This window comes from Gordonia sp. LUNF6 (genome assembly GCF_047041125.1).
GTDB lineage: Bacteria > Actinomycetota > Actinomycetes > Mycobacteriales > Mycobacteriaceae > Gordonia > Gordonia sihwensis.
This window is the reverse complement of sequence record NZ_CP178181.1, coordinates 628,322-684,917: the sequence shown is the minus strand read 5'-3', so window position 1 is coordinate 684,917 and position 56,596 is coordinate 628,322. Positions and strand designations below refer to the sequence as shown.

At 67.2% G+C, this 56,596-nt stretch carries 51 protein-coding genes and 4 tRNA genes; 15 read left to right on the top strand and 40 right to left on the bottom strand.

Features of this window, described 5'->3' with window-relative positions; translation table 11 throughout:
- The first annotated feature begins 91 nt into the window (after positions 1 to 91).
- From ACK8HH_RS03240 to ACK8HH_RS03230, 3 genes are read left to right on the top strand one after another with little or no spacing between them, the layout of a single operon-like run.
- Positions 92 to 361, top strand: coding sequence for a hypothetical protein (locus ACK8HH_RS03240; RefSeq protein ID WP_231875722.1), 270 nt, complete (start codon positions 92 to 94; stop codon positions 359 to 361).
- Positions 358 to 843 (top strand): SixA phosphatase family protein, encoded by a 486-nt coding sequence (locus tag ACK8HH_RS03235; protein WP_062367408.1) that lies wholly within the window; start codon positions 358 to 360, stop codon positions 841 to 843. Before ACK8HH_RS03240 ends, ACK8HH_RS03235 begins: the two co-directional genes overlap by 4 nt.
- Positions 844 to 874: 31 nt before the next feature.
- The gene (locus tag ACK8HH_RS03230) at positions 875 to 1,378 is read left to right on the top strand and encodes a nucleoside deaminase (protein ID WP_062367409.1); all 504 of its coding nucleotides are present in this window, start codon (positions 875 to 877) and stop codon (positions 1,376 to 1,378) included.
- Between the two features lie 37 nt (positions 1,379 to 1,415).
- Here ACK8HH_RS03230 and ACK8HH_RS03225 read toward each other — a convergent pair whose 3' ends face one another.
- Both ACK8HH_RS03225 and ACK8HH_RS03220 read right to left on the bottom strand, forming a co-directional pair.
- Entirely contained in the window at positions 1,416 to 2,519 is a 1,104-nt protein-coding gene (locus tag ACK8HH_RS03225; protein WP_062367410.1) for a DNA polymerase IV, read from the bottom strand.
- A 32-nt stretch (positions 2,520 to 2,551) separates the two neighbouring features.
- Positions 2,552 to 5,050, bottom strand: a complete 2,499-nt coding sequence (locus ACK8HH_RS03220) for a hypothetical protein (protein WP_156479438.1) — start codon at positions 5,048 to 5,050, stop codon at positions 2,552 to 2,554.
- A 251-nt stretch (positions 5,051 to 5,301) separates the two neighbouring features.
- On the opposite strand from ACK8HH_RS03220, the gene ACK8HH_RS03215 reads away from it, so the two are divergent.
- Positions 5,302 to 6,291, top strand: a complete 990-nt coding sequence (locus tag ACK8HH_RS03215; protein ID WP_375002717.1) for an alpha/beta hydrolase — start codon at positions 5,302 to 5,304, stop codon at positions 6,289 to 6,291.
- Between the two features lie 13 nt (positions 6,292 to 6,304).
- Here the strand turns inward: ACK8HH_RS03215 and ACK8HH_RS03210 are convergent, their stop codons facing one another.
- The 16 genes from ACK8HH_RS03210 to rplJ form a co-directional block, all read right to left on the bottom strand.
- Entirely contained in the window at positions 6,305 to 6,751 is a 447-nt protein-coding gene (locus ACK8HH_RS03210) for an SRPBCC domain-containing protein (RefSeq protein ID WP_045536598.1), read from the bottom strand.
- Positions 6,752 to 6,858: 107 nt separating this feature from the next.
- Positions 6,859 to 10,815, bottom strand: a complete 3,957-nt coding sequence (locus ACK8HH_RS03205) for a DNA-directed RNA polymerase subunit beta' (RefSeq protein ID WP_006894411.1) — start codon at positions 10,813 to 10,815, stop codon at positions 6,859 to 6,861.
- A 37-nt stretch (positions 10,816 to 10,852) separates the two neighbouring features.
- Positions 10,853 to 14,353 (bottom strand): DNA-directed RNA polymerase subunit beta, encoded by a 3,501-nt coding sequence (locus ACK8HH_RS03200; RefSeq protein WP_006894410.1) that lies wholly within the window; start codon positions 14,351 to 14,353, stop codon positions 10,853 to 10,855.
- A gap of 319 nt (positions 14,354 to 14,672) precedes the next feature.
- On the bottom strand, positions 14,673 to 15,437 hold the full coding sequence (locus ACK8HH_RS03195; protein ID WP_346074727.1) for a hypothetical protein: 765 nt from the start codon (positions 15,435 to 15,437) through the stop codon (positions 14,673 to 14,675).
- Positions 15,437 to 16,327: a hypothetical protein gene (locus tag ACK8HH_RS03190; RefSeq protein WP_062367415.1), complete on the bottom strand. Its 891-nt coding sequence runs from the start codon at positions 16,325 to 16,327 to the stop codon at positions 15,437 to 15,439. The genes ACK8HH_RS03195 and ACK8HH_RS03190 overlap by 1 nt, the downstream gene beginning before the upstream one ends.
- Positions 16,328 to 16,406: 79 nt before the next feature.
- Positions 16,407 to 17,648 carry an MCE family protein gene (locus ACK8HH_RS03185; protein ID WP_412475531.1) on the bottom strand — a complete coding sequence of 414 codons (1,242 nt, stop codon included), beginning with the start codon at positions 17,646 to 17,648 and terminating at the stop codon, positions 16,407 to 16,409.
- A complete protein-coding gene (locus ACK8HH_RS03180) occupies positions 17,645 to 19,000 on the bottom strand; it encodes an MCE family protein (RefSeq protein WP_062367416.1) in 1,356 nt (451 codons plus the stop codon). Before ACK8HH_RS03180 ends, ACK8HH_RS03185 begins: the two co-directional genes overlap by 4 nt.
- Positions 18,997 to 20,244, bottom strand: coding sequence for an MCE family protein (locus ACK8HH_RS03175; RefSeq protein WP_006894405.1), 1,248 nt, complete (start codon positions 20,242 to 20,244; stop codon positions 18,997 to 18,999). The genes ACK8HH_RS03180 and ACK8HH_RS03175 overlap by 4 nt, the downstream gene beginning before the upstream one ends.
- Positions 20,241 to 21,326, bottom strand: coding sequence for an MlaD family protein (locus ACK8HH_RS03170; protein WP_006894404.1), 1,086 nt, complete (start codon positions 21,324 to 21,326; stop codon positions 20,241 to 20,243). Before ACK8HH_RS03170 ends, ACK8HH_RS03175 begins: the two co-directional genes overlap by 4 nt.
- 2 nt (positions 21,327 to 21,328) lie before the next feature.
- On the bottom strand, positions 21,329 to 22,414 hold the full coding sequence (locus tag ACK8HH_RS03165) for an MCE family protein (protein ID WP_006894403.1): 1,086 nt from the start codon (positions 22,412 to 22,414) through the stop codon (positions 21,329 to 21,331).
- On the bottom strand, positions 22,411 to 23,727 hold the full coding sequence (locus ACK8HH_RS03160) for an MCE family protein (RefSeq protein WP_006894402.1): 1,317 nt from the start codon (positions 23,725 to 23,727) through the stop codon (positions 22,411 to 22,413). Before ACK8HH_RS03160 ends, ACK8HH_RS03165 begins: the two co-directional genes overlap by 4 nt.
- A 5-nt stretch (positions 23,728 to 23,732) precedes the next feature.
- Entirely contained in the window at positions 23,733 to 24,605 is an 873-nt protein-coding gene (locus ACK8HH_RS03155) for an MlaE family ABC transporter permease (protein ID WP_045536585.1), read from the bottom strand.
- A 2-nt stretch (positions 24,606 to 24,607) separates the two neighbouring features.
- On the bottom strand, positions 24,608 to 25,414 hold the full coding sequence (locus tag ACK8HH_RS03150) for an MlaE family ABC transporter permease (RefSeq protein ID WP_006894400.1): 807 nt from the start codon (positions 25,412 to 25,414) through the stop codon (positions 24,608 to 24,610).
- The gene (locus tag ACK8HH_RS03145; protein WP_045536583.1) at positions 25,411 to 26,631 is read right to left on the bottom strand and encodes an ABC transporter ATP-binding protein; all 1,221 of its coding nucleotides are present in this window, start codon (positions 26,629 to 26,631) and stop codon (positions 25,411 to 25,413) included. Before ACK8HH_RS03145 ends, ACK8HH_RS03150 begins: the two co-directional genes overlap by 4 nt.
- A 497-nt stretch (positions 26,632 to 27,128) precedes the next feature.
- Positions 27,129 to 27,515 (bottom strand): 50S ribosomal protein L7/L12, encoded by a 387-nt coding sequence (rplL, locus tag ACK8HH_RS03140; RefSeq protein WP_006894398.1) that lies wholly within the window; start codon positions 27,513 to 27,515, stop codon positions 27,129 to 27,131.
- 100 nt (positions 27,516 to 27,615) lie between these two features.
- Entirely contained in the window at positions 27,616 to 28,146 is a 531-nt protein-coding gene (rplJ, locus tag ACK8HH_RS03135) for a 50S ribosomal protein L10 (protein ID WP_006894397.1), read from the bottom strand.
- A gap of 316 nt (positions 28,147 to 28,462) precedes the next feature.
- Here rplJ and ACK8HH_RS03130 point away from each other — a divergent pair, with 316 nt between their 5' ends.
- Positions 28,463 to 29,659 carry a glycoside hydrolase family 76 protein gene (locus ACK8HH_RS03130; RefSeq protein WP_045536580.1) on the top strand — a complete coding sequence of 399 codons (1,197 nt, stop codon included), beginning with the start codon at positions 28,463 to 28,465 and terminating at the stop codon, positions 29,657 to 29,659.
- Between the two features lie 117 nt (positions 29,660 to 29,776).
- Positions 29,777 to 31,840 carry a CocE/NonD family hydrolase gene (locus tag ACK8HH_RS03125; protein ID WP_045536578.1) on the top strand — a complete coding sequence of 688 codons (2,064 nt, stop codon included), beginning with the start codon at positions 29,777 to 29,779 and terminating at the stop codon, positions 31,838 to 31,840.
- Here ACK8HH_RS03125 and ACK8HH_RS03120 read toward each other — a convergent pair.
- Both ACK8HH_RS03120 and ACK8HH_RS03115 read right to left on the bottom strand, forming a co-directional pair.
- Positions 31,837 to 32,334 carry a TIGR04338 family metallohydrolase gene (locus ACK8HH_RS03120; RefSeq protein WP_039866641.1) on the bottom strand — a complete coding sequence of 166 codons (498 nt, stop codon included), beginning with the start codon at positions 32,332 to 32,334 and terminating at the stop codon, positions 31,837 to 31,839. The two genes, ACK8HH_RS03125 and ACK8HH_RS03120, sit on opposite strands and share 4 nt — an antisense overlap.
- A complete protein-coding gene (locus ACK8HH_RS03115) occupies positions 32,328 to 33,161 on the bottom strand; it encodes a DUF2786 domain-containing protein (RefSeq protein ID WP_006894391.1) in 834 nt (277 codons plus the stop codon). The genes ACK8HH_RS03120 and ACK8HH_RS03115 overlap by 7 nt, the downstream gene beginning before the upstream one ends.
- 208 nt (positions 33,162 to 33,369) lie before the next feature.
- Between ACK8HH_RS03115 and ACK8HH_RS03110 the strand changes: the two genes are divergently transcribed.
- The 3 genes from ACK8HH_RS03110 to ACK8HH_RS03100 are packed head-to-tail and all read left to right on the top strand — an operon-like array spanning position 33,370 to position 37,155.
- Positions 33,370 to 34,794: a CitMHS family transporter gene (locus tag ACK8HH_RS03110; RefSeq protein ID WP_045538059.1), complete on the top strand. Its 1,425-nt coding sequence runs from the start codon at positions 33,370 to 33,372 to the stop codon at positions 34,792 to 34,794.
- Positions 34,795 to 34,832: 38 nt separating this feature from the next.
- Positions 34,833 to 36,494, top strand: coding sequence for a sensor histidine kinase (locus ACK8HH_RS03105; RefSeq protein ID WP_006894388.1), 1,662 nt, complete (start codon positions 34,833 to 34,835; stop codon positions 36,492 to 36,494).
- Complete coding sequence (locus ACK8HH_RS03100; protein WP_039866639.1) at positions 36,487 to 37,155, top strand: response regulator; 669 nt, start codon at positions 36,487 to 36,489, stop codon at positions 37,153 to 37,155. Before ACK8HH_RS03105 ends, ACK8HH_RS03100 begins: the two co-directional genes overlap by 8 nt.
- A gap of 58 nt (positions 37,156 to 37,213) precedes the next feature.
- Here ACK8HH_RS03100 and rplA read toward each other — a convergent pair whose 3' ends face one another.
- The 10 genes from rplA to ACK8HH_RS03050 form a co-directional block, all read right to left on the bottom strand.
- Positions 37,214 to 37,924, bottom strand: a complete 711-nt coding sequence (rplA, locus tag ACK8HH_RS03095) for a 50S ribosomal protein L1 (protein WP_006894385.1) — start codon at positions 37,922 to 37,924, stop codon at positions 37,214 to 37,216.
- Positions 37,925 to 38,030: 106 nt separating this feature from the next.
- Positions 38,031 to 38,465, bottom strand: coding sequence for a 50S ribosomal protein L11 (rplK, locus tag ACK8HH_RS03090; RefSeq protein ID WP_006894383.1), 435 nt, complete (start codon positions 38,463 to 38,465; stop codon positions 38,031 to 38,033).
- Between the two features lie 91 nt (positions 38,466 to 38,556).
- Positions 38,557 to 39,306, bottom strand: coding sequence for a transcription termination/antitermination protein NusG (gene nusG, locus ACK8HH_RS03085; RefSeq protein WP_006894381.1), 750 nt, complete (start codon positions 39,304 to 39,306; stop codon positions 38,557 to 38,559).
- Positions 39,307 to 39,361: 55 nt separating this feature from the next.
- Entirely contained in the window at positions 39,362 to 39,745 is a 384-nt protein-coding gene (gene secE / locus ACK8HH_RS03080) for a preprotein translocase subunit SecE (RefSeq protein ID WP_006894379.1), read from the bottom strand.
- Positions 39,746 to 39,784: 39 nt separating this feature from the next.
- Positions 39,785 to 39,857: transfer RNA gene (locus ACK8HH_RS03075), tRNA-Trp, on the bottom strand.
- Positions 39,858 to 40,004: 147 nt separating this feature from the next.
- Positions 40,005 to 41,090, bottom strand: a complete 1,086-nt coding sequence (locus tag ACK8HH_RS03070) for a fused (3R)-hydroxyacyl-ACP dehydratase subunits HadA/HadB (RefSeq protein WP_006894377.1) — start codon at positions 41,088 to 41,090, stop codon at positions 40,005 to 40,007.
- Positions 41,091 to 41,290: 200 nt separating this feature from the next.
- Entirely contained in the window at positions 41,291 to 41,458 is a 168-nt protein-coding gene (rpmG, locus tag ACK8HH_RS03065) for a 50S ribosomal protein L33 (RefSeq protein WP_006894375.1), read from the bottom strand.
- Between the two features lie 81 nt (positions 41,459 to 41,539).
- Positions 41,540 to 41,613 (bottom strand) — tRNA-Met (locus ACK8HH_RS03060).
- Positions 41,614 to 41,649: 36 nt separating this feature from the next.
- Positions 41,650 to 41,722: transfer RNA gene (locus ACK8HH_RS03055), tRNA-Thr, on the bottom strand.
- A 122-nt stretch (positions 41,723 to 41,844) separates the two neighbouring features.
- Positions 41,845 to 41,925, bottom strand: a tRNA-Tyr gene (locus ACK8HH_RS03050).
- Positions 41,926 to 42,052: 127 nt separating this feature from the next.
- Between ACK8HH_RS03050 and ACK8HH_RS03045 the strand changes: the two genes are divergently transcribed.
- From ACK8HH_RS03045 to ACK8HH_RS03035, 3 genes are all read left to right on the top strand, one after another.
- Positions 42,053 to 42,544 (top strand): YajQ family cyclic di-GMP-binding protein, encoded by a 492-nt coding sequence (locus ACK8HH_RS03045; protein ID WP_006894373.1) that lies wholly within the window; start codon positions 42,053 to 42,055, stop codon positions 42,542 to 42,544.
- A gap of 77 nt (positions 42,545 to 42,621) precedes the next feature.
- Positions 42,622 to 42,831, top strand: coding sequence for a helix-turn-helix transcriptional regulator (locus ACK8HH_RS03040; protein ID WP_039866583.1), 210 nt, complete (start codon positions 42,622 to 42,624; stop codon positions 42,829 to 42,831).
- Position 42,832: 1 nt separating this feature from the next.
- Positions 42,833 to 43,303 (top strand): hypothetical protein, encoded by a 471-nt coding sequence (locus tag ACK8HH_RS03035; protein WP_412475530.1) that lies wholly within the window; start codon positions 42,833 to 42,835, stop codon positions 43,301 to 43,303.
- Here the strand turns inward: ACK8HH_RS03035 and htpX are convergent.
- Together htpX and ACK8HH_RS03025 are read right to left on the bottom strand one after the other, a co-directional pair.
- Complete coding sequence (htpX, locus tag ACK8HH_RS03030; protein WP_045538053.1) at positions 43,291 to 44,160, bottom strand: zinc metalloprotease HtpX; 870 nt, start codon at positions 44,158 to 44,160, stop codon at positions 43,291 to 43,293. The genes ACK8HH_RS03035 and htpX overlap by 13 nt on opposite strands.
- Positions 44,161 to 44,287: 127 nt before the next feature.
- Positions 44,288 to 45,307 (bottom strand): polyprenyl synthetase family protein, encoded by a 1,020-nt coding sequence (locus ACK8HH_RS03025; RefSeq protein WP_006894368.1) that lies wholly within the window; start codon positions 45,305 to 45,307, stop codon positions 44,288 to 44,290.
- 98 nt (positions 45,308 to 45,405) lie between these two features.
- Between ACK8HH_RS03025 and ACK8HH_RS03020 the strand changes: the two genes are divergently transcribed.
- Positions 45,406 to 46,665, top strand: coding sequence for a geranylgeranyl reductase family protein (locus ACK8HH_RS03020; RefSeq protein WP_006894366.1), 1,260 nt, complete (start codon positions 45,406 to 45,408; stop codon positions 46,663 to 46,665).
- A gap of 12 nt (positions 46,666 to 46,677) precedes the next feature.
- On the opposite strand, the gene ACK8HH_RS03015 is transcribed toward ACK8HH_RS03020, so the two are convergent.
- The 3 genes from ACK8HH_RS03015 to menD are packed head-to-tail and all read right to left on the bottom strand — an operon-like array spanning position 46,678 to position 49,527.
- Positions 46,678 to 47,406: a demethylmenaquinone methyltransferase gene (locus tag ACK8HH_RS03015; RefSeq protein WP_006894365.1), complete on the bottom strand. Its 729-nt coding sequence runs from the start codon at positions 47,404 to 47,406 to the stop codon at positions 46,678 to 46,680.
- A gap of 10 nt (positions 47,407 to 47,416) precedes the next feature.
- A complete protein-coding gene (locus ACK8HH_RS03010) occupies positions 47,417 to 47,845 on the bottom strand; it encodes a hypothetical protein (protein ID WP_006894363.1) in 429 nt (142 codons plus the stop codon).
- Entirely contained in the window at positions 47,842 to 49,527 is a 1,686-nt protein-coding gene (gene menD / locus ACK8HH_RS03005) for a 2-succinyl-5-enolpyruvyl-6-hydroxy-3-cyclohexene-1-carboxylic-acid synthase (RefSeq protein ID WP_412475529.1), read from the bottom strand. Before menD ends, ACK8HH_RS03010 begins: the two co-directional genes overlap by 4 nt.
- 95 nt (positions 49,528 to 49,622) lie before the next feature.
- Here menD and ACK8HH_RS03000 point away from each other — a divergent pair, with 95 nt between their 5' ends.
- Positions 49,623 to 50,240: a class I SAM-dependent methyltransferase gene (locus ACK8HH_RS03000; RefSeq protein ID WP_006894361.1), complete on the top strand. Its 618-nt coding sequence runs from the start codon at positions 49,623 to 49,625 to the stop codon at positions 50,238 to 50,240.
- Here the strand turns inward: ACK8HH_RS03000 and ACK8HH_RS02995 are convergent.
- A complete protein-coding gene (locus tag ACK8HH_RS02995) occupies positions 50,177 to 51,748 on the bottom strand; it encodes a DUF222 domain-containing protein (RefSeq protein WP_412475528.1) in 1,572 nt (523 codons plus the stop codon). The two genes, ACK8HH_RS03000 and ACK8HH_RS02995, sit on opposite strands and share 64 nt — an antisense overlap.
- 174 nt (positions 51,749 to 51,922) lie before the next feature.
- On the opposite strand from ACK8HH_RS02995, the gene ACK8HH_RS02990 reads away from it, so the two are divergent.
- On the top strand, positions 51,923 to 53,173 hold the full coding sequence (locus ACK8HH_RS02990; RefSeq protein WP_006894357.1) for a saccharopine dehydrogenase family protein: 1,251 nt from the start codon (positions 51,923 to 51,925) through the stop codon (positions 53,171 to 53,173).
- A gap of 16 nt (positions 53,174 to 53,189) precedes the next feature.
- On the opposite strand, the gene ACK8HH_RS02985 is transcribed toward ACK8HH_RS02990, so the two are convergent.
- Genes ACK8HH_RS02985 through ACK8HH_RS02970 form a run of 4 tightly spaced genes read right to left on the bottom strand, consistent with a single transcriptional unit; the run spans position 53,190 to position 56,494 of the window.
- On the bottom strand, positions 53,190 to 53,846 hold the full coding sequence (locus ACK8HH_RS02985) for a PaaI family thioesterase (RefSeq protein WP_006894355.1): 657 nt from the start codon (positions 53,844 to 53,846) through the stop codon (positions 53,190 to 53,192).
- 42 nt (positions 53,847 to 53,888) lie between these two features.
- Positions 53,889 to 54,581, bottom strand: coding sequence for a TetR/AcrR family transcriptional regulator (locus ACK8HH_RS02980; RefSeq protein WP_222110962.1), 693 nt, complete (start codon positions 54,579 to 54,581; stop codon positions 53,889 to 53,891).
- A gap of 22 nt (positions 54,582 to 54,603) precedes the next feature.
- Positions 54,604 to 55,380, bottom strand: coding sequence for an enoyl-CoA hydratase (locus ACK8HH_RS02975; protein WP_006894353.1), 777 nt, complete (start codon positions 55,378 to 55,380; stop codon positions 54,604 to 54,606).
- Between the two features lie 43 nt (positions 55,381 to 55,423).
- Positions 55,424 to 56,494, bottom strand: coding sequence for an enoyl-CoA hydratase/isomerase family protein (locus ACK8HH_RS02970; RefSeq protein ID WP_346077107.1), 1,071 nt, complete (start codon positions 56,492 to 56,494; stop codon positions 55,424 to 55,426).
- Positions 56,495 to 56,596: the final 102 nt, after the last annotated feature.

Sequence of the window (56,596 nt, the reverse complement as noted above, 5' to 3'; positions counted from 1 at the left end):
GGGTTGCGGCCACAGCGGGTTTAAGCCTCGTCCGGCCCCGCCGCGGCCGCGCCTGCCCGGTTCTGTCACCCCCTGGATCTACCGTGTGGGCATGAGCTATCGCAGAGAACTCGAGCGGATGACGACACTGTCGTCGCAGGACATCGACGATGCCTGCGGGGGCTCGCGCATCCCGGCGTTGATCAACCACTGCGTCGACGAACTGCTGGAACTGACCGAGCTCGCCGACGAGGCGCTCACCGAGGAACGCATCGAGGAGCACGTCCTCTACGTGCAGGAGGTCTCGGCGTGGCGAGAGACCGCTCAACTGCTTCGGCGCATGGCGGCCGACCGCACCGTGCGCAGTACCGGTGCCGCATGACCGACCGCACCCTCATTCTGATGCGGCACGGCAAGTCCGCCTATCCGGACGGTGTCTACGATCACGATCGCCCGCTGAATGAGCGCGGGATGCGGCAGGCGCAGCTCGCCGGACGATGGATGACCGAGGACCGCCTCGCCGTCGATCAGGTGCTCTGTTCCACCTCGCTCAGGACGAGGATGACCCTCGAACAGACCGGCGTCGCCGCGCCGGTGGAGTTCATCGATGATCTGTACGGCGGGACGCCGTCGGAGGTGTTCGAGGCGGTTCGGATCCACACCCCGCCCGCAGCGTCCACCGTGCTGGTGGTGGGGCACTTCCCCGGCATGCCGGAGACCGCCCTGAGCCTCGATCCGGCCGGCGAGATCGACCGGTTTCCGACCTCCGCCTACGCGGTGCTGCGCATCGGTGTGCCCTGGGATCGCCTCGGGCTCGACGTGGACGCCGACGCCCGGCTCCTCGCGTTCCGGGTACCCCGCTGACCGCGGGGTTCTCCACGGTAACGTCGGCCGCATGACCCACACGATCACCGCACCGACCGACGTGGACCTGGTGCACCTGCGTCGATGCATCACTCTCGCCCGCGAAGCGCTCGACTCGGGCGACGAACCGTTCGGCTCGCTGATCGTCGATGCCGAGGGCATGGTCCGGTTCGCCGACCGCAACCGGGTCGGTGCCGGCGACCGCACGCGGCACCCGGAGTTCGCGATCGCCCGGTGGGCGGCGAAGAATCTGACCGAGGAACAACGAGCCGCGGCCACCGTCTATACCTCCGGCGAACACTGTCCGATGTGTTCGGCGGCGCACGCGTGGGTCGGGCTGGGGCGGATCGTCTACGCGGTCGGCGCCCGCCGGCTCAGCGCCTGGCGCACCGAGTGGGGTCTGCCCGAGGGCCCGGTCGCGGCCCTGCCGATCAACGAGGTCGCACCGGACGTCCCCGTCTCCGGTCCGGCCCCCGAACTGGCCGACGAGATCCGCGAGTTGCACGCTCGTTCGGCCGGAGTGAACCTCACCTGACCCGCGCCGGAATCCGGCGGCCGCACTGCCGCCGGATTCACTCCGGGTCGAGCAGTTCCAGCCGCACCGCGAGCAGTCTGATCGGCCGGTCGATCTCGAAGGCGTCGAGCAGATCGTCCGCGACAGCCGCGATCGCATCGAGAGACGTCGTCGGAGCCGGCAGCTTACGCATCTTGGTTCTGGTGAAGAATGTGGCCGTCCGTACGGTGAGGCCGACACGGAACGGGGTGCGCCCCTCCGCGACCACCTGTTCGAGCACCTCCTCGGTGAGGGCCCGCACCGCCTCGTGCAGTCGGCCGGGATCGGTGAGGTCGGTGTCGTAGGTCCGCGCCTTCGAATGCGACTTGGCGATCCGCGGCTCGTCGGAGATCGCGTCATCGCCTCCGCCCCGGCACAGCACGTACAGCCAGTCGCCCTGGTGCGGGCCGAACATCGCCGTCAAGTCGTCTCGATCGGCGGCGGCGAGCTGCGCCACAGTGTCGATTCCCGCGGCCGACAGCTTGGCCGCGGTCCGCGATCCCACACTCCACAGTTCGCGGCAGGGACGGTGGTTCATCAGCGAGGCCCAGTTGCCGTCGTCGAGCACGAAGACCCGCTGTTCCTCGCCGGCCTCCGGACTCCGGACGGCCTGCTTCGCGAATCCGGTCGCCGCCTTGGCACGCTGTTTGTTGTCGGAGACGCCCACGCAGCAGTCCAACCCGGTCGCCGCCACCACCGCTCGTCTGATGCTCCGCGCCGTCTCGATGACGTCGGCGGCACTCAGCAGACGCGGGCCCGCGCGGTCTTCGATTCCCAGATAGGCCTCATCCCAGCCCCACACCTCGAGTGCATCGCCGAATCCCCGGAGGACGTCCATCACGCGCTCGGATGCGGCTTCGTACTCCCCCATGTCGAGCGGGAGGAATACCGCGTCGGGCGCCTTCTTGCTCGCGGCGCGCATCGGCATACCTGCCCGTACTCCGTCCGCGCGCGCCTCGTACGAGGCGCAGGTCACCACCTGCCGGGCACGCGTCGGATCGCCGTCCCCGCCGACGATCACCGCCTGTCCGACCAACTCCGGTCGCCGCTGCCGCTCCACGGAGACCTGGAACTGGTCGAGGTCGACGTGGAGCAGCCATCGGTAGCGGGTCGGGACACCCATGCGTCAACTGTATGGGAACACCGGCGGGCGGATCAGCCCGCGAGGGCGGGCTCGGTGGCGGAAGTCTCCGGCGCGGGCTGGTCGCTCGCAGGGGTCTCGCTCGCAGGCGTCTCGGCGGCGGGCTCCTCAGACGGCGAATCCTGGGTCGGCGTTTCCTGGGACGGCGCGGGCGCGACGATCTCGATCGGGGCCGGCTCCGGAGCCGGGTTGACGATCATCGGAGGCAGATTCGTCGACGGTTCGCCGACGACCGCGTCGTCGAGCGCACGCTCGGGAGCGGAGGTGGTGACCGCGGCGAGGGTCGCCGTGTCGTCATCCTGCGTCGGCTCGGCAGGACTCCCCGGCCCTGTCGGCCCTGTCTGCTTCGCAGTGAGCCCGTCGATCAGGTTCTTGGCGAACTTCACGTCGTCGCCGATCGTGACAGTGTTCAGGTAGTTGCGCAGTGTCCCGATGGGATCGAAGGGGTTGTCGAGGCTCAGGGTGCCGAGTCCGAACGGATTGTCCACCTGCACCAGGCTGATCTTCGGCAGTAGGCCGGCGTGCGCACCCTGAGTGATCCTCGTGATCTGCGGCAGTCCGATCAGGTTCGGGCGAGTGCTGCCGTTCACCTCCACCGGCGGGAAGAACACGATCTGGTGTCCGAGCCATTCCACGGTGATCGGGTTGCGCAGTCCGTAATCACTGGTCAGCCAGTGCGCGGTGACGGTCCGCTCCACCACCGGATCGAGGATCGGCGCACCGGACTCATCGGTGGCCTGCTCCATCAGCTGCTTGCCGTCGGGACCGAGCTTGGGCTTCTTCACCGACCTGGTCTTGGTCTCGGTCTTCTGCTCGCCGGTCTCCTCGTCGATGACGGGAGCGCCGGTCTCGTCGACGACCGGCGCCTGGTACTCCTCATTGACCCACTCGTACACGCCGACCATCCGCGGCGCGGTCTTGACCCGCATCACCTGCTTGCCGTCGGCATCGAGCTTCGGGGTCACCCCGTCGGCCTCGAACACCGGTTCCTTGGCGTACACCGTCTGCACGTCCTTGGTGAACCGCACGAAGTCCTTGGCGAACTTGATCCGGTCCTCGCCGGACATCAACGCCTTGAGCATGTCGGCCACGAACGGAGTGTCCATCATCGAGCCGAGGTCGCCGTCGCCCGACAGCAGCGGTGCCATCTGCTTCAGCAGCGCATCGTTGCCGAAGAGCAACGACGTGACGTCGGTCAGTCCCCACTGCTCCTGGCGGTGACCGCCGTCGGTGACCGGACGCAGATCCTTGTAGTAGTCGAACGTGCCGAGGGCGTTGGTACACGAACCGAGGCCCTCCGCCGTCGCCCGCGTCTGGAAGCCGAAGCAGGCCACCTCCTTCAGACCCGGCAGGTTGCCGTTGATGCCGTCGACCAGATCGAGCATTCCGGCGGCGTCGGCCCCGGCCTCACCCGCGAGGCTGGAGTCGAGCAGACCCGCATTGCGCAGCTGGGTGAAGTCGAGTTCCTGTCCGAACCAGGTGAACTTGATGTCGCTGGTGTCCATGTTCACCGCGGACGCGAGACCCAGCTGCGACTGCGCGGTCGACGTCCGCCCGTGATCGGCGCCGGCGAGCGCTACCGCCAGCGCGTTGGCGGTCTGCGCGAGCGCAGTTCCCCCGCGCATCGACAGCGCGACGTTGATGCCGTCGCCGACGATGGTGGAACTGCCGATCGGCTTCACCGGAGCAGGCAGATCCTGCGGCTGGGTGTAGTCGTACTTGTGGTTGGTCAGGTATTCGGCGAGCTTGAGCGCCTCGGTGCGCTTCTCGAGATTGAGATCCTCGCCCTTGGTGACCTTCGTACCGCCGACGAAGAGGCAGCCGCCCAGCACCGTGTTCTTGATCGATCCGTCGTTCTGGAGGCATCCGTCCTTCGCCGCCCTGTTCACCGGCAGGGCCGCGTCGCGCTGGATCTCGGCGTAGGTCTTGTACTTGTCGAACGCGCCCGGATCGACCCTCGGCATGCCCAGCGCGGAGGCAGCGCCCTTCACGAAGTCCCTGCCGAGGGTGACGCCGCCGAGGATCTCGAGCAGGTTCCGCTCCCCCATCCGGTACTTGACGACGAGCAGGTTGATGTCGTCACCGAGGTCGAGCACCATGTTCTCGGCCGCCTGGCCGACCTCGAGAGTCTCGGGCAGCACCAACGCGACGCCCGTTCCGTTGGAGCCCTTGCAGTCCGCGATCGCCTGCGGCGGGGCCGCCGGATCGAACTCCGTGCTCTTCGACGAGTCCGGACCGGTCGCGAGCGCACCCGTCCGGCACATCTCGACGAATTGGGAGACCATCGGATCGTCGAGCATGCCGAGGATCGCGTTCGGGTCCAGATCGCCCAGCCCGGCGATCGCGGTGGTCGAGGTCTCCGCGAAGGCGTGACCCGCGGGAGCCATGGCCGCACCTGCACCCAGAGCCGCGACGGCTCCCACCGCAGCGATCCCCTTCTTCAGCCGGCGTCGGCGCGCGCCTTCGGCGCGATCGAGTGCGCGGCGCTGCGCACGGTTCATGGGCTCAGTCACAGTTCTTCTCCAGAAGGGGGCGGATCTCTTCGCAAATCGGTCGAATCATAATTCGTGCCAGATTCCGGGTTCGTTTCGGCTGAACGGACGACGTGGCACGAATCTGACTTCGCCCAGGTCGAGGTGGCACAAATCCATTCCTCGCGAACGCACGCCGGCGACGGGGGCCGAGTCTCGCGACTCTATCGATTCAGAAACGACCGGCTTTGCCGGTTTCCCATCCGTCACACCCGTCTCGTACGGTGCCCTGTATGGCAGGAACTCGCACTACTCGACGCATGCCCTGGATCGCACGCCTCGCGATCATCGCCCTCGCCGGCACGATGGCGCTCCTGGTGCTGCCCGCCGCTCCGGCCGATGCGGCGCCCCGCGTGACCGCGGAACAACGGATCAGTGCCACCGTCAGCCTGATCTCGGTGTACTCGCCGTCGATGCATCGCACGATCCGCGCGCACGTGTTGCATCCCGCCGGACGGCCGAGCGGACTTCCGACTTTCTACATGCTGCCGGGCGCCGGCGGTGCCGAGGACGGGATCTCCTGGTACAACAACACACCGGTTCGCCGGTTCTTCGCCGATAAGCGCACCAATGTGGTCCTGCCGATCGGCGGACGGTTCTCGATGATGACCGACTGGATCTCCGACGACCCGATCCTCGGCCGCAACAAGTGGCAGACCTTCGTCAACCGGGAGCTCCCCGCAGCGGTGAACCGAGCCTTCCGCACCAACGGAGTCAGCGCACTCTCGGGTGTCTCCATGTCCGCCGGTCCGGCACTCGACCTCGCGACGCAGGCGCCCGGAAAGTACCGCGCCGTGGCCGCGTACAGCGGCTGTCCCGGCGCCGCCGATCCGCTCGGCACCATCGCGGCCACGGCGATCGTCGCCCGCGGCGGCGGCAACGTGCTCAATATGTGGGGACCTCCCGGCGGCCCGGCCTGGCGTGCCCACGATCCAGTGCTCAATGCCGCCAAGCTGCGCGGCACCGCCGTCTACCTGTCGGCGGGTTCGGGCCTGCCCGGTCCCGTCGACGGTGATCCGCTGCGCACCGGCGGCGGGCTCGTCGGCGGCAACATCATGGAGGCCATCGCGCTGCGGTGCACCACGAATATGGCCGACCGGCTGAGCGCCCTGGGTATCCCGCACACCTTCGTGCACCGGCCCGACGGCGTCCACACCTGGGGCCTGTTCTACGCCGACCTTCGCAATTCATGGCCGATGATCGCGCGCGCGATCGGCGCCTGAGCGCACGCCGCGCTCATTCCCGGGCGAGTTCCTCCGCACGTGGCGCCAGAGCCCGCGTCACGGAAGCGAACTTCGCGACGAGCTCCTTGCCGAACAGCAGCTTGACGATGCCCGACGCCGGGCCGGTGATCTCGAAGTGCGACTCGTACCGGCTGCGTCCGTCGCCGAGGTCCACCACGGTGTGCCTGCGCAGGCTGCGCACCGCGCCGAACGGCGCGGGCTTCATCCGATAGGAGAACGACCGGCCCTCGTCGACGGCGTCGATGTACTCACGCGTCCGCTTCAGCCCGCCCGGACCGAGCCGGAAGCGCATGTCGATCGGATCGCCCGGCCGCAGGGTGGATCGGCACTCCACCTGGAAGGGATTCCATTCGCCGTACGCATCGAAGTCGGTCAGCACCTGCCACACCACGGCGGCGGGAGCGTCGATGTCGATCGAACTGTCGGTGATCAGAGCCATGCGGCCATCGTAGAACACGTTCTAAATCGGCGGCGTTCGCCGGGTCGAGGCACGATACGACGAGGGTCCCGCCTCCGGATGGAGACGGGACCCTGCGTTCGGTCGGATCAGCGGAAGTCGCTGCCGAAGCCGTAGTCGTCCAGCGGAACGGCGGCACCGCTCGGGGCACCGAAGGTGCCGTCCGGGCTGTAGTAGGTGTCGTCGTAGGTCGGCAGGGCGTACGCCGCTGCGCGGGCCTCCTCGGTCGGCTGGACCTCGATGTTGCGGTAGCGGTTGATACCGGTACCGGCCGGGATCAGCTTACCGATGATCACGTTCTCCTTGAGGCCGACGAGCTTGTCGCTGCGGTTGTTGATCGCCGCATCGGTCAGCACGCGGGTGGTCTCCTGGAACGACGCCGCCGACAGCCACGAATCGGTGGCCAGCGAGGCCTTCGTGATGCCCATGAGGACCGGTCGGCCGGCAGCCGGCTCCCCGCCCTCGGCGACGACGGCCCGGTTGGCCGCCTCGAACTCGGCGCGCTCGGTGAGCGAACCGGGCAGGAACTCGGTGGCGCCGGAGTCGATGATCGTCACACGGCGCAGCATCTGGCGGACGATCGTCTCCACGTGCTTGTCGTGGATCGACACACCCTGGCTCCGGTACACCTCCTGGACCTCGTTGACCAGGTGGATCTGCACCTGACGCGGGCCCATCACGCGGAGCACCTCGTGCGGATCGGCAGCGCCCTCGAGGAGCTGCTGACCGACCTCGACGTGATCGCCGTCGGCCAGCAGACGCTCGCTGCCGTCCTCGTGGCGGAACACGCGCAGACGCTGACGCTTCGACAGCTTGTCGTACACGACCTCGTCGCTCCCGTCGTCCGGGATGATCGTGATCTTGTAGAACCGGTCGTCGTCCTCCATGCGGACCCGGCCCGAGACCTCGGCGATCGGGGCCTTGCCCTTGGGGACACGGGCTTCGAACAGCTCGGTGACTCGCGGCAGACCACCGGTGATGTCGTCACCGACGCCACCCTGGTGGAAGGTACGCATCGTCAGCTGCGTGCCGGGCTCACCGATCGACTGCGCCGCGATGATGCCGACGGCCTCGCCGATGTCGACGAGCTTGCCGGTGGCCATCGAACGGCCGTAGCAGTGCGCGCACACGCCGGTGCCGGTGGCACAGGTCAGGACCGAACGGACCTTGACCTCGGAGATGCCTGCCGCGAGGAGAGCCTCGATGGCCGGATCGCCCAGGTCGTGCCCGCGCTCCACCACGACGTTTCCGTCCGCGTCGACCGCATCGGCCGCGAGCGTACGGGCGTACGCCGAGGTCTCGACGTGGGCGTCGCGGATGATGCTGCCGTCCGGCTGCTTCTCGCCGAGCGGCACAACGATGCCGCGCTCGGTGCCGCAGTCGGTCTCGCGGACGATGACGTCCTGCGACACGTCCACCAGACGACGGGTCAGGTAGCCCGAGTCGGCCGTACGCAGTGCCGTGTCCGCCAGACCCTTACGAGCGCCGTGCGTGTTGATGAAGTACTCGGCAACGGTCAGGCCCTCGCGGAACGAGGACTTGATCGGGCGCGGGATGAACTCACCCTTCGGGTTCGTCACCAGGCCCTTCATACCCGACAGGTTGCGGACCTGGGTCATGTTGCCCGTGGCACCCGACTTCGGGATCATCGTGATCGGGTTGTCGTCGGGGTAGTAGTCCTCGAGCGCCTTACCGACCTCTTCGGTGGCCTGCTTCCAGATCTCGACCAGGGCGTCGCGACGCTCGTCGGGGGTAAGACCACCGCGCTGGAACTTGCGCTCCAGACCGTCGGCCCGCTCCTCGTAGCGCTCCAGGATCTCTGCCTTGGCCGGCGGCACCAGAACGTCCGACATCGAGACGGTGACGCCCGAGCGGGTGGCCCAGTAGAAGCCCACGTCCTTCAGCTTGTCGACGGTCTGCGCGACGACGATCATCGGGTAGCGCTCGGCGAGATCGTTGATGATCACGGCCTGACGCTTCTTCGGCATCTGCTCGTCGATGAACGGGTAGTCGCGCGGCAGCAGCTCGTTGAACAGCACACGTCCCAGGGTGGTGACGGTCTCCCACGGCTGACCACGGGTCCAGCCCTCCGGGAACAGCTCCGCCTCCACGTCGGCGGGCGGACGCTGGTCGGTCAGCCGCACCTTGATGCGCGACTGGATGGTCAGCGCACCGCGGTCGACGGCCATGATGGCCTCGGCCGGGCTCGAGTAGACGCCGCGCTCCACGTCGCCGTCCGTGGCACCGGTGTACTCGCCGGTCAGACCGTCCTTCTGGGTGGTCAGGTAGTACAGGCCGGTCACCATGTCCAGACGCGGCATGGCCAGCGGGCGGCCCGATGCCGGCGACAGGATGTTGTTCGAGGACAGCATCAGGATGCGGGCCTCGGCCTGCGCCTCCGCGGACAGCGGCAGGTGCACGGCCATCTGGTCACCGTCGAAGTCGGCGTTGAACGCCTCACAGACCAGCGGGTGCAGCTGGATGGCCTTGCCCTCCACCAGCTGCGGCTCGAAGGCCTGGATGCCGAGTCGGTGCAGCGTCGGCGCACGGTTCAGCAGAACCGGGTGCTCGGCGATGACCTCTTCGAGGACATCCCAGACGGCGGGGCGCTGACGCTCCACCATGCGCTTGGCCGACTTGATGTTCTGGGCCTGGTTGAGATCCACCAGACGCTTCATCACGAAGGGCTTGAACAGTTCCAGAGCCATCAGCTTCGGCAGGCCGCACTGATGCAGCTTGAGCTGCGGGCCGACGACGATGACGCTTCGGCCCGAGTAGTCGACGCGCTTGCCGAGCAGGTTCTGACGGAATCGGCCCTGCTTGCCCTTGAGCAGATCGCTCAGGGACTTCAGCGGGCGGTTGCCCGGCCCGGTGACCGGACGGCCGCGACGGCCGTTGTCGAACAGCGCGTCCACCGACTCCTGCAGCATCCGCTTCTCGTTGTTGACGATGATCTCGGGAGCACCGAGGTCGATCAGTCGCTTGAGACGGTTGTTGCGGTTGATGACACGGCGGTACAGATCGTTCAGATCGGAGGTCGCGAAGCGGCCACCGTCGAGCTGAACCATCGGGCGCAGTTCCGGCGGGATCACCGGCACGGCGTCGAGCACCATCGCCTGGGGCGAGTTGCCGGACTGCTGGAACGCCGCCACGACCTTCAGCCGCTTCAGCGCGCGCAGCTTCTTCTGGCCCTTGCCGCTGCGGATCGTCTCGCGCAGCGACTCGGCCTCGGCCTCGATGTCGAAGTTCTCGAGCAGCTTCTTGATGGCCTCGGCGCCCATCGAGCCGGTGAAGTACTCGCCGAAACGGTCCTCGAGCTCGCGGTACAGACGCTCGTCGACGATCAGATCGCCCGGGGTGAGCTTGGTGAACTTGTCCCAGATCTCGTCGAGAGCCTCGACCTCGCGGTTCGCGTGGTCACGCATGCGCTTGAGCTCACGCTCGGCGGCGTCGCGGACCTTGCGCTTGGCGTCGGCCTTGGCGCCCTCGGCCTCGAGCTCGGCCAGATCGGCCTCGAGCTTCTGCTGACGCTCGGCGAGAGCGGCCTCGAGATCGTCGAGGATCGCCTTGCGCTCCACACCGATCTCGGCCTCGCGGGTCGAGAGCTCGGCGTGACGCAGTTCGTCGTCGACGGCGGTGATCACGTAGGCGGCGAAGTAGATGATCTTCTCGAGATCCTTCGGCGCCAGGTCGAGCAGGTAGCCCAGCCGGCTCGGCACACCCTTGAAGTACCAGATGTGCGTGACCGGGGCGGCCAGCTCGATGTGGCCCATGCGCTCACGGCGCACCTTGGCCTTGGTCACCTCGACGCCGCAGCGCTCACAGATGATGCCCTTGAAGCGCACGCGCTTGTACTTGCCGCAGTAGCACTCCCAGTCGCGAGTCGGTCCGAAGATCTTCTCGCAGAACAGGCCGTCCTTCTCGGGCTTGAGCGTGCGGTAGTTGATGGTCTCCGGCTTCTTGACCTCACCGTACGACCAGTTGTGGATGTCGTCGGCCGTCGCAAGGCCGATCTTCAGTTCGTCGAAAAAGTTGACGTCGAGCACTAGTTGCCTTTCAGTGTCTCTTCTAGTCAGGTGAGGATCAGTTGGCGAGATCGTCGACCGTGGCGGACTCGTTGCGCGACAGGTTGATGCCAAGGTTGGCAGCAGCGCGCTCGAGGTCCTCGTCGTCGGTGTCGCTCATCTCGATGGCGGTGCCCTCGCTGGAGAGGACCTCCACGTTGAGGCACAGCGACTGGAGCTCCTTCAGGAGCACCTTGAACGACTCCGGGATGCCCGGCTCGGGGATGTTCTCGCCCTTGACGATGGCCTCGTACACCTTCACGCGGCCGACGACGTCGTCCGACTTGATGGTCAGCAGCTCCTGCAGGGTGTAGGCGGCGCCGTAGGCCTGCATCGCCCAGCACTCCATCTCACCGAAGCGCTGGCCGCCGAACTGGGCCTTACCGCCGAGCGGCTGCTGGGTGATCATCGAGTACGGACCGGTGGAACGCGCGTGGATCTTGTCGTCCACCAGGTGGTGCAGCTTGATGATGTACATGTAGCCGACCGAGACCGGGTACGGGAAGGGCTCGCCGGAACGACCGTCGAACAGCGTCGCCTTGCCGTCCGGACCCACCATGACCTCACCGTCGCGGTTCGGCAGGGTGGAACCGAGCAGACCCGCGAGCTCGTCGTCCTTCGCACCGTCGAACACCGGGGTCGCGGTGTTCGTGTTCGGCGGAGCCGAGTGCATCGCCTCGGGCAGGCGCTTGGCCCACTCCTCCTCGAGCTTCTCCGTGTCGATGTTCCAGCCGGCCTTCGACACCCAGCCGAGGTGGGTCTCGAGGATCTGGCCGATGTTCATACGACGCGGAACACCGTGGGTGTTCAGGATGATGTCGACCGGGGTGCCGTCGGGCAGGAACGGCATGTCCTCCTGCGGGAGGATCTTGCCGATGACGCCCTTGTTGCCGTGGCGGCCGGCCAGCTTGTCGCCGTCCTGGATCTTGCGCTTCTGCGCCACGTAGACGCGGACCAACTCGTTGACGCCGGGCGCCAGGTCGTCGTCCTCGTCGCGGCTGAACGTGCGGACACCGATGACCTTGCCGGTCTCGCCGTGCGGCACCTTCAGCGAGGTGTCGCGGACCTCGCGAGCCTTCTCACCGAAGATCGCGCGCAGCAGGCGCTCCTCCGGGGTGAGCTCGGTCTCGCCCTTCGGCGTGACCTTGCCGACCAGGATGTCGCCGTCGCGGACCTCGGCACCGATGCGGACGATGCCGCGCTCGTCGAGATCGGCCAGCACCTCGTCGGAGACGTTCGGGATGTCCCGGGTGATCTCCTCGGCACCGAGCTTGGTGTCGCGGGCGTCGATCTCGTGCTCCTCGATGTGAATCGAGGTGAGCACGTCCTCTTCCACGAGGCGCTGCGACAGAATGATCGCGTCCTCGTAGTTGTGACCCTCCCACGGCATGATCGCCACGAGCAGGTTCTTGCCCAGCGCCATCTCGCCCTGGTCGGTGCAGGGGCCGTCGGCCAGGACCTGACCGGCCTCCACCCGCTGCCCCTCGTCGACGATCGGCACCTGGTTGGCGCATGTGCCGTGGTTGCTGCGCTCGAACTTGCGCAGACGGTAGCTGTCGCGCGTTCCGTCGTCGGCCATCACCGTGATGAAGTCGGCGGAGACCTCCTCCACGACACCGGTCTTGCCGGTGACGATCACGTCGCCGGCGTCGACCGCCGCACGCAGCTCCATGCCGGTGCCGACCAGCGGCGCCTCGCTGCGGACCAGCGGCACCGCCTGGCGCTGCATGTTGGCGCCCATCAGCGCACGGTTGGCGTCGTCGTGCTCGAGGAACGGGATCATCGCGGTGGCGACCGACACCATCTGGCGCGGCGACACGTCGAGGTACTCGACCGACTTGGCCGGAACGAACTCCACCTCGGCGCCCTTGATGCGGACCAGGACGCGCTCGTCGGTGATGGTGCCGTCGGCGTCGTAGTTGGTGTTGGCCTGACCGATCAGGTAGCGATCCTCCTCATCGGCGGTCATGTACTCGATCTCGTCGGTCAGCACACCGTCGACCACCTTGCGGTACGGGGTCTCGATGAAGCCGAACGGATTCACCCGCGCGTACACCGAGAGCGAACCGATCAGACCGATGTTCGGACCCTCGGGGGTCTCGATCGGGCACATGCGGCCGTAGTGCGAGGGGTGCACGTCGCGGACCTCGAGGCCGGCGCGCTCACGCGACAGACCGCCCGGACCCAGCGCCGAGAGACGACGCTTGTGCGTCAGCCCCGACAGCGGGTTGTTCTGGTCCATGAACTGCGACAGCTGGCTAGTTCCGAAGAACTCCTTGATGGCCGCGACCACGGGGCGGATGTTGATCAGCGTCTGCGGGGTGATCGCCTCGGCGTCCTGGGTGGTCATGCGCTCACGCACCACCCGCTCCATACGCGACAGGCCCACGCGGATCTGGTTCTGGATCAGCTCACCCACGGTGCGGAGCCGGCGGTTGCCGAAGTGGTCGATGTCGTCGACCTCGACCGGCACCTCGACGCCGCCCGGGACGGTCATCATGGTGGTGATGTTGGGGTCGGCCTCGTGCAGGCGCACCAGGTACTCGACCGTGGCGATGATGTCCTCGGTGGTCAGCGTGGATTCGCCGACCATCGGGTTCGCCGTGAGGCCGAGCTTCTTGTTGATCTTGTAGCGGCCGACGCGAGCGAGGTCGTAGCGCTTCTCCTTGAAGAACAGGTTCTCCAGCAGGCTCTCCGCGGACTCCTTGGTCGGGGGCTCACCCGGACGCAGCTTGCGGTAGACCTCGAGCAGGGCCTCGTCCTGATTGGTGGTCGCGTCCTTCTCCAGGGTCGACATCATGATCTCGGAGAAGCCGAAGCGTTCGGCGATGTCCTCGTTGGTCATGCCGAGTGCCTTGAGCAGGATGGTGACCGGCTGACGACGCTTGCGGTCGATGCGGACACCCACGGTGTCGCGCTTGTCGACGTCGAACTCCAACCAGGCGCCGCGGCCCGGGATCACCTTCACCGAGTGCAGCGTCTTCTCGGTGGTCTTGTCGATCGTGGAGTCGAAGTAGACACCGGGGCTGCGGACCAGCTGGCTCACCACGACACGCTCGGTGCCGTTGATGATGAAGCTGCCCTTGTCGGTCATGATCGGGAAGTCGCCCATGAAGACGGTCTGCGACTTGATCTCACCGGTGTTGTTGTTGATGAACTCCGCGGTGACGAACAACGGCGCCGCGTAGGTCATGTCCTTGTCCTTGCACTCATCGATCGAGGCCTTGACCTCGTCGAAGTGCGGATCAGAGAACGACAGCGACATCGAGGACGAGAAGTCTTCGATCGGCGAGAGTTCGCGGAGGACTTCCTCGAGTCCGCCGACCGGGTTCTCCTCACCCCGTGCAATCGCCTTTGCGCGCCACTCGGGCGTACCCACAAGCCATTCGAACGAGTCGAGCTGCAGATCCAGCAGACCCGGAACCTCGAGCGGCTCGTCGATCTTGGCGAAGGAAGCGCGGTGCGGCGCGCCCGGGATGATTCCCGCTGTGGTTGAGGTGGACTGGCGGTCGAGTGCCAAGATGCGTCCTTCCAACACGAAGTTTCTCGGTGCGTGGCCATGGTGGCCTGCGGTGGTCGTGCGACCTGCACAAACATCACACCCGAGAACCGTCCCCGGAGGGAGGGCTGGAAGGATGATCGATCAGCGGACAGGAGGCAGCCAGCGCAACGTCCAACTGTATCAGATATCTATGGCAATGGGTATACCCCTGCCGGAGAATGATTGTCGACGGCTGCCTACCTGGAGACAATCAACTTGTGACAGCGTGACGTGCCGAGGCTGTCACGTCAAGCGAAACGCGCCGAATCGGTCAGAAAAGCCTGTTCAGCGCCCTCGATCAGAACTGTCCGACTTCGCTGATCTTCCAATTCCCGCCATCGTCCTTGGTCAAGGTGTACTGGACATGCGGCACCTGGGAGTCGGCGATCACGCCGTCTCGCGAGGTGCTCACGATCAGTGTGCCGACCACCACCGCGCGCTCATCGGTGAGGTCCGACAGGCCGAGAGCGTCGATCTGGCACTCCGACGCCGTCTTGGACTGTTCGATGACACTGCGGTTCGTCTTCAAGAAGGTCTCGAACTGGTCGAGCGCTCCACCGGTGAAGGTGTCGCGGGTGGACGCGGCCCACTGGTCGAGCTTCTTGTAGTCGAACTGGAAGGGCGCGCACGCGCCGGCCCGCGCCTGGCTGAGCACCTTGTCGGTCTCGCGCTGGTCGACGAACGCACGGTTGTCGCTCACGGTGACACCGGGGTGGAATGCGAGGACGGTGGCGATGACGCCGAGTACGACGGCGACGGCCCCGGTGATCGCCGCGAGCCGGAGTGTCGACGAGGTGTCGCGCGGGGGGCGCCCCTGGTTCAGGGCAGCGGCGGCGGCCTCTTCCCGGGCCGCCTTCTCCGCGGCCACCTGGCGCTTGCGCTCCACGCCGGACACGGTGGTTCCGGCGGTGTCGACGGGCTCGGTAGGGACCGTCGAGTGCTGCATCTGCGCGTCTGTGTCGGCCTGCACCGGCCTCGATACCGTGACGCGCGGCGCCGCGCGGCCCGCGACCTTCGGTGTCCGCTTTCCGGATCCGGGCTTGTTCGGACGTCCGCCGGCCATCAGTTTCCACCCTCCTGCGGCTGCGAGTCCTGCGACTGGTCCGCGGTGCCCTGGCCGGGCGCGGTCGACACCCCGGAGCCGGTGTCGGTGTAGTCGATCGGGTTCAGCGCGACCACCTTGGTCGCCTTACGCACACCGTCGACGTCGACCATCGTCAGGAGGAAGCCCATCTGTTGCTGCGCGACGGGCTGATTGGGGATCGTCGATGCGACGTTCGCGAACACCAGAACGGTGGCGGTGTCGTCGTCGGTGCTCAGCTCCGTGGTGGCGCTGCGCGTGATACGCGACTCGAGTTTGCCGACCTGTCCCCCGGAGGCCGCGACACGCTGCTCGACGTCGGCCACGACGCCGGTGTTCACCTGCTTGAGGGCATCTCCGGTGAGCGACGACTCCAGACGCTTCTTCCAGCCCGCGGTGTCCTTGGGGTCCACCGCGGTGATGTTGAGGACGGCCTGCTCGGCCGCATCGACCGACTCGTTGCGGAGCTGATCGGCCTCCGAGTCGACCGTGTATGCGCGGATCCCCGTGTAGCCGAAGTATCCGAGACACACCACCGCAGCGATGAGTGCCGCGACGGCGGCAGCCAGTGCCAAGGAGGCGATGGGCGACCGCGCGGACGCGTCGTCGGTGTCGGCCTCCTCGGTGCCGCTGGACCACCGGGACCAGAACCGCAGGGAACGCTTCGGCGCGGCTGCGTCGTCCTCGGCAGCGTCGTCCGCAGCAGCATCGTCGACGTCTGCCTCAGCGGTCTCCACCTCAGCGGTCTCTGCCTCAGCGGACTTCACCTCGACGGTGTCCGCCTCAGCGGATTCGGACGCGACGGGAGGCTCGGCGGACGTCGCGGCGTCCACCGGTTCGTCCTGCGGCTGGCTGGTGTCTTCGTGTGTCATCGAGCGCAACTGTAGTCATCGCGAGGCACGCCGTGCCAATCCGTCGCCGCCGCGGAGACGGCGACGGATCGGCCGGGCGTCACTTCGGATGCACACCCATCAGAGCGGCCAGCTGGGTCGCGAGCGGATTCAGGTTCAACTTGTCCGGATCCTTCTTCGGCGTGTTGTCCCACGGCTGTGCGATGTACGGATTCGCCAGCGCGGCGCGGTTGGCACCGCGGACCGACGTGGGGTTCCCTTCGGGCACGTTGCAGTTGGCCTTCGTGTTGAACGGGAAATCGTCGTAATTGACGTCGAAGTTCGGGTTGCGCTTCTTCATCTCGGCGATCATCGCCCACGTGCTCTCGTAGCCCTTGGTGCAGCTCACCGGGTTGCCGGTCTCCAGAACGATGCCGAAGTGGATCTGGCCGTCGCCGGGAGCGGCGCTGTGGCTGCCCGCCGACAATGCCGACAGCATCGCGAAGGTGGCACCGGTGGCGAACGACGCCGGCGCCGCCGCGTGAACGGTTCCGCCGAGCTGATGGATCAGCTTGGTGGTATCCACACCGTTGTCCTGCAGGAAGGTCGAGAGCGCGGTGCCCGCCGGCGGGCCGTTCGTCAGAATGCGGCGGATCGCCGGATCCGAACTCACCAGCTGGGCGGAGACCCGGTCGAGATTCTTCGACCATGCGAGGATCTCGTCGGACTGGTCGGCCTGCGTCGACAGCACCACATTGGAGTTCTGCAGCAGCTGCGTGATCGGTTCGATGTTCCGGACGCCGTCCTTCGACAGCTTGTCCAGTGACGAGATCAAGTGCGTGAGGTCCTCGCCCTTGCCGTTGAACGCCGTGCCGAGTTCCCGGATCACACTGCTCAGCTGATCGACCGGAATGGTCTTGGTGAGGCTGATCGTGTCGGCGATGACGTCCTGCAGCTTCGGGGGCGTCTCGGCGCCCTGGATGCGCGATCCGTTCTCCAGGTAGGGCCCCGCGCTCGTCTTGGGCTGCAGGTCGATGAACTGCTCACCGATCGCCGATCGGTTCGCCAGCACCGCCTGAGCCGAGGCGGGGACCTTGGGTGCGCCGGAGTTCATGTCCAGCGTCACGTCCACGCCGTTCGGCACCATCTTCATGTCACCGACCAGACCCACCGGCACTCCCCGATAGGTCACCTCCGCGTTGGTGAAGATGCCGCTCGCGTCGGGCATGTGCAGGGTCACCTTGTAGGTGGAGACGCCGACCAGCTTGTCGAGCCGGGCGTACTTGGCACCGACGTAGACGATCGCCAGCACACCGATCACCACGAAGACGATCAGCTGAATCTTGACGAGACGACTGGTCACTGGTCACCACCTCCGAGCATCCGCAGCGGCCCGTCCAGGAAGTTCTCGTCTCCCGACGGCATCGGCGAGTACTGAGCCTTCTTGTCCGACGGCTTCTTCTGCACCGAGTTCTTCTGGCCCGACTTGCTCTGGGCGGTCCCCGACGACGGATTCATCGGGTACGTGCCACCCGACGGAGGAGTGTTCGGACCCTTCCGCGAGTTGGCCGCCGGCGGAAGCAGCGAGATCGTCGGCCAGCCCCAGCGGGGTCCGTTGCCGTTGATGTACGGGTTGTTCGGGTCGATCTTCGGCGGGCTGACGGTCGGCGCCTGGTACACCGGCTTGCCCTGTCCCACGCCGAGCGCTTCGAGCTGATTCAGCAGCCGGAGGTCGAGGGTCGCGAACAGGTTGGTCGAGTCGCCGTGCACACCGGGCAGCAGATCGTCCGGGAAGGGATGGGTCAGCATCAGCGGCAACGCGGTGACCGCGTCCTGTGCCGACTTCGCGAGCTCCGACAGGATCGGGCGCAGCGCCTTCAGGTCGGTGATGATCTGATCGTGCGCCTTGCCGAGGATGTCGGTGCCGACCTGGCCCAGATCGTCGAGCTTGGTGAGCAGGTCAACGAACTGCGGGCGCTGCTCCTCGAGCACCTTCACACCCGCAGGCAGTTGGTTCAGGATCCGCTCGATCTGAGCCGTCTGCTGATTGGCACGCGCCGACAGCTTGCTGACGCCGTCGATCGCGCTGATGATGTCGTCGCGCTGCTTGTTGAGGCTGTCGATCAACTTCTCCGACTGCTTCAGCAGCGAGCGCACCGTGTTCGGCCGGTCGCCGAGCGCCTCGTTCAGTGAGGTGATGATCGGCTCGAGCTGGTTGATGCCGCCGCCGTTGAGCAGCATCGACAGTGCGCCGAGCAACTGCTCGATATCGGTGACGGTGCGGGTGCGGTCCGATTGGATGGGTTCCGACTCGGGCTGACGCGGCGTCTGCGCTGTCACGCCCTGCGGCTCGGACAGCGCCACGAACTTCTCGCCGAGCAGGTTGGTCTGCTGAACCGAGGCCGAGGCCTCGTCGGAGAGATCGACGCTGTTCTTGACCTTGATCGTCACCAGCGCATCCCAGGCACCGGTGGGCACCTCCACCTTGGTGACCTGGCCGACCGGAATGCCGTCCATCTTCACGACCGACTGCGGGACCAGGTCCAGGATGTTGTTGAACACCACCTTGTAGGTCCGCGGGTTCGACCCCACGTCCACACCGCCCGGCAGAGGTACCGACTGGATACCGGAGCAACCGGTGGTCACCGCGAGAACGGTCGCGAGTGCGGCACCCATACCGGCGACGCGGGCTCGCGTCGACAGTTTCACCTTCATCGCTGTCCTCCAGGAAGACTCGGGTCCGGATTGCCCGGGACGGTACCCGGTGCCGGGTTCTTCTGCTCCTTGTCACCGCTCATGATTCCGAAGGGCAGCACCGGCAGCACCGGTTCCAGAACGCCCTTCGTGATCTGCGTGGCGACGTTCTTGCAGTTGTTGACCAGCGGCGCGAGCTTGCGGCTGAAGTCGACGGCCATCGGATTGCCCGGCAGCAGCTTGCCCAAATCGAGCAACCGGCAGCCGGCGGCCAGCGGGTCCTGCAACTCCGGGATGTTGACGCGCATCGCGACGGTGCCCGACTCCGCGTCGTAGGCGTTGATCAGGTTGCTGATCGTGACCGGCAGGACGGTGAGGATCTCGAGCAGGTGATCCTTGTTGTCCAGCAGCGCCTGACCCGTCGGCTGCAGGTCGCGGACGGCCTGACCGATCTTGTCGTTGTTGTCGGAGATGAACGTCGCGACATCGCCCAGCGCGTACGACAGGCTGTCGAGCGCCTTGCCCAGCTGGTCGCGCTCGCCGGCCAGGAAGGTGTTGAACGAGGCCATCTGGCTGTTGAACTGCCGGACCTGCGCGTCGTTCTCCTTCAGCGCACCCACGAAGACGTTCAGGTTGCGGATCGTGCTCATCAGGTCGGTGCTGCCGTCGGACAGCGTTCCCGCGGCCTTGGACAGGTTCGTGATCGCCTCGCCCAGCTTCGCGCCGTTGCCGTCCAGATTCTTCGAGAAGACGTCCACGAAGTCCGTGACGGCACCGTTCTGATTCGCGCCCTCGGGTCCGAGCGACTTCGACAGCTTCTGAAGGTTGGCGTAGATCGCGTCGATCTCCACCGGCACCTTGGTCTGCTTGGTCGACAGCGTCACGTCGCTTCCCGCCTGCGCCCCGCCCGAGTAGGCGGGGGTGAGCTGCACGTAGCGGTCGGCGACGATCGACGGGATGATCTGCACGGCCTTGACATCGGCCGGGAGCTTCACACCGCGGTTCACCCGCATGTCGACCTCGACCACGTCGCCGCGCGGGGTCACGTCGGTGACCTTGCCGACGTCGACGCCGAGCACCCGGACGTCGCTGCCCTTGTAGATGCCCACCGCGCTGGTGAACGTGGCGTGCACCTTGGTGGTGCCGATCAGGGTCGACGCCCACCAGCCGCCTGCGGCGATGATGAGGACGAGCACCAGACCGAGTGCGCCGTAGACGATGTTGCGCTTGTTGAACAGACCGGAGGTCTGACCTGACTCCGTCATCCGCCGGCCCCCGTTCCACCGTTGTTCAGATTCTTAGTCATGTTCGGCAGCCTGGTCGTGTTCTGCTGCGGCAGTGCGGGCGGCAGCAGGTTGGTGACCGTCGCCTCGAACCAGCGACCGTTGCCGAGCACGTTCGCGTAGACGCGGTAGAACGGCGCCATGTACGTGATCGTGTCGCGCAGATTCTTGTTCTGCCTGGTCAGCATGTCGGTCACGCCCTTGAGGGAATCGAGTGCGGGACCGATCTGCGCCTCGTTGTCCTTCACGATGCCGCTGAGCGACTTGCTCAGCGTGGTGGTGCTCGCGAGCAGAGCCGAGATGCTCTTCTGCCGGTTGTTCAGTTCCTTGAGCAGGACGCCGGCGCCGGCGATCAGCCGGGTGAACTCCTCGTTCCGGTCCGCGAGGATCTTGGAGGCGTCCTTGGTCGCCTTCAGCAGCCGCTGCACCTCCTGGTCGCGGCTCGCGATCGTGTTCGACAGCCGCGAGATGCCGGTCAACGACGAGTTGATGTCGTCGGCGTTGGTGCCGGAGAAGGCGGCCGACAGCGTTCGCAGCGACTTCGCGACCTCGTCGGTGTCGACGTTCTCGATCTGATCGGCCGCGTCACCGAAGGCCTCGATGACGTCGTACGGCGCGACCGTGTCGGTGAGCTTGACCCGGGGGTCGGCCAGTTCGCTGCCGCGCGGGTTCAGCGCCAGGTACTTCTGGCCGAGCACCGTCTTGATCTGGATAGACGCCTGCGTCTGGTTGCCGATCCAGGTGTTGTTCGCGGTGAAGGTGACGTCGACCTTGTCGTTGTCGAGCGCGACCTCGGTCACCTCGCCCACCTTGACGCCGGCGACACGGACCTCGTTGCCCGCCTTGAGCCCGGCGGCCTCGGAGAACTGCGCGGTGTAGCGCGCGCCCGCGCCCAGCAGCGGCAGGTCCTTCAGGTAGAAGGACGACACCGCGGCCATGATCAGGATCAGCAGACCGAGTGCGCCGATGCTCGTCGCACTCCGTCGGCCGGCGAACCGTCGGCTCTTCTTAGGCGTCGTCGGAACTTCCGGCTGCCCGTCGGGTGTGTTCTGTCGGTCGGTCATGCTCACCCCCCGGGCTTCATGTCGCGCCAGCATCGCGTGGCGGCGCTGGTGTAGAGGACGTGGTTGATGTTCGGCAGCGGCACCACCGGCTGCGTCAGCAGGGTGGACTTACCGTTGCCCGCGACGACGTCGATGCCGCACAGATAGAACTGGAACCAGGAGCCGAAGGTCGCGGCCCGGCCGATCTTCTGCAGCTTGACCGGAAGGTTGGTCAGCGCCTTCTCGATGTCGTCGTCGCGCGAGTTCAGCTGGTCCGACAGCGACTTGATCCCCGCGATGTCGCCCTGGATGGCCGGTCGCGTCTTGCTCAGGATCGAACCGGTCACCGTGGTCAGGTTCGACACCGACGTGATCGCCGATCCCACCGACCCGCGCTGAGCCGCGAGCCCGGTGATGAGCTTCTCGGTGTTCACCAGGAGGCTGGTGAACTGGTCGTCGTTCCGGTTCACCGTGTTGAGCACCTTGGTCAGGTTGGTGATCATCTCTCCGATCACCTTGTCCTTGTCGGCCAGGGCGTTGGTGAGTCCGGCGGTGTCGCTGATCAGGTCGCCGATGGTGGTGTCCATGTCGCCCTGGAAGACCTTGATCATGGTCTCGGCGAGCTTGTTGATGTCCTCCGGGGTGATCTGCTTGAACAGCGGACGAAAGCCGTTGAACAGCTCGGTCAGGTTCACCGCGTCGTGCGTGCTCTGATGCGTGGGCGAGTTGGTGAAGGTGTATCCGGCGCCGACGGTGTCGTTCGCCGATCCGGGCCCCTTCTCCAGCGCCATGTAACGCAGTCCCGTCAGGTTGCGGTACCGGATGAACAGCTGGGTGCCCTTGGGCAGCCGATCACGGTCGGCGCTGAATCCGACGAGCGCCTTGTTGCGGTCGGTGATCTCCACGCTCTCGACCTGGCCGACGCGGACGCCCGCGATGCGGACATCGTCGCCGGGGTTCAGCATGGCCGCGTCGTCGAACACGGCTTTGAAGCTCGCCTTGCCGCCGGAGCCGGCGTTGGCGATGGTCAGACCGAGCATCGCGGTGGCGAAGATCGTGATGAGGGCGAAGATGATCAGCTTCACCAGGGGTGCGACGACGCCTCTCATTTGACGGTCACCTGCGCTCCCTGCAGCGATCCGGCACCGATGGAGGTGACCCACAGCGGCACCTGCTCCGGGCTCACACCCGACGACGCCCCGTAGAGCACCTGCATCTGGCGCTGGTAGTCGGTCTCCGACACGGTGCCGCTCGGCGTGCCGCTGAACTGCGGCTGAGGCAGATCCGGCCAGGTCTTGGGACCCGGGTTACGCGACGGCGGCTGGTACGAGCCGTCGGGAACACCGCCGCCGGGGTACTGCGGGAACGGGCGGCCGTTGGTGGCGGGCTCGTAGCAGCGGGCGGGCGGATCCACCCACAGCAGCCGGGGCTCGTCCTGGTTGGGCAGGTACCGGCCGCGCGGGTTCACGAACTGCAGGTTCACGTGGACGCCGGGGTTGGCGGTGCCCTTGCCGACGATCGGGCCCACCTTCGGGACGATCGTGGCGAAGTTGTGGAACATGCAGCCGAAGGTCGGCGACTGGCGCGCCGCAGCCTTCAGGAAGGGCTCGGAGTCGATGAACAGGTTCAGCATGTCCTTCTTGTTGGCCTTGAGGAACTTGGTCGTGTCCACCGCGGCCACGCTCAGCGTCTGGATGGTCGACCGAAGATCGCCCTGCCGCTCCACCACGGTGTTACCGGTGATGCGCAGGTTGTCGAGCGCGTCGATGATGTCCGGCACCGCTTCGGAGTAGGTCTGCGAGAACGACGCCAGTCCGCGGATGGTGCCCTGCAGATCGGTCATGTTCGCGTTGACCCGCGTGAAGATCGTGTTGAGCCGATCGACGATCTCGCCGATCTGGTGGCCCTTGCCGCCGATCGCCTGCGAGATCGCGCTCAGCGTCACGTTGAGGTCCTCCGGCGGGATCGCCTTGATGACCGGGAGCAGCGCGTCGAAGAGATCCTCGACCTCCTGCGAGTTGCCCTTCGGGTCGGTCAGGATCACCGATCCGTCCTTCAGCGTGCCGCCGTCCGAGCTCTCCGGGATTTGCAGAGCGATGTACCGCTCACCGAACAGTGTCTTCGGGAGCACCCGGGCCGTGGTGCCGTCGGGGAGATTGTGCATCTGGTCGGGATTGATGCCGAGTTCGACGTTGACCTTGCCGCCGGGCTCCACGTCCACATTGCGCACCGAGCCGACGACCACCCCGTTGGCCTTCACGTCGGCGTTCTTGACCAGCGAGTTGCCCGCGTTGTCCGTACGCAGCGTCACCGTCGAATAGTCGTCGAACGTCCCCCGGAACTTGAGCACCGAGACCGCCAGCAGACCGATGACGACGACGAAGAACAACAGGCCCAGGAGCCTGCGTTTGAGCGTCCCCACGTTTCCTAACCTCCCACTCGGATCGACGTGGTCGTACCCCAGATCGCCAGGCCCAGGAAGAAGTCCATCACCGCGATCAGCACCAGCGCCGTTCGCACGGCGTGACCGACGGCCACACCCACGCCGGCGGGCCCGCCGCTGGCGAAGTAGCCGTAGTAGCAGTGGATCATGATGATGACGAACGCGAATATCAGCACCTTGCCGAACGACCACAGGACGTCGACGGGTGGCAGGAACAGATTGAAGTAGTGGTCGTACGAACCGGTCGACTGACCGTTGAAGACCGTGTTCACCACGCGCGAGGCGAGGTAGGCGGCCATCAGGCCGAGCACGTACAGCGGGATCACGGCGATGAAGCCGGCGATGACCCGGGAGCTGACGAGGAATGGAATCGACGGCACCGCCATCACCTCGAGCGCGTCGATCTCCTCGGAGATCCGCATGGCGCCGAGCTGAGCGGTGAAGCCGCAGCCGACCGTCGCCGACAATGCGAGACCGGCCACCAGGGGTGCCACCTCACGGGTGTTCACGTACGCCGACAAGAAGCCGGTCAGTGCCTGCGAACCGATCTGGTCGAGGGCCGCGTAGCCCTGCATACCGACCACGACGCCGGTGAATCCCGACATCAGGACCATCACGCCGATCGTGCCGCCGATGACGGCCAGACCTCCCGAACCGAAGGCGACCTCGGCCAGCAGGCGCATCACCTCTCGGGTGTAGTGCACCAGGGTCCGCGGGATCCAAGCGAGCGTGCGCGCATAGAACGACATCTGTTCGCCGGCGCCGTCGAGGAGCTTGAGCGGACGCCCGAGCTGCTTGCGGGTCTCGTAGAGCAGGTACTCCGGCCGGCTCTTGGCGATCGTCACACCACGAGTCATCACTAACCTACCTTCGGCGGAACGATCTGCAGGAAGACCGCAGTAATGATCAGGTTGGCGAAGAACAGCAGCAGGAAGGTCACGACGACGGACTGGTTCACCGCGTCACCGACGCCCTTCGGGCCGCCCTTCGGATTGAGGCCCTTGTAGGCCGCGACCACACCCGCGATCACACCGAAGATCACTGCCTTCAGCGTCGAGATGTATAGGTCGGGCAACTGAGCGAGCGCGCCGAACGAGGCGAGGTACGCACCCGGCGTACCGCCCTGCACGACCACGTTGAAGAAGTAGCCACCGCCGATGCCGACCACGGCGACGAGGCCGTTGAGCAGGACTGCGACGAGCACCATCGCCAGCACGCGCGGCACCACCAGCCGCTGGACCGGGTTGATGCCGAGCACCTCCATGGCGTCGATCTCCTCACGGATGGTCCGTGAGCCGAGATCGGCCGCGACCGCCGAGCCAGCGGCTCCCGCGACGAGCAGCGAGGTCACCAGCGGCGATCCCTGCTGCACGACGACGAGCACCGACGCCGCACCCGTGTACGACTCGGCGCCGAGCTGCTTGATCAGCGAGCCGGTCTGCAGCGAGACGATGGCGCCGAACGGAATCGCGATGAGCGCGGTCGGCAGAATCGTGACGCTGGCGATGAACCAGGCCTGCTGAATGAATTCGCGCAACTGGAAAGGCCGCACGAAAAGCTGGCGGGCGACGTCGACGAACAACTGGACGATATTGCCGGTTTGGGCAAGCGCGCCCTCACCGGCCTTCGCCAGTTTGTCGACGCCACGCGAGGTGGCACTCGTCATGCCTGGGTACTCCCCTGTCCATCAGACTGGTTGACGGCGGTCTCGATCGCAGCGGTATCGATCGGTTGCGTCTGAGCATCGTCAGCCGCGGTGGCGAGAACGTCGGTCGGACGTTCGATCACCTGGGTGTCAGCCTGGTCCTGCGCGGCCTGTACTGCCGCGGGGTCGCTGAAGTCGGTGTTGGCGAGGGCCACGAGCGTCGCAACGGACTCGGGGGACTGCGCGGCGCGCTCGTCCTCCTCGGCGATCGACGCGCGGATCGCGGCCTGAGCGTTCTCCGGCAGCGAGGGCAGCATGGCCAGCACGTTCGCGCGGTGGCGGATGGCCGCCTTGCGCACCGGCATGCCGGGGTTCGGCTGCACCTGCGCGATGATCTCGGAGAAGTCGTCCTTGGTGCCGCCGCCGGAGATACCCGCGGCCTGCATTGCCGCCTCCGCCGCCGCGACCGCCTCGTCCTTCTCCTCGGACATGCCGATGGGACCGAACCGGTCGCCGGAGAGGAACTGCTTGACCACCGGCTGCTCCGAGGTGAGCAGCTGCTCGCGCGGGCCGAACATGACGAGTTCCTTGCGGAACAGCATGCCGATGTTGTCCGGAATGGTGCGGGCGATGTTGATGTTGTGCGTGACGATGAGGATCGTGGCGTCGATCTCGGCGTTGATGTCGATCAGCAGCTGCGAGATGTATGCGGTTCGCACCGGGTCGAGGCCCGAGTCCGGCTCGTCGCAGAGGATGATCTCCGGGTCCAGGACCAGTGCGCGGGCCAGGCCGGCGCGCTTGCGCATACCGCCCGAGATCTCACCGGGAAGCTTGCCCTCGGCGCCCGCGAGACCGACCAGCTCCACCTTCTCCATTACGATGCGGCGGATCTCGTCTTCCTTCTTCTTCGTGTGTTCACGAAGCGGGAAGGCGATGTTGTCGTAGAGCGTCATCGAGCCGAACAGGGCGCCGTCCTGGAATAGGACACCGAACAGCTTGCGGATCTCGTAGAGTTCCTTGGCGGAGCACTCGGTGATGTCGGTGCCGTCGATGACGACCGAGCCCTGCTCTGGATGCAGCAGGCCGATCAGCGTCTTGAGGAAGACCGATTTACCGGTACCGGACGGACCGAGCAGGGCGTTGACCTCTCCGGCGGGCAGCGTCAGCGAGACGTCTCGCCAGATGTTCTGTGAGCCGAACGACTTCGTCAGTCCCTCGACCTTGACCTCAACACCCACAGTGTTCCTCCAGACCTTTCTAGGTACCACGTAGGTGAGGCGAGGCGCCTCGCTCCCCCTACAGAGTCTTCGCAGCCACCGACCTGGGACGGCTGTGGCTGCGGTCACTCTAACGCACCAGAGGTTCAAGTCACACTTCGGAGTCGGGAGCCGAACTCTGCTCCGAAGTTGCTGTACCCGCTAGTAACATCTTGGTGGCCTGAGAATACCCAAAGAAGCGGCGTGGTCCAAAGCGAACGCCGATCTGAAGCGAGATACCCGTCACACCAGCGGAAAGTGTGCCCAGCGGCCCCTCAGTGGCCCGCGATGTCGGCCCGGCCCCCGGCCCGCCTCGGGCGAAGACCACCCGCCCTGGGGTCGTTCAGCGGCCGCTCCGGCGGTCGCTTCGGCCGTCTCGACAACCGCCTGAGAGAACGACGAAAGCGGGGCTCGCAGGTATCCCTGCGAGCCCCGCCTCGGCGATCGCCTATGCGGCGATCTCGTGATCGTCGATCAGATCACTTGAGCGAGATCGAAGCGCCGGCCTCTTCGAGCTTGGCCTTGGCAGCCTCGGCGTCTTCCTTGCTGACCTTCTCCAGGAGAGCCTTCGGGGCACCCTCGACGAGATCCTTGGCCTCCTTCAGGCCCAGGCCCGAGACGACCTCGCGGACGACCTTGATGACCTGGATCTTCTTGTCGCCGGCCGACTCGAGAACGACGTCGAACTCGTCCTGCTCGGCAGCGGCCTCGGCAGCGGCGGCCGGAGCACCGGCGGCGGCGACGGCGACCGGAGCGGCAGCGGTGACCTCGAAGACCTCTTCGAACTTCTTCACGAAATCGCTGAGCTCCAGCAGGGTCAGTTCCTTGAACTGCTCGATGAGCTCGTCAGCGGTGAGCTTCGCCATGATGGCGTCCTTCCGTTAGATCCCCGCCGGAACGGGGGCGCCTGCGTCGCAGGCTGGTTCATGGGTGATCGGCCGGAGCCGAAGTGGAGAGTGCAGTGAGCTACGCGGCTTCGCCGCCGGCTTCCTGCTTCTCCTGCAGGGCCGCGGCGAGCCGCGCGACCTGCGATGCGGGCTGGGTGAACAGCCCTGCGGCCTTTGCCAAGTTGCCCTTCATGGCGCCCGCCAGCTTTGCCAGCAGGACCTCACGGGTCTCCAGGTCGGCGATCTGCTCGATCTCCGCCACGGACAGCGCACGGCCGTCCATGAAGCCGCCCTTGATGACCAGGTTCTTGTTGTCCTTGGCGAACGTCTTGATCGCCTTGGCGGCCACAACCGGCTCACCTTCGATGAAGGCGATCGCGGTCGGACCGGAGAACAGGTCGTCGAGACCCTCGAGGCCCGCCTCAGCAGCGGCGCGCTTGACGAGGGTGTTCTTGGCGACGGAGTAGGTAGCGCCTTCGCCGAGCGAGCGACGCAGCTCCTGGAGCTGCGGCACCGTCAGTCCGCGGTACTCCGTGATCACAGCAGCGGTGGAACCGTTGAACTGCTCGGTGATCTCTGCAACTGCAGAGACCTTGTCAGCCTTAGCCATACTTCGCCTCCTCTCGTGTCACATTCGTCGTGCCCCGGCGTACCGGGGCACCTCTGTCCAGAGAATGCAGTGGGAGGCGGGGCGCTCGACGAGGGGTCCGCGAGAAATGAAAAACGCCCCGGGCAGGAGGCACGGGGCGCGCACAGCACGGCACGAAGGCCGTGAGATGGTCTCACCACGTTCATCCTGCGTGGGCCGCCGACTCGCATCGGGCCTTCGATCGGAAACACTTCCGACAACCAACGGTCTCTGGTTGAACTGACGCAAAGTGTCCGACCTCGTCGGACTCATTGCACCGGCTAATAGGCTAACCGGCATGAGCCCCGATTCCAAATCGGCCGAGGTGCAGGCACAGGACCGAGCCGCCGCCGCACAATCCGCGATCGCCGCTCGCCACCTGCGCCGGGTCGGCGGCTGGCTGCCGTTCACCCGCATCGGCCGGGTCGCCTGGCCGATGCCCGGACGACCGCTCTCGCGCGAGCGCCTGACAGCGTCATGGAACTACTGGTGGCAGGCCCATCTGGTGGACCTGCTCGTCGACGGCGCCGTCCACCGGGAGGACCGGCGCTGCGCCGACGACGCCGCGGCGCTGCTGCGCGGGATCTGGGTGCGGAACGTCGCGCACTGGACCAATGCCTACTACGACGACATGGCGTGGCTGGGCCTGGCTCTCGAACGCGCCGGTCGCCATCTGCACGACACCGCGGGCGCATCGCACCGCCGGGCGCTGCACACGCTGCGGGACCGGATGCACGACGCGTGGTCACCCGAACTCGGCGGCGGAATCCCCTGGCGGACCACCGACTCGTTCTTCAACACCCCCGCCAACGGTCCGGCCGCGATTCTGCTGGCCCGCACCGGCCGACCCGACCGTGCCGTGGAGATGGCCGATTGGATCGAACGCGAACTGCGCCTGCCGTCGGGATTGATCGCCGACGGCGTGTGGTCCCGGCCGGACGGCACGCGTGAGCTGGACTCAACGGTCTTCACCTACTGCCAGGGCGTCGCCCTCGGTGCCGAGACCGAGGCCTTTCGCCTCACCGGTTCACCCGTGCACCTGGACCGTATCGACCGGATACTGCGAGCAGTCGGCGACCGCATGACCGTCGACGGTGTGATTCGCGGCGCCGGCGGCGGGGACGGCGGCCTCTTCGCCGGCATCCTCGCCCGCTATCTCGCACTGGTCGCGACAGACCTTCCCCGTGAGGCGGCGGGCGCCGGCGAACTGCGTTCAGCGGCGGCGGGACTGGTCCTCACCGCGGCACAGGCCGCGTGGGACAACCGCGCCACCGACCCGCAGGGACTGCCGGTCTTCGGACCGGACTGGCACAGGCCGGCGCGTCTGCCGGACGCGACCGGCGCCGCGGCGCAGAGGATCGGCGGCGCAGTCAAGTCGTCGAGCGTCCCCGAACGGGATCTCTCCGTTCAGATCTCGGCCGGAATCCTGCTCGAGGCGGCTGTCTCGGTCACGATCGGGTCAAGCGAGCACACCGGTTCGGCAACCCCGGATTAACGATCTGGCTGTGCATCGTTTTAGATTAGGGAGGACGCCCGCGTGACTCACGCCACACCGATGCGCTCGGGCCGACTCCAGCCCGCACTGTGACGAATGCAAAGGGGGGACGTGAGAATGACGCTTCAGTACGACCTGGGCGGCCTGGCCGAGGGGCAGAGCGGATTCGCAGTCCCGCAGGAACGTCCGGCTCTGATCCCGGCACCCGACTACCGCGATGCCGCCGGCGGAGTCGCCGGCCTCGAATGGCGTCGAGCCGTCGACGGGCCGAAGCCCTATCCGCGCGTTCACATCGACCGCAGCATTCGTCTCACCATGAGCGACGGGGTCACCCTGCGCGCCACGCTCGTCCGGCCGGCGAATCGGTTCGGTCAGCCGATCCGCACTCCCCTGCCGGCGATCCTCAACATGAATCCCTATAACCGGGCAGTGCTGGACGGGCTCGACCACGCACTGCACGCTCCCGTGATCGGCAAGACCGTCCAGACCGCCAGCGCGATGATGGTCGCCGACGAGGGGCCGCTCGCCGGCGCCACGCGCATCACGCGCACCTTCTCCAAAGGGCTGTGGGACGTCTTCGGCATCAACCGGAATCTGGTGCGCGCCGGGTACGTACAGGTCCTGGTGGACGTCCGGGGCACCGGAACCTCGCACGGCAAATGGCAGATCCTCGGCTCCCGCGAACAGCAGGACAGCCTCGAGGTGATCGACTGGATCAGCGCTCAGGACTGGTACGCCGACGGCGTCGGGATGACCGGATGGTCGTATTCGGCCATCAACTCCCTGCAGACGGCGGGACACCGCCCCGAGGAACTCAAAGCCGTCTTCGCCGTCGAGGGCAGCGAGGACGTGGTCCGCGACATCTACATCACCGGCGGTATGCCGTCGGCCTTCATCCCGCTGTGGCTGGCACTGGTCAACGGGCTCAAGTGGCTGCCGAACCCGGCCACCGCCGTCGCCGACGTGCTGCGCGGCGACGCGTACCGGTGGCTGTCGGCGCGCGTGAAGTCTCCGGCCACGGAGATGCCGTCGCTGATGTGGGGCTTCCTGACCGCTCGAGACGACCGGATCTTCGACGATCCGTACTTCGCCGAGCGCGATCCCGCGATCGAGAACATCGTGTGTCCCACGTTCACGGTCGGCGGCTGGCACGATCTCTTCGGCCGCAGTGCCACGCGCGTCTACTCCAAGCTGCAGATGGAGCCCGGACGCAAGCAGGCGCTCATCGCCGACGGCTACCACCTCGACCCGGGGTTCGGTCACGAGCGCCCGTTCGCACCGCCCCGCCTCGACGTCCTCCAGCGGGCGTGGTTCGACCGCTGGCTCAAGGGCGTCGAGAACGGAGTCGACGCCTACGGACCGGTGACCCTGGAACAGCAGGGCGGCGCGTGGTCGTGCGGACCGTCGTTCCCCCGGCAGGAGGTGGCACCGCGGCGCCTGTTCCTGACCGAGGGGCCCACCGGAACCGCACTGCACGCGCAACACGACGGCACGCTGCGCAGTTCACCGGCCTCCCGGCGCCGCTCCCTGCGGATCCGGCCGAGCCTGCGCGGATTCGTCTCCCGCGATCTCGCGCAGGTGACCGCGGGCGCCGCCATCGTGCTCGGCGACAGCTTCGCGACCGATGCCCGCTTCCAGGAGGAGGCGGCCCTGTCGTTCACCAGCGAGCCGGTCGACCGGCCGACGCAGGTCTCCGGCGAGATGAATCTGCGTCTGAACGTCTCCACGACGGCGCACGAGGGGATCTGGGCCGTGACGGTCAACGACGTCGCACCCGACGGGACGTCGACCGTGCTGACCAACGGCGCACTCACGGCCTCCAACCGCGCGCTCGACCCGTCGCGGTCCACCTACACCGACGACGGCGTGCTGCTCGACGCGTACCACTACCTGACGCGGTCACGCCGGCTGCCCGTTCCCGCGGACGAGCCGGTCCGCATCGACGTCGACCTCGTGCCCACGGACGCGGTCCTGGCCCCGGGCCACCGGCTGCGGGTGGACGTGTACGCGGCGAGCCTGCCGCGCTATCTGACGATCGTCCCCGACCTGATCAAGGCCCGCGGGCGCCGTCAGCAGCTGGTCCTGGACCCGGCGAAGCCCAGCTACCTGACCTTCCAGACCGACGGCGAGCTCGGTGCCGCCCCGGTGCCGATCGTCGCCGCGACCGCGCAGCGGGGTTAGCGCGCCGACAGTCCGCTGTCGCCGAAGACGACGCGGTAGACCAACGCTGCCTCGGGCCCGAGGACCCGCTCGACGAGCCCGATCAGAGCTCCGACGAACGCCGGACCATGGGCCGGAGCGCCCACCTCGTCCAAGTGATGCGCCAACTCGTGCAGGACGACGAGTTCCCGCAGTGCCCAGCGACCGCCGGCCGAGTCCGGGACGGCGATGGTCGCGGTCGCCCGCTCGTAGTGCGCGGCACGTTCGCCTCGTCTCGTCCGAACCCGGACCGGGACGATCGCCCGAGTGAACTCCGCCCGAACCGACGGCAGGGCCAGAACGCGCCGGGCGTACGCGGAGACGTCGTCCACCGAACCGAACCTCGCCTCCGCGGGCAACGTCAGTTCGGTGCCGGCGAGCTGCACCGTATGCGCGCCGCCCGCCCGCTCGAACATCCGCAACACCAGGCGCTCAGCGTCGTACAGCCGTCGGCGCGTCTGGTCGCGGCTCACGATTCGAGCGCGCCGCGCGGCGCACCGAACTCCCGGTCGGCGCCGATGCGCGCGCGCCGGCCGGCACGGTCGCCGGCCTGGCGCGCGGCCGAAGAGTACCCGGCCGTGGCACTGCTCGCACGCCACGTTCCGCGGGCCTTCGATTCGGAGCGGTAGAAGTCCTTGATCTCCAATTGTTTGTCCCGCAGCGCGACCGCCGAGGAGACCGAGCGCGCCGGGCCGCTCTCGGTCTCGATGCGCACCGTCTCCCGCTGCTGTTCGTCGCGCGCCGCGCGGAGCCGGGTGCCGATCCGTGCCGCGAACGCCGATTGGAAGTTGAGCCGGGCGGTGATCGGCGAGAGCGCCTTCTCCTCGACCACACGTCGACGGCGGTAGCCCGCGGTCTTGGTGACCATCTGCCTGGCAGTCTCCCCCTTGTACGCCCCCGACTTCAGGTACGCATCGCTCGCGGCCACCATCTGAATCACCAGCGACGTGTACAGCGCCTCGCAGGCGTCGATGTCGGTCTCGAAGCCGTAAGCGATCACGAAGGTGGAATTGGACGCCACGTCGCATGTCACATCATTGGCCTGTGCGATCTGCACGAACAACTGCACGTATGTCCGCAGTCCCCGCTTGCCCGCCTTGCCGATCTCGATCTGCCGGGTGATCGGCGCGGCGGCCTTCCTGGCTGCGGGATCGTGCGCCCGGGCCATCGCGAGATCGATCGAGGCCGCCGTCGCGAGCCGCTGAGCGGCCGCCATGAACGCCTCCGCCTCGTGCTCGTTGTCCGTGCCCTCCGCCTGCCGCAGGAGACCGCCGATCCGGGTGAGCAGTTTGTCGTCGCGCATGAGTCACAGGCTATCGGGGCACCGTGACGTCTCCCAGGCCGCTGTCCACAGGCCCACGCGTTCGACGCCGGCGCTGTACGGGCCCTGCGCACAATGCGCGAAAGGCGACTAACGCACACAACCTCGACTGTGATTCACGTTACGACCAGAGTGCTCAAGTGGCGGGTCACACGACCTTCCGGAACTTCACGGCACGAAGGAGCACGCAATGTTGGTAGCGCTCGGGTTGGCGATGGTCGCCACCTTCATGTTCCTGATCATCACCAAACGCGCGACACCGGTGGTCGCGCTCATTCTCGTCCCGGTCGCGTTCGCCCTGTTCGCCGGTGCCGGACTCGGGGTCAGCGACATGATCAAGGACGGCATCGCCGACCTCGCCCCCACCGCCGCGATGCTGTTCTTCGCGATCATCTTCTTCGGACTCATGATCGACGTCGGGCTCTTCGACCCCATCGTGCGCTTCATCGTCCGACTGGTACGCAACGATCCCGCTCGCCTGGTGGTCGGCACGGCGGCTCTCGCAGCCGTCGTCTCCCTCGACGGTGACGGATCGACGACGTTCATCATCACCACCGCCGCGCTGCTCCCGCTGTACTTGAAGCTCGGCGTCTCCCCGGTCGTGCTCACCGTGGTCGCCGGTCTCGCGAACGGCACGATGAACATCCTGCCTTGGGGCGGCCCCACCGCCCGCGCCGCGACCGCCCTCAAGATCGATACGAACGCGGTGTTCCTGCCGATGCTTCCGGCGCTGGCGGCGGGCATGCTGGTGGTCTTCGCGTTCGCATTCCACCTCGGTGTGCTGGAGCGCCGCCGCATCGGGCGGATCGAGATCCGGGAATCGGTGCTCGCCTCATCGCGCGGGGCCGGACGCGACGACATGCCTACCGGCGGCTCTGCCTCGATCACCGCCGCCGAAGCTGTCGGAACGCCGGCAGCCGATTCCTCGTGGGGTTCGGACGACGCGAACGACGGAGACTCGGCGCTCACCGGCGTCCTCGATCCCACCCGGACCACTCTTCGTCCCAAGCTGTTCTGGGTCAACGCGGCGCTGACGGTGGCGCTGCTGGCCGTGCTCGGCGCCGACATCATCGCGATCCCGGTTCTCTTCATGATCGCGGCCGCGATCGCCCTCGCAGTGAACTTCCCGCATCTGAAGGATCAGCAGGAGGCGATCACCCGGCACAGTTCGAGCATCGTCTCGGTAGTCGCCATGGTGCTGGCGGCCGCCGTGCTCACCGGCGTGTTCAGCGGCACCGGAATGGTCGACGCGATCGCTCGGTGGCTCGCGGACGGCATCCCCTCCTGGATGGGACCGCATATGGCCGTGGTGATCGGCGTCCTGTCGATCCCGCTCACCTTCCTGATGAGCAACGATGCGTTCTACTTCGGCGTGCTGCCGGTTCTGTCGAAGACCGCGGCCGAATACGGCATCGATCCGACCGAGATGGCTCGGGCGTCGATCACCGGCCAGCCCTTCCACATGCAGAGCCCGCTGGTCCCGGCGATCCTGCTGCTGGTCGCTCTCGCCGGAGTGAGCCTCGCCGACCATCACAAGCAGGTCCTCTGGCGCGCCGCACTGGTCTCGCTCGCGATGCTCGTCGTCGGCGGATTGATCGGCGCGATCCCGCTGTGACCCGGTGGCACGCGGTATCGCGACACTAGGCTGTCGCCATGCGGTTGCGAACTCAGGTGCTGCTGCTGCAGTTGGTCGTCATCGCGGTCAGCCTCGGCGTCGGCTTCGGCGCGGTGATCTCCGGGGCCGACGACCGGGTTCGCGAAGAGTACGGGCAGCGGGCGCTCGCGATCGCCGAGACCGTCGCCGTCGACCCCGACGTGGTCGCCGGCGTCGGCAGCCACCAGGGCACGTCGCTGCCGGCGACAGACTTGGTCGACGGACCGGTCCAGCGCCAGGCAGAAGCGGTCCGTCGCGCGACCTCCGCACTGTTCATCGTGATCGCGAACGCCGACGGCGTGCGATTGGCCCATCCTGACCCTGTGGAGCTGGGCAAGCACGTCTCCACCGACGCCGACCGCGTTCTGAGCGGCAAGACTGACCTGACGACCGACCGCGGCACGCTCGGCGAATCCGTCCGCGGCAAGGTGCCCATCCGTGGCGCCGGCGGACAGGTGATCGGATTGGTGAGCGTGGGCGTCTCCACCGGTCAACTCGCCGGCGAGTCCCGCCGCGACATCCTGACCACCGTCTGGATCGCGCTCGGCGCCATGGCGATCGGCACAATCGGATCGATCCTTCTCGCTCGGCGCTGGCAGCGCCTCACCCTCGGATTGCAGCCCGACCAACTCGCCGAACTCGTCCGGAACCAGGGTGCCGTACTCCACTCCTTGTCGGACGGCGTGCTGGCCGTCGACGCGACCGGCGTGGTGCGTGTGGCCAACGAGACCGCATGCGAACTCCTGTCCCTCCACCACCCGGTGGGGCGCCCGGTCGACGGCATCGGCCTCACGCCGCGGGTTCGCCGAGTCGTGTCCACTCCGACGCCAGATCCCATCGCCGCCACTGTCGGCGACCGGATCGTCCTGGTCTCGTCGCACCGCATCATCACCGAAGGGCAGGACCTCGGCACGGTGGTGTCGGTGATCGACCGCACCGACTTCGAAGCACTGGCGCGCGAGAACGACTCCATCCAGGTGATGAGCACTGCTCTCCGCGCCCAGCGACACGAGACCGCGAATCGGATGCACGTGCTCGCCGGACTCCTGCGGCACGGGCATGTCGACGACGCCCTCGACTATCTCGACGAACTGACCGGAACCGGCGCGAGCGGCGGACTCGACGGCATCGAGAACGTCACCGAACCCCACCTCCACGCGTTCCTCGAGGCGAAGGCGGCGCACGCCCGCGAACACGGCGTCTCCCTCCGTCTCGGCGACCAGACCTGGGTCACCGGAAGCCTGACCGATCCGGTCACCGTCACCGCCGTGGTCGGAAACCTGCTCGACAACGCCATCGAGGCGGCCGCGGGCTCAACCGACGCTGAGGTGGAGGTCGAGATACTCACCGACTCGTACGACGGCCCCGGCGAGGTGCTGTGGGTGACCGTCGCCGACTCCGGCGCGGGCATCCCCTTCTCCGATCCCGAGCAGATCTTCGCCGAAGGGATCACCACCAAGACAGGCGCGGTCCCTGGCGGCCGCGGGATGGGGATGTCGATCGTGCGACAGTTGGCGCGACGGATCGGCGGCGAAGTGCGCGTCGCGGACCCCGGAGGCCGCGAATCAGGTCACGGCGCGGTGCTGGTGGCCGGCCTTCCCGGCGTGATCGCGACCGAGCAGACCACAGAGCAGACAGCGGAGGATGAATCTGATGACTGAGACCGACTACGGGGTGCTCGTGGTCGACGACGACTTCCGGGTCGCCGCCCTGCACTCCGCGATCGTCGCCGCGGTGCAGGGCTTCCGCGTGGTCGCTCGCGCGGGCTCCATCGCGGCGGCGCGTACGGCACTGGCCGACCATCCTGAGATCGAACTGGTGCTGCTCGACGTGTACCTGCCGGACGGCTCGGGGATCGACCTGATCGGCGAACTCGATCGCGACTGCTTCGTCGTCGGCGCGGAGACCGATTCAGCCGCTGTCCGGTCGGCGATGCGCGCCGGCGCGCTGAGCTACCTGATCAAGCCCTTCGCCGACGCCGACCTCGCGCGCCGCCTCGCCGGATACATCCAGTACCGCCGTGTACTGGACTCCGCGGACGTCGATCAGTCTGCCGTCGACTCAGCGCTCGGAGCGCTGCGCTTCGGGAAGCCTGCCACCGCCAAGCGCAACGACAACCCCTCACCGACCGAGCAGCGCATACTCGACCTGTTCGGCCCGGACTCGGTGCTCTTCGCCGACGACGTGTCGGCCCGAGTGGGAGTCTCCGCGGCGACCGCTCGGCGCCATCTCGCAGCCCTGGTCGACTGCGGCGCGCTCCGGATGTCACTGCAATACGGCGGAACCGGCCGTCCGCGTCAGGAGTATCGCCGCGCCCGATGACGAGAAAAGGGGGCACCGCCGATCGGCGGTGCCCCCTTTTCTCAGGCTCTGCTGAGGATCAGGCCTCTTCGGTGAAGTTGCGCGAGACCGCGGGATCGACCTGGATGCCCGGGCCGGTGTTGGTCGAGACGGTGACCTTCTTCAGGTAGCGGCCCTTGGCGGCCGACGGCTTGGCGCGCATGATCTCGTCGTACGCGGCGCCGTAGTTCTCGGCCAGCTTGGCGGCGTCGAACGACGCCTTGCCGATGACGAAGTGCAGGTTCGCGGCCTTGTCGACGCGGAAGCTGATCTTGCCGCCCTTGATGTCGTTGACGGCCTTGGTGACATCGGTGGTCACGGTGCCGGTCTTCGGGTTCGGCATCAGGCCGCGCGGTCCGAGGACTCGCGCGATACGGCCGACCTTGGCCATCTGGTCCGGCGTCGCGATCGCGGCGTCGAAGTCGAGCCACCCGCCCTGGATCTTCTCGATCAGGTCCTCGGCGCCGACCTCGTCCGCACCGGCCGCAGCCGCCTCGGTGGCCTTGTCACCGGCGGCGAAGACGATGACGCGGGCGGTCTTACCGGTGCCGTTCGGCAGGTTGACGGTGCCGCGGACCATCTGGTCGGCCTTGCGGGGGTCGACGCCCAGTCGCATGGCGACCTCGACGGTGGCGTCGGTGTTCTTCGAAGACGTGTCCTTCGCAAGCGTCACAGCCTCCAGCGGGCTGTACAGCTTGTCGCGGTCGATCTTCTCGGCGGCGGCCTGGTAGGCCTTGCTCTTCTTGCTCATGTGCTCTGTTCCTTCTCCCCGCCGTATCGGCGGGAGTTAGTGGTTAGTGGGCCGAGCGCGGCCCTCCCACGGGGTGTTTCAGGTATCGGTCTCTCGGATGAGGGATTCAGCCCTCGACCGTGATGCCCATCGAACGCGCGGTGCCGGCGATGATCTTGGCGGCCGCCTCGATGTCGTTGGCGTTGAGGTCCTCGGTCTTGGTCTTGGCGATCTCGCGGACCTGGTCCATGGTCACCTTGCCGACCTTGTTGACGTGCGGCTCACCCGAACCCTTCTGCAGACCTGCGGCCTTGAGCAGCAGCTTGGCGGCCGGCGGGGTCTTGAGCTTGAAGTCGAACGAGCGGTCTTCGTACACGAAGATCTCGACCGGCACCACGTTGCCGCGCTGCGATTCGGTCGCGGCGTTGTACGCCTTGCAGAACTCCATGATGTTCACGCCGTGCTGACCAAGCGCCGGCCCCACGGGCGGCGCCGGGTTGGCCTGGCCCGCCTGGATCTGGAGCTTGATGATTCCGGCGATCTTCTTCTTCTTGGGAGGCATGTCCTCTTGTCCTTTTTCCTACAGATCCGCGCACGCTGGATACGCGGAAGTCTCAATTCTGGTCACAGCGCTCGACGGCTGCGGCGCGAGGTCAGAGCTTTTCGACCTGGTTGAAGCCGAGCTCGACCGGGGTCTCACGACCGAAGATCGAGACGAGCACCTTCACCTTGCGCTGTTCGGTGTTGACCTCGCTGATGGAGGCCGGCAGGGTCGCGAACGGTCCGTCCATGACGGTGACCGACTCGCCGACCTCGAAGTCGACCTCGACGAGGTTCGACGCGGCGGCGGCAGCGGCCTCGACGCTCTCGCCCGCAGCCGCGGCGGCCTTGGCGGCCTCCGCCTTGCGGACCTCGGCGCGCGGCATCAGGAACTGCACCACTTCCTTGATCGAGAGCGGCGACGGACGCGAGGTCATGCCCACGAATCCGGTCACTCCCGGGGTGTTGCGGACGGCGCTCCACGATTCGTCGTTGAGTTCCATCCGCACCAGGATGTAGCCGGGAAGCACCTTGCGGTTGACCTTCTTCGGCTGGCCGTTCTTGATCTCGGTGACCTCTTCGGTCGGCACCTCGACCTGGAAGATGTAGTCGCCGACGTCCAGGTTCTGGACGCGCGTCTCCAGGTTGGTCTTCACCTTGTTCTCGTAGCCCGCGTACGAGTGGATGACGTACCACTCCCCGGGCAGGCGGCGCAGCTGCGCCTTCAACTCGGCGACCGGATCGACGGCTTCGGTGACCTCGGCGTTCTGGTCCACGTCGTCAGCGGACACATCCACCGGCGTGGCCTCGGCGGTCTCGTCGCCGATCTCCGGCGATTCGATCTCGTTCTCCGGGGTGCTCACTGCCCCACGCTCCTTCGTTGGTCACTCGGGCTGGCCGCCCTGTAATAGTTGCCTGTCAGCCGAACACCAGCAGGGTCAGCTTGGCGAATCCGATGTCCAGGCCGGCGATGAACGCCGTGACCACCACGACGAACGCGAAGACGGCGATCACGTAGTTGACCATCTCGTTGCGAGTCGGCCACACCACCTTCCGCATCTCCGACACGACCTGCTTGAGGAAGGTCCAGATGCGGACGAACGGATTGCGGCTGACGCCGGTATCGGTCGCGGCGGACTCGGCGGTACGCTCTGCGACCGCGGTCGCAGAGCCGGCACCCCGACGGCCGCGCGCGGAGCGCTTGCCGCTGGGACGCAGTTCGGCGGAGTCGGACTGGGCGACGTCGTCGACCACCAGATCGTCGTTGACGTCTGAAGAAGCCTTGCGATCTCGCTTGGCCACCTTCTCACCGATCCCTTCGTCTGCTAGTGCCCCGGTGGGCAGGGGCGACAGGACTTGAACCTGCAACCTGCGGTTTTGGAGACCGCTGCTCTGCCAATTGAGCTACGCCCCTTTGCGCGGGCCCGTCGACCCACACTTTGATCCAAGGCTAACAAAACCAACGCGCCACCCTCAGGCAGCGCGTGATTCTGAAGCATCAGACTCAGATGAGTGTAGAGCAAAGCTGCCGCTCGCCCCAACTCGCCCCGACTGGGCGGCGTCAGTTGAACTGCACCAGCGCCTGCGCGCGGCCGAAGATCTTCCGCCCGGACTGCTTGGCGACCAGCGCGATCACTCCCCGCCGGGTCTGCGGGTCGAGAGACTTGACCTTGCCGCCGAAGTCCACCTGCGCCGCGCCGACCGCCGGCACGTAGACCGGACTGGTGAACCGCACGTTGTACTCGTGGATGGCCGCGGGGTCTCCGACGAACGAGCCGATGACGCTGGCACCGAGGCCCATCGTCTGCATTCCATGCGCCACCACGCTCTCGAGGCCGACCGCCTCCGCGACCTCCGGCGAGAAGTGGATGGGGTTCGGGTCGCCCGAGACGCCCGCGTAGTTCACCAGGTTTCCGAGCGTGAGGGTCTTGGTGACCTGCGGGAGTTCCTGCCCCACTTCGAGGGTGTCGAAGTCGATAGCCCCGTAGGCCTTGGGCTCCACCACCGGGTCGGGCTCGTCGTACCTGCTGAACGGTCCGTGCACGGTCTTCCCGACCGCGGGATCGACGTCCACCTGCATCATCACTTCGTTGAGCTTCGCGACGAGTCCCGGATCCACATCCACCGAGGGTCGGGCGGCCACCGAGGTGAAGGTCGTCATCACCGGCTCCTCGTGCTGATTCCAGATGATGTTCTTGCTGACGAGCAGGTCGGCGCCCATCGACTGCCGGAACGACTCGAGCGAGACGTCGCAGACCAGCCGGTCGCCCAAGCGCATCGGCTGGTGCATGATCAGCCGCTGATCGGTCTGCATGATCTGCCACATGTCGTATCCGGTGATCACGTCGTCGAACAGCCTGCGTTGCGCGATGAGTCCGAGCACCGAGACGAAGGTCGGGTGCGCGAAGAGCGTGTCGTGGCCGAGCTTCGCGGCCTCTGCCTCGTCCCAGAACGCCGGATGGGAGTCCTGGACCGCCCGCGCATGCCTGCGGATGTCCTGACGACCGACTTCGTAGTAGTCGTCGACGGTGTACTTGAAACCGACCATCGACTTGGTGTGTTCAGCGACCTCCGCCGCGGTCGGATCGCCCATCGGCGCAGCCTCCAGTGGGTTGTCGACCCGAATGTCCTCCAGCTGACCGGTCACGGTGTCTCCTCACTCGGCGCGGTCAGGCCGCACGGCCCCGGCGATCGGTGTGGAACAAGGCCTCCGGGGAAACGATTCGCAACTGATTCGTTACGAAGATTGTCCACTCCGATCGGCTCCGGACAAAATCAGACGAGCCGTCTCACCAAGTGAGACGGCTCGTTGAAAAGCTCGGGAGGGGTCGCGGAAGCGACGACGCCTCAGCGCGACTCCTTGTGAGTCTCGTGCTTACCGCAGTTCGGGCAGAACTTCTTCAGCTCGAGACGGTCGGGGTCGTTGCGACGATTCTTCTTGGTGATGTAGTTGCGGTGCTTGCACACCTCGCACGCCAAGGTGATCTTCGGCCGCACATCGGTTGAGGAAGCCACTTTGTTGCCTACTTTCGCGTCTTGCAGTTCTTCGGTCCCACGCTTGGGGGCCGAGGTCCCACCGTGCGCAGGCGGTATGTGTAGCGGTGGGGGGACTCGATCCCCCGACCTCACGATTATGAGTCGTGCGCTCTAACCAGCTGAGCTACACCGCCCTGTTCGGCCGCGACCGAGTCGGTCACAACCAAGCGAGCCCCCTGACGGAATCGAACCGTCGACCTTTTCCTTACCATGGAAACGCTCTGCCGACTGAGCTAAGGGGGCGTGCCGTCCGGATCCAGCCTGCGAACAGTCCGTAACCGAAGAGCCTCAACGAGGTTACACACACGCTCTCAGTTTAACCAAAACCGCTGGTCACGCCGATTATGCGCGGTGCAAGTCCTCAGTGGCAGATATAGGATTCGAACCTATGTAGCTTGCGCGACGGATTTACAATCCGCTCCCTTTGGCCGCTCGGGCAATCTGCCGTGCCGCCGTCCACGAAACCGCTCCGCTCGCGCGGAGAAGTCCGGTGAAGGCAACGGGTAGAAGAATACAACGTACCCCGTATGTCCGCGCAAATCTGCTGTTCAGACCGCTGATAGGCTGGTTCTCATGGCTGATTCTTCGTTTGACGTTGTGAGCAAGGTCGACCGCCAGGAGGTCGACAACGCCCTCAACCAGGCGGGCAAGGAACTCTCGCAGCGCTACGACTTCCGCGGCACCAACACCACCATCGACTGGTCCGGTGAAGAGAAGATCGTGATCACCTCCGACGCCGAGGAGCGCGCCCTGGCCGGCCTCGAGGTGTTCAAGGAGAAACTGATCCGTCGGGACATCTCTCTCAAGGCGTTCGACGCCGGCGAGCCCGTCTCCTCTGGCAAGACTTTCAAGATCACCGGAGAGCTGGTCCAGGGCATCGACTCCGAGCACGCCAAGAAGATCTCGAAGAAGATCCGTGACGAAGGCCCCAAGGGAGTCAAGGCTCAGATCCAGGGCGACGAGCTGCGCGTCTCGTCGAAGAAGCGCGACGATCTGCAGGCCGTCATCGCATTGCTCAAAGGCGAGGACTTCGGCATCGCGCTGCAGTTCGTGAACTACCGCTAGCCCTCGCAGCTCCTCAGCGACAGACCCCGAGTCAAGCCGACTTGACACACTGATGACAAGTCGGCTTGACTTCTTGCATGTCCGAAACTCCGTCACCGGTGAAGGCGGCACGCACTCGAGCCGGTCTGCGGCAGGCAGATCTCGCCACGGCGGTGGGTGTCAGCCGGCAGACGGTGGTCTCGCTGGAGCGAGGCGACTACGCACCGTCGGTGTATCTGGCGATTCGGATAGCTCGGACCTTGAACAGTTCGGTCGAAGAGCTTTTTCCGCTACCCGAGGAGCACTGACATGTCACCTCAGACGAAGACCCTTCCCGCGCTCCTGCTGCGCAACACCGACGACTCGTGGGGCGACGAGCGCGAACGGGCCGTGATGCTCGAGGCCTACGCCTACGTGTTCATACTGGCGACGATCCTGCTGTGGACGCTGGCCGCGGTGTCCGCGTGGTTCGTTCCCTCCTGGGTCACCGTGGCCTTCTTCCTCGGACTGCTGATCCCGTCGGTCGAGTGGCAGCGGTACTGCCGGGCTCGCGGCGTCGACGCCCACGCCCTCGCCTACGGCGGCGAGTCGTGGGTGCGCACCGCTCTGATCGGCTGCTACTTCGGGGGCTGCGCGGTCTCGATGGCCACGGCCGTCATCGCCGAAATCGATCCCGGCGACGGCGTCGGCGGGGCCGTCGCCGGAGGAGTCGTCGGGGCCCTCGCCGCGGTGCTCGTCGGGCGCTGGGCGGCGAAGCGGAAGCAGGATCAGAACCGCTGACCGCCGTTGCGCGCCATCTCGTGGAGCCGCGCGATCCGGTCGGCGGTCGGCGGGTGCGTGGAGAACAGGCGCGACAGCTTCTCGCCGGGGCGGAACGGGCTCTCGATCATCAGGTGCGACTGGTTCGCCAGATCCGGCGTCGGAGGCAGCGGTGCGGCGGCGATGCCGCCCGAGATCTTCGAGAGCGCGGATGCGAGCGCCAGCGGATCACCGGTGAGCTCCGCGCCCGACGCGTCGGCCTGGTACTCCCGCGACCGGGACACCGACATCTGGATCACCATCGCGGCCACCGGACCGAGGATCGCGATCAGGATCATCGCCAGCGGGTTGGGCCCGTTGTCGCGGTTGCCGCCGAACGCTCCCATCCACATGGCCATGTTGGCCAGGCCGCTGATCACCGCGGCCATCGCGCCGGCGACGGAACTGATCAGGATGTCGCGGTTGTAGACGTGGGAGAGCTCGTGGCCCAGCACCGCCCGCAGCTCGCGCTCGTCGAGCAACTGCATGATCCCGGACGTGCAGCACACCGCGGCGTTCTTGGGATTGCGCCCCGTCGCGAACGCGTTCGGCGACTCGGTGGGACTGATGTAGAGCGCGGGCATCGGCTGGTGCGCCTGGGTGGCGAGGTCGCGCACGATCCGGTAGAGCTCAGGCGCCTGCACCTCGGTCACCGGCTGCGCGTGCATCGCCCGCAGCGACAGCTTCGCGCTGTTGAAGTAGGCGTAGGCGTTGGTGCCCACGGCGAGCAGAACCGAGAACACCAGGATGTTCGGGTTGTGGAACAACGCACCGATACCGACGATGATCGCGGACATCAAGCCCATCAACGCCGCCGTCTTGAGGCCGTTGAAATGCATGGCACCTCACTGTCAGAAGAACACTGTCCTTAGAACTTCATTCACAGTGGCAAACGTGCAGGACCACCCCGATAGTTCCAGCCGTTACCGCAGTCACTACGCGCGAAGAATACGCGAGTCGCGACGGTCAGCCGACGCGGTCGACCGTATAGCGCACGAGTGAGCTGAAAGCGTCGTTCGCCGGTCCCGCGGGCAGACCGGCGAGGAGCCCGTCGGCCTCGTCGGCCATCGCCTCCAGGCGAGCGCGGGCCTGCTTCATGCCCGCCGAGTCGACGAGCAGGTTCAGGGCCTCGTTCACCTCGCCGTCGTCGACGAGTGGTCGTGCCGCTCCGCTCTGCGGGTCGACGAGGAGCTGCGACAACCGCTCGCTGCCCGGCCCGTCGCCCGCGAGCGCCAGCAGCACCGGCAGCGTGTGGACTCCCTCGCGGAGGTCGGTGCCGGGCGTCTTGCCCGAGTCGCCGCTCACGGAGGCGATGTCGATGATGTCGTCGGAGACCTGGAATGCGGTGCCCACCACGTCGCCGAGCCGGGCGAGCGTGTCGACGGTGGTCGCGTCGGCGCCGGCGGTGTACGCGCCGAAGCGCCCGGCGGTCGCGATCAGCGACCCCGTCTTCTCCCACACCACCTTGAGATAGTGATCGATGGGGTCGCCGCCGGCGCTGACGCCGACGGTCTCACGCATCTGCCCGGTCACCAGTTCGGCGAAGGTGTCGGCGATGATCCGGACCGCCTCCGGACCCAGTGTCGACACCAGGTGCGAGGCCCTCGCGAACAGGAAGTCGCCCGCGAGGATCGCGATCGAGTTGGACCAGCGCGCGTTGGCGCTCGGCGCTCCCCTGCGCAGGGAGGCCTCGTCCATGACGTCATCGTGGTACAGGGTGGCCAGGTGGGTCATCTCGATGACGGTGGCCGAGGTGATGACGTCGTCGCTCCCCGGAGTCGTACCGAAGTGCGAGGCGAGGATCGCGAACATCGGACGGAACCGCTTGCCACCGGCTTTGGCCAGATGGGTGGCGGCTTCGACCAGGATGTCGTCCCCTGACGACAGCTCGCTGATCAACAGATCCTCGACGCGCTGAAGCGACTCCTGCACCTGCCCGGCGAACTCGCCGGTCCCGAGGTCCAGTCCGGCAAAAGTGGACTTCACGTGTTTGGCCCAATCCCATCGGTGATCCGAACGCCGCGGATTCGTCGTTCGGCGACACCAGAAGCGTAACTGCTCACGGCGACAGACATACTGGTCGGGTGACAAGCGCGACGCCCGGCGAAGCCGTTCCCGATTCCGCCGACCTTCTGGTGGTGGGCGCCGGACCCGCCGGTGCGGCGGCCGCAGCCCATGCCGCGGCCCGCGGATCGGATGTGGTGCTGCTCGACGCGGCGGTCTTCCCCAGGGACAAGACGTGCGGCGACGGGCTGACGCCGAGGGCGGTGACCGGCCTGCACCGACTCGGCATGAGCGGTCTGCTCGACGGCCGTCCCCGCATCCGGGGCCTGGAGCTCAACGGCTGGGGCGCACGGCAGCGGGTCGACTGGCCGGCCGCCGACCGTTTCGGCGCGTACGGCAGCGCGATCGCCCGCACCGAACTCGACGACGCGATCCGCCGTTTCGCGCTCTCGCGCGGCGCCCGGATGGTGTCCGGGGCCAAGGCCGTCGGCGCGCAGCTGGTCGGCGGCCGGATCGAGTCGGTGACCGTGGGACGGGACGGTGAACGGCGTCAGATCCGCGTGCGGGACGTGATCGTGGCGGACGGTGTGCGATCGGCGCTCGGAAAGTCGCTCGGGCGCCGGTGGCACCGCGACACCGCGTATGGCGTGGCCGCGCGGTCGTACGTCGACTCGGGGAGGTCCGGCGACGCATGGATGGGCTCGCATCTCGAGCTCCGCGATCCGGACGGTGCGCTTCTGCCCGGTTACGGCTGGGTCTTTCCGCTCGGCGACGGAACGGTGAACGTCGGGGTCGGGGCTCTGGCCACGGCGGGCCGGCCGGCGTCGATGGCTCTGCGCCCGGTGGTGGAGCACTATGCGCGGATGGTGGCAGGTGACTGGCAGCTGACGTCGGCGCCGCAACGGATCGCTTCGGCGCTCCTGCCGATGGGCGGAGCGGTGAGCGGAGTGGCCGGAGCGAATTGGATGCTGATCGGTGACGCCGCCGCGTGCGTCAATCCGCTCAACGGCGAGGGGATCGACTACGCGATCGAGACGGCCGCCCTGGCGGTCGACATGCTGGAGTCGGAGCACGACTACTCGGTCGCGTGGCCGGGGCTGCTGCGGTCGGAGTACGGTGTCGCATTCGCCGCGGCGCGCCGGGCCGCGGGTCTGCTGACCGTCCCGCAGACGGTGCCGCTGCTCGGCCGGCCCGGGATCCGTTCGGCTCGGCTGATGTCGGCGGTGGTGCGCGTGATGGGCAATCTACTGACCCCGGACGACGCCGATCTCATCGCCCGAGCCTGGCGCGGCGCCGGCCGCATCGCTTCGACTCTGGAGGACCGGCCGCCGTTCAGCTGACCGGTCCGGGACTCACGCGGCGGGTTGCGCGCTCTTCACGCCCCGGTGGATCGCTACGATTCCGCCGGTCTGGTTCTGCCAGGTGACCTCGCCGAATCCGGCGTCGCCGATCATCGACGCGAGAGCGGCCTGGTCCGGCCACGCGCGAATCGACTCGGCGAGGTAGACGTACGCGGCGGGATTGCTCGACACCTTCGTGGCGACGGCGGGCAGCGCCTTCATCAGGTACTCCATGTAGACCGTGCGGAAGGGCTTGAGCGTCGGAGTGGAGAACTCGCAGATCACGAGCCGGCCGCCGGGCTTGAGCACCCGATTGAGTTCTGACAGGGCCAGGGGCACGTCGTTGACGTTACGGAGACCGAATGAGATGGTCGCGGCGTCGAAGGAGGCGTCCGCGAAGGGCAGGTGCAGCGCGTCTGCGGCCACCTTCGGCACCTTGCGGTTCGCTCCTGCTCGGAGCATGCCGAGTGAGAAGTCGGCGGCGATGCACGTGGCACCCGAGGCCGCGAGTTCGACGGTGGACACGGCGGTGCCCGCGGCGAGGTCCAGGACCACGTCGCGCGGCTTCAGGTCGAGCGCGCGGCGGGTGTTGCGCCGCCAGAGCCGGTCCTGACCGAATGAGAGCACCGTGTTCGTCAGGTCGTAGCGGCGTGCGACGCCGTCGAACATCTCGGCGACCTCGGACGGCTCCTTCTCGAGGCTCGCGCGCGTTCCGGCGCCGTGGTCGGTGCTGTCTGTCATGGAGTCCAGCCTAATCGCGGCGTGTGCGGCGCCCGGTCTCGGCCACCCCGACCATGAGGACGATCACCACCGCCCAGCCCGCGGCGATCACCGACAGTGCGGGGACGATCGACAACTGGGCATCGCGGCCGACCGGCCGGGCGAGGTTGTCGGGATCGGTGGTGTCGTAGTCGACGAGGATGCGCTGCCCGGTGGACAGATGCGTGGGGTACAGCAGGCCTAGTTTGGGGTTGCGCAGTACCCCGTCCGGGGTCACGAAGTTGACGGCGGCGTGCAGGCGGTCGGCGGAGATCACCTCGGCGACGGCGGTGGCCTTGTTGGCGTCGATCTTCGAGTCGTTGCGGTAGGCGCCGGCGATGATGACCGCGCCGATGAGACTCACCACGACGCCGACGGCCACCAGCGCGATCTGAATGCGCCGCTGCACTGTCCGGGTCATGACTGCTCAGGATAGTCGGGTGCCGCGTCGAGCCCGGCGGCGATCCGGGCGTGGAGTTCGCGCAGACCGTCACGGTTGGTGCGCACCTCGAGAACTTCGATGCCGCCCTCGGGCGCGGGGCCGGTGAGAGCGTCGGACAGCTCGTCGAGTCGCACGCGGCGGTGGCCGATGTTGAATCCCGCGCACATCGCGGCGAGGTCGGTGCGGTGCGGGGTGCCGAAGATCCGGTCGTAGACGCCGAGGTAGGCGTCGCGCGCGAAACGCGGATCGCCCTGTTCCAGGAGGCCGAAGATGCCGCCGCCGTCGTCGTTCGCGACCACGATGCGCAGATCGGCGGGGCGCGGCTCATCCGGGCCGATGACGAGACCGGTGGCGTCGTGGATGAACGTGAGGTCGCCCATCAGCGCGACGGTCCGTCCGCGGGCCAGGGCCGCGCCTATCGCGGTGGCGTTGGTTCCGTCGATGCCGGCGACCCCGCGATTGGACATCACCTTGACTCCGTCGGCGACGGTGCCCGCGAGCGCGATGTCCCGGATCGGGTTCGACGCACCGACCACGAGCGTGTCGCCGGGGGTCATCGCGGCGGCGACGGCCCGTGCCACGTGTAGACCCGTGCTCTGGTGTGAGGCGTCGAGCTCGGTCGTCACCGCCTGCTCCACCAGGTTGTTGACTCGCGCGGCCTCGTCGAGCCATGTCTGCCGGGGATCACCGGTGGCCGCCGCCCGGGTGCCGGTTGCGACCACGTTGCCGGACACGTCGGGCCACCGCGGGCCGGTGGTCAGCGCGAACACCTCCACCGACGGATCGGCGAGCAGCCTCGACACGGAGCGGTGCAGAGTCGGGCGCCCGCAGATGATCGCCTGTTTCGGTCTCAGCTTGCCGAGTGCGAGCGGGTGCAGGGGGTTCGCCGCGCTCGGCGCGGTCGGCTCGGCGACGGTCGGCAGCGCTGCCAGTTCGGGATGAACTCCGGCGCCGTGCCCGGACACCACGACGGTGTCGCGCGAGAGGTCGATCTCCAGGGGGATGTCGAGCCTGCCGACCGGCGCGTGGGTCCACGGAGCGTCGCCGGGGCGCCCGGCGAAACGTCCGTCGTCCAGGACCGAGAGGTCGGTGTCCGGAAGGTCCCCCGCGTCGGGCACCAGCGGCTCGCGCAGCGGGATGTCGAACTGCACCGGCCCGGCGTTGCCGGTGCGCGCGCCGCGCGCAGATGCGAGGACCCGGCCCACCGCCGACCGCCACTGGGAGTTGGTGTCGAGATCTTCCTCCGCGAGCCCGAGGCTGATGGCTGCGCGCACCTGGGTGCCGAACATGCCGAACTGCTCGATGGTCTGATTGGCGCCCGAGCCCAGAAGCTCGTACGGCCGGTTGGCGCTGATCACGACCAACGGCACCCGCGCGTAGTTCGCTTCGAAGACGGCGGGCCCGGTGTTCGCGACGGCGGTGCCGGAAGTCATCACAATCGGCACCGGGCGGCCGGAGGCCACGGCCAATCCGAGCGCGAGGTATCCGGCCGACCGCTCGTCGATGCGGACATGGAGCCGAAGGCGGCCCTGCGTGTCAGCCGCATGCAGCGCGAAGGCCAGCGGCGCGTTCCGCGATCCCGGGCACAGCACGGCCTCGGTGACACCGCCGCGCATCAGTTCGTCGACGATCACACGCGCCTGCAGGGTGGACGGGTTCATGGATATAGACCCTATGCGCCGGGACGAGGCAGCCGATCCGAAGGTCGGCTCCGACTCCGCGCCCTCCGGAAGCGGCCATGAAATATCGTCGGCACATGGGCTTCTACTCCGAGCACGTGCTGCCGCGGATCATCGTCAAGACCTGCGGGATGCCCGCGATGGACGATCTGCGGCGCCGGGCCTGCGAGCCGCTGTCCCGCGATGTGGTGGAGATCGGTTTCGGGTCCGGCTTCAACGTCGGCCGGTATCCGGCGGATGTGAGGCGTGTCGCCGCGGTGGAGCCGAGTGATACCGGTTGGCGGCTCGGGGCCGCGCGGGTCGCGGCGTCGTCCGTGCCGATCGAGCGGGGTGGTCTGGACGGGCAGCGGCTGCCCTTCGACGACGATTCGTTCGACTCGGCGTTGTCGACGTTCACCATGTGCACCATTCCGGAACTCCCCGTGGCGCTCGCGGAGCTGCGACGGGTCGTCAAACCCGGCGGGATTCTCGCCTTCCTCGAGCACGGCAGGGCTCCGGACCCCGGCGTACGCCGATGGCAGCGCCGGCTGGAGCCGATCCAGAAGCGTCTCGGCGGAGGATGCCACCTGACCCGCGACATCCCCGCAATGTTGGCCGAGGCGGGCTGGGAGATCGTGGCGCTCGACTCCTTTTACGCCGACGCGGCGCCGAAGCCCTTCGCGGCGTTCTCGCTCGGCTGGGCCCGGAATCGGTAGCTCGCGGGTCCGCCGGGTTCCGAAGGCCTTTCCGGTGGTGGGCCCGATTCTCGTCGGTACCGTTCTGACGGATGCAGGCACCGCGCTTGTCCGGCGTGGTGGATGGGGTTCAGGCGCCAGGGTTGTTCGGTGGTGGCTGGTCGCCAGGCCATGCGTCCGGCATCGGGCCCATCCGGGAGGATGATGGTCTCCCACTGTCCGCGGTTGGTGCCGACGGCGCGGTTGTGGCGTCCGCAGGCGGCGCCGAGGGCGTCGATGTCGGTGCGCCCGGCCGGGGTGACCCAGTCCGGTGCGTGATGGGCCTGGGTCTGCGCGAAGGGGCGGTCGCAGCCGGGGGCGGTGCAACCGCGGTCGCGGGCGAACAACGCCAACCGCTGCGCCTTACTCGCACACCGCGCACCACGACCCTGGTAGAGGAGCTCGCTGGTGTGATTCCGGAAGACCGCCAGGTGCGGCACAGCCTCGGCAGCGAGCCGCACGAGTTCACCGATCGGAACACGGCTACCTGTCGCGGTCAACGCGATTCCGGCATGCGCGGCGAGTTCCTGATCGGTGACGGTGATGACGAGTTCGGCCGGTATCCGGTTCGGTGCACCGAGTCCGCCGTGGGCGAGAACGTAGTCGCACAGGGCCAGCAGCGCGTCGTGCGTGCGTTGGGCGGCACTGCGCAGATCCCGGCCCCGCGCCGCGGCGAGAGCCTCGGCGTCGATGCCGTCGGCGTTGATGGTGCCGGTGGGTGAGTCGGGGTCGGTGGGATTGTTCATGCCGGGCGCGGCCCAGGCGGTGAGGATGACTTCGAACTTGGCGCGTAGTTCCGGGGTCATGGCGCCACGGACTTTGCACATGAGTTGTCGGTCTTGCGGGAGGATGGTGATTCCGCGTTGGCGTTGCCGGTCGACGTGATCGCTCTCCTGCCCGTCCGGATCCAGATGGGCGAGCAGGCGGTCACCGACCTTGCCCAGATCATCGGGGTTCAACCCAGCCGCCGCTTCGGCCAACTCCGCCTCGGCACTGGCTTTGACTTCCGGCGAGATGCAGCCCGGTACTTTCGCCAGCACGGCCGAGATGACGAGAGCGTGTTCGGCGCCGACAGTCCCGGCCGCCACCGACGCGGCGGTGGCGGGCTTGCGGGGAGGCAGGGTTTCACCTTGAAAGTTGGAGAACTCGCCGATGGTCTCAGCCATCCGCAACCGCCGACCCGCCTCCCGGGTTCCCAGCCGCAGCCCTTGCGACAGGTATTGATGCGGATTCAGGTAGCCGGCGGTGCGGTGCGCGTTGCGGTCGGAGACCTCCACCAGCAGCGCCGCGGAGACGCCGTCCCAGCGTCGCCGAATGCGTTCGGCGGTCTGCGTGTGCGCCAGCAGTTCCGGTTCGGTCTCCGGCGACAGCGAGGTCTCGGCGAGTTTGACCGCCGCGGCATCGATCAACGCCAACAACTCCGCGGGCTGGTCCGGCAGCGCACCAATGGCGACGACAGTCGCGACCGAATCAGTGAACGGATCGGTCATCGCTGTCACCTCCCCCGAGTGTTTCAGCTGGTCACACCATATTTTCTTGACCTACCAGAACACTACCAATCGGGTATGACACAACGGATCGATGAATCGAACAGGCAAGCGGATGGTTCGTGCCGGCGGTGTAGATACCGTGTCGGCGGTCGGGATGCCAGTAGGGTCGACCCCATGAGTCGCGAATTCGACGTCGTCGTGTTTGGAGCCACCGGTTTCGTCGGTGAGCTCACCGCCCAGTACCTCGCCGACCATGCACCGGCGAGCACTCGCATCGCTCTCGCCGGGAGGTCGGAGACCAAACTCGCCGCGGTGCGACGACGCCTCGGCGAGCGCGCGCGCGACTGGCCGCTGATCGTGGCCGACTCGGACTCGCCGTCGTCGCTAGATGCGATGTGCGCACGTACGCAGGTGGTCTGCACCACGGTGGGTCCGTACCTGCGCTACGGCGAGAATCTCGTGATCGCTGCTGCGACCGCAGGCACCGACTACGTCGACCTCACCGGCGAGGTCCCGTTCGTCCGGCACTCCATCGACAAGGCCGACGAACTGGCCACCGCGTCCGGCGCGCGGATCGTGCATTCCTGCGGATTCGATTCGGTCCCGTCCGACCTCGGCGCGTATCTGCTGCACCGAACGATCGCCGAAGACGGCGCGGGCGAGATGACCGACACCACCATGGTGGTGACGTCGCTGCGCGGCGGCGTCTCCGGCGGAACGGTCGACTCGGTCCGGGTGATCGCAGAGATGGCGAAAGACGCGGAGACCAGAAGCCTGATCATGAACCCGCAGGCACTCTCCGGCGGGTCGGGTGAGACTCCGCGCGCGGGCCTCAACTCCGAGCCCAGCGATATGACGCCGGTCGACGCGAAGAAGGTCGACCCGAGCCTGCGGGGCACGCTCGCACCGTTCTTCATGTCGTCTTACAACACCCGCGTGGTGCGTCGTTCGAACTACCTTCTCGACGGTGCGTACGGTGACGCGTTCCGCTACCAGGAGACGATGTCGGTCGGCGGCGTGCCCGGCCTGTCGGCCGCACTGGCCGGGATCGTCACCGTCGGAACCGGAGCATTCCTCGGCGCGATGAGCTTCGCGCCCACCCGCAAGGTCCTCGACATGGTGCTCCCCAAGCCCGGCAGCGGCCCCGGAGAGAAGTCCCGCGAGACGGGCAACTTCGTCACCCAGACCTTCACCACCACGACCACCGGACGCCGGTATCGCTCACAGATGCGCGCGCACGGCGACCCCGGATACAAGGCGACCGCCGTGATGCTCGGCGAGGCATCGCTGGCTCTCGCTCTGGATCGTGATCGGCTCCCCGACCGCGCCGGCGTCCTGACCCCCGCGGTGGCGATGGGCGATGTGTTGATCGATCGCTTGCAGGCGGCGGGTTTCGTCGTCGAGGCGCACGAACTGAAGGCGTGAGCCCGACCCGTCGCGGCTACGCCTGACCGGGCCTCAGCTCGATGAAGAGTGCGTCCATCTCCGCGCACAGGCGGTCGCCGTCATGCAGCGTGCCGCGGACGAAGTTCTTGCGACCGTCGTGTTCGTGCACCCAGGTGCGCAGCACGAGGGGCGTCTCCAACGGAGTCAGTGACCGGTAGTTCACCGTCAGATAGGCGGTCCGCGCCGGCCGGCCGGCTCGCAGAGCCGCAGCCATGCCACCGAGGTCGTCGAAGGCGACCGCGACGTGCCCTCCGTGCGCCACACCGTTGCCTCCGAGATGGAACCGCCGGAAGATCACCTCCGCGTCCACCCCCTCCGGCCCACCGTTGCGCACCTCGTACGGCGGCAGGGTGATGTTGCCTCGCGACGGCAGGTCGATCCGGGTCCCCGACGGTGACGTCCACTCGTCGACGAGGGTCGTGTCGAGCTTGGCGTTGAGCTTCTTGAGGTCCTCGATCACCTCGTCGGCCAACTCGGGGGTCGGCGACGCGTACCGCACCTTGTCCATGAACGTGCGGACCTGCTCGACCATCTCGCCGTAGCTCGGTCCCCCGCGTTCGGTCGTGACCTCGAAGTCGGCGCGGAACCCGCCCTGGTGCGGTGACGTCTCCGACGCCTCTGTGCTCGACTGCTGTTCGGTTGCGCCCGTCATCGTTTCACCGTATCTTCCGCGCGACCGCCTCCTGTGGTCGGCTCAGACTTCCCCCTGCGACAGCAGCCTGTCGATCTTGGTCTCGATACGAGCGAGCCTCTCGTCGTCGGACGACCGCCGGGCGTCGGCGTGGCCGGCGCCGATCAGCAGATCGACGATCTGCCGTCCCACATCTGCCGTGTGCACCGGACGCCCGGCGTATCGCTGGCCGCGCGCGCTGTGCTCCAGCGTCCCGAAGATCATGTCGCGCGCCAGCGCCGACGGAAGCGAGGCGTCCACTTCTCCGCACCGCTTCATGTCGTCGATGACCGAGGTGTACAGCCTCGTGTAGCGGCGGTTGGAATCGATGACGACCGACGCCAGCTCCGTGCCGGGAAACGCCTGGGCGGTGTGGATGTACACCTGCACCAGGTCCCACTGCGTCGCCATCACCGCACACCAATCGTGGACCAGTCGGCGCAGCAGTTCCGACGGCGTCGCGCCGTCCTGCGCCAGAACCGCCTCGGCCTGGCCCTGCAGCCCCTCGTAGAACTCCCGGGTGACGGCGGTGAGCAGGCCGAGTTTGCTGGAGTAGTGCAGGAAGACGGTGCCCTCCGACACTCCCGCACGCCGGGCGATCTCGGCGGTGGTAGCCGCCTGAAAGCCCGACTCCGCGAAGCACTCCGCGGCGGCCGCACGCACGGCGCTGCGCGTGCGGTCGCTCTTCGATCCGGCCTGCCCCCGCGCCGCCGTCACGACGCCGGTCCCGTCTCGCGCATCAGCGGTGCTTGAATTCCGGTTCCCGCTTCTCCACGAAGGCCGCCATGCCCTCGGTCTGATCGGCGGTGGCGAACAGCGAGTAGAACAGGCTCCGCTCGGCGCGGACGCCTTCGGTGAGGCTCGACTCGAACGCGCGGTTCACCGCTTCCTTGCCGTACGACGCCGCGATGAACGACTTGCTCGCGATGGTCGCCGCGACCTCGCGAGCGGTGCTGACCACCTCGTCGGTCGGAACCACGCGCGACACCAGACCCGCCCGCTCCGCCTCGTCAACCTTCATCTGCCGCCCGGTGAGGACCAGGTCCATCGCCTTGGCCTTGCCGACTGCTCGGGTGAGTCGCTGCGATCCGCCGATCCCGGGGATCACGCCGAGGTTGATCTCGGGCTGACCGAACCTGGCGTTCTCGCCGGCGATGATGATGTCGCAGAGCATGGCCAACTCGCAGCCGCCGCCGAGCGCGTAGCCCGCAACCGCCGCGATGATCGGAGTGCGGGTGCGCGACAGTTCGTCCCACGCGCCGAAGAACTGCTGGCCGACCACCTCGCTGAAGCTCTTCGACTGCATCTCCTTGATATCGGCGCCTGCGGCGAAGGCCTTCTCCGAGCCGGTGATGACGATGGCGCCGATCTCCGGGTCCGCGTCGAAGCCGCGCACGGCCGCAACCACTTCGCCCATCAGTTCGGTGTTCAGCGCGTTGAGGGCCTTGGGACGGTTCAGGGTGATGACGGCGACGCGGCCGTCGGTCTCGGTGAGGATGGTCTGGTACTCGGTCATCTGCGGTTCTCCAATGGCTGTCGGGTGCGGTCGGGCATGAGGTTCACGGGTTCACAATGGTGAGTTCGAGCCCCTCGGGCAGCGGCGCGAAGAAGGCGTCCACGTCGGCCTCGGTGACGTCGCCGATCTCCGCGGGACTCCACGACGGATTGCGGTCCTTGTCGATCACCTGCGCCCGGATCCCCTCGGCCATGTCGTGGCTGCGGACGCATCGCACCGACACCCGGTATTCGCGGGCGAGCGCCTCGTCGAGAGTCGGCAGCGGGTTGCGGAGCGCCCGCAGCGTCACCGCGAGGGTCGTCGGGCTCTTGGCCCGGAGCGTCGCGGCCGCCTTCTCCGCCGCTTCGGTGCCGACGGACTCGCAGCGGCGGACGATCTCGGCGACGCTGTCGGCGGCGAAGGCCTCGTTGATCCAGTCGCGCTGGGCGTACAGATCGGACGCGGGCGGCTTCTGGGCGTAGGTGGCCAGCGCCTCGTCGACGGTGGTCGCGGAGACGGCCTTGACGAAGGCGTCGAGATCTGCGGCGGGGACGTAATGGTCCGCGATGCCGAGGGCGATGGCATCGGCGCCGTTGATCGAGGCCGCCGTGAGGCCCAGGTACACGCCGAGTCGGTCCGGAATCTGCGAGAGAAGGTGCGTGCCTCCGACGTCGGGGACGAAGCCGATACCGGTCTCCGGCATCGCGAGCCGGGTGCGGTCGGTGACCACGCGGGTGTTGGCGTGTGCGGAGACGCCGACACCGCCGCCCATGACGATCCCGTCCATCAGCGCGACGTACGGCTTGGGGAACTTCGCGATCTCGGAATTGAGCTGGTACTCCTCGCGCCAGAACACCGCAGACGGGCAGGCCGTAGCCTCTGCGTCGCCGGCGCCGGCCTCGACGAGTGCCTTGGCGTCGCGGTGAATCGACACGATGTCGCCACCGGCGCACAGTCCGCGCTCGCCGGCGCCGGAGAGCACCACCGCCTTCACCGCCTCGTCCTCGCGCCACTTCCGCAGCGCGGCCGACATCAGATCCACCATCTCGTCGTTCAGGGCGTTGATGGCCTTCGGGCGGTTGAGGATCAACCGGCCGACGCCGCCTTCCTGCGACACCACGACGGGCTGGTTCATCGAGCCTCCTGCTTCTTGATCGACACGTCCTCCGCGAGAAATCGGAGTGACACTCAGTTTGGAACCTAGCATCTGAACATCGGTAATAGAAGATGGAGGTCG

What these genes read in the sequence shown, in the direction of transcription:
- ACK8HH_RS03180 (WP_062367416.1), bottom strand. Translation starts at nt 19,000, where the DNA reads ATGAAGGTGAAACTGTCGACGCGAGCCCGCGTCGCCGGTATGGGTGCC.
- ACK8HH_RS03210 (WP_045536598.1), bottom strand. Translation starts at nt 6,751, where the DNA reads ATGGCTCTGATCACCGACAGTTCGATCGACATCGACGCTCCCGCCGCC.
- rplK (WP_006894383.1), bottom strand. Translation starts at nt 38,465, where the DNA reads ATGCCTCCCAAGAAGAAGAAGATCGCCGGAATCATCAAGCTCCAGATC.
- ACK8HH_RS03010 (WP_006894363.1), bottom strand. Translation starts at nt 47,845, where the DNA reads ATGACCCGGACAGTGCAGCGGCGCATTCAGATCGCGCTGGTGGCCGTC.
- ACK8HH_RS02990 (WP_006894357.1), top strand. Translation starts at nt 51,923, where the DNA reads ATGAGTCGCGAATTCGACGTCGTCGTGTTTGGAGCCACCGGTTTCGTC.
- ACK8HH_RS03000 (WP_006894361.1), top strand. Translation starts at nt 49,623, where the DNA reads ATGGGCTTCTACTCCGAGCACGTGCTGCCGCGGATCATCGTCAAGACC.
- ACK8HH_RS03165 (WP_006894403.1), bottom strand. Translation starts at nt 22,414, where the DNA reads ATGAGAGGCGTCGTCGCACCCCTGGTGAAGCTGATCATCTTCGCCCTC.
- ACK8HH_RS03230 (WP_062367409.1), top strand. Translation starts at nt 875, where the DNA reads ATGACCCACACGATCACCGCACCGACCGACGTGGACCTGGTGCACCTG.
- ACK8HH_RS03040 (WP_039866583.1), top strand. Translation starts at nt 42,622, where the DNA reads ATGTCCGAAACTCCGTCACCGGTGAAGGCGGCACGCACTCGAGCCGGT.
- rplA (WP_006894385.1), bottom strand. Translation starts at nt 37,924, where the DNA reads ATGAGCAAGAAGAGCAAGGCCTACCAGGCCGCCGCCGAGAAGATCGAC.
- ACK8HH_RS03150 (WP_006894400.1), bottom strand. Translation starts at nt 25,414, where the DNA reads ATGACGAGTGCCACCTCGCGTGGCGTCGACAAACTGGCGAAGGCCGGT.
- ACK8HH_RS03155 (WP_045536585.1), bottom strand. Translation starts at nt 24,605, where the DNA reads ATGACTCGTGGTGTGACGATCGCCAAGAGCCGGCCGGAGTACCTGCTC.
- ACK8HH_RS03170 (WP_006894404.1), bottom strand. Translation starts at nt 21,326, where the DNA reads ATGACCGACCGACAGAACACACCCGACGGGCAGCCGGAAGTTCCGACG.
- ACK8HH_RS03100 (WP_039866639.1), top strand. Translation starts at nt 36,487, where the DNA reads ATGACTGAGACCGACTACGGGGTGCTCGTGGTCGACGACGACTTCCGG.
- ACK8HH_RS03195 (WP_346074727.1), bottom strand. Translation starts at nt 15,437, where the DNA reads ATGGCCGGCGGACGTCCGAACAAGCCCGGATCCGGAAAGCGGACACCG.
- ACK8HH_RS03215 (WP_375002717.1), top strand. Translation starts at nt 5,302, where the DNA reads ATGGCAGGAACTCGCACTACTCGACGCATGCCCTGGATCGCACGCCTC.
- ACK8HH_RS03130 (WP_045536580.1), top strand. Translation starts at nt 28,463, where the DNA reads ATGAGCCCCGATTCCAAATCGGCCGAGGTGCAGGCACAGGACCGAGCC.
- rplJ (WP_006894397.1), bottom strand. Translation starts at nt 28,146, where the DNA reads ATGGCTAAGGCTGACAAGGTCTCTGCAGTTGCAGAGATCACCGAGCAG.
- menD (WP_412475529.1), bottom strand. Translation starts at nt 49,527, where the DNA reads ATGAACCCGTCCACCCTGCAGGCGCGTGTGATCGTCGACGAACTGATG.
- htpX (WP_045538053.1), bottom strand. Translation starts at nt 44,160, where the DNA reads ATGCATTTCAACGGCCTCAAGACGGCGGCGTTGATGGGCTTGATGTCC.
- ACK8HH_RS02970 (WP_346077107.1), bottom strand. Translation starts at nt 56,494, where the DNA reads ATGAACCAGCCCGTCGTGGTGTCGCAGGAAGGCGGCGTCGGCCGGTTG.
- ACK8HH_RS03115 (WP_006894391.1), bottom strand. Translation starts at nt 33,161, where the DNA reads ATGCGCGACGACAAACTGCTCACCCGGATCGGCGGTCTCCTGCGGCAG.
- rplL (WP_006894398.1), bottom strand. Translation starts at nt 27,515, where the DNA reads ATGGCGAAGCTCACCGCTGACGAGCTCATCGAGCAGTTCAAGGAACTG.
- ACK8HH_RS03225 (WP_062367410.1), bottom strand. Translation starts at nt 2,519, where the DNA reads ATGGGTGTCCCGACCCGCTACCGATGGCTGCTCCACGTCGACCTCGAC.
- ACK8HH_RS03240 (WP_231875722.1), top strand. Translation starts at nt 92, where the DNA reads ATGAGCTATCGCAGAGAACTCGAGCGGATGACGACACTGTCGTCGCAG.
- ACK8HH_RS03235 (WP_062367408.1), top strand. Translation starts at nt 358, where the DNA reads ATGACCGACCGCACCCTCATTCTGATGCGGCACGGCAAGTCCGCCTAT.
- ACK8HH_RS03015 (WP_006894365.1), bottom strand. Translation starts at nt 47,406, where the DNA reads ATGACAGACAGCACCGACCACGGCGCCGGAACGCGCGCGAGCCTCGAG.
- ACK8HH_RS03105 (WP_006894388.1), top strand. Translation starts at nt 34,833, where the DNA reads ATGCGGTTGCGAACTCAGGTGCTGCTGCTGCAGTTGGTCGTCATCGCG.
- ACK8HH_RS02995 (WP_412475528.1), bottom strand. Translation starts at nt 51,748, where the DNA reads ATGACCGATCCGTTCACTGATTCGGTCGCGACTGTCGTCGCCATTGGT.
- ACK8HH_RS03110 (WP_045538059.1), top strand. Translation starts at nt 33,370, where the DNA reads ATGTTGGTAGCGCTCGGGTTGGCGATGGTCGCCACCTTCATGTTCCTG.
- ACK8HH_RS03035 (WP_412475530.1), top strand. Translation starts at nt 42,833, where the DNA reads ATGTCACCTCAGACGAAGACCCTTCCCGCGCTCCTGCTGCGCAACACC.
- ACK8HH_RS02975 (WP_006894353.1), bottom strand. Translation starts at nt 55,380, where the DNA reads ATGACCGAGTACCAGACCATCCTCACCGAGACCGACGGCCGCGTCGCC.
- ACK8HH_RS03190 (WP_062367415.1), bottom strand. Translation starts at nt 16,327, where the DNA reads ATGACACACGAAGACACCAGCCAGCCGCAGGACGAACCGGTGGACGCC.
- ACK8HH_RS02985 (WP_006894355.1), bottom strand. Translation starts at nt 53,846, where the DNA reads ATGACGGGCGCAACCGAACAGCAGTCGAGCACAGAGGCGTCGGAGACG.
- ACK8HH_RS03175 (WP_006894405.1), bottom strand. Translation starts at nt 20,244, where the DNA reads ATGACGGAGTCAGGTCAGACCTCCGGTCTGTTCAACAAGCGCAACATC.
- ACK8HH_RS03045 (WP_006894373.1), top strand. Translation starts at nt 42,053, where the DNA reads ATGGCTGATTCTTCGTTTGACGTTGTGAGCAAGGTCGACCGCCAGGAG.
- ACK8HH_RS03125 (WP_045536578.1), top strand. Translation starts at nt 29,777, where the DNA reads ATGACGCTTCAGTACGACCTGGGCGGCCTGGCCGAGGGGCAGAGCGGA.